This window comes from Leisingera sp. XS_AS12, from assembly GCF_041224635.1.
GTDB lineage: Bacteria > Pseudomonadota > Alphaproteobacteria > Rhodobacterales > Rhodobacteraceae > Leisingera.
On sequence record NZ_JBGFGM010000094.1, the window covers coordinates 1 to 57,671 of the forward strand.

General features: G+C 62.5%; 43 protein-coding genes and 1 tRNA gene (1 of these 44 running past the window's edge). 20 read left to right on the forward strand and 24 right to left on the reverse strand.

Going from position 1 to position 57,671, the window contains the following annotated elements:
• Positions 1-340 precede the first annotated feature (340 nt).
• The 8 genes from AB9K35_RS10310 (at position 341) to AB9K35_RS10345 (ending at position 10,394) form a co-directional block, all read left to right on the forward strand.
• Positions 341-2,398: a putative bifunctional diguanylate cyclase/phosphodiesterase gene (locus AB9K35_RS10310; protein ID WP_369925856.1), complete on the forward strand. Its 2,058-nt coding sequence runs from the start codon at positions 341-343 to the stop codon at positions 2,396-2,398.
• Between the two features lie 462 nt (positions 2,399-2,860).
• Positions 2,861-3,859, forward strand: a complete 999-nt coding sequence (gene dctP, locus AB9K35_RS10315) for a TRAP transporter substrate-binding protein DctP (protein WP_369925858.1) — start codon at positions 2,861-2,863, stop codon at positions 3,857-3,859.
• 111 nt (positions 3,860-3,970) lie between these two features.
• On the forward strand, positions 3,971-4,588 hold the full coding sequence (locus AB9K35_RS10320) for a TRAP transporter small permease (RefSeq protein ID WP_369925860.1): 618 nt from the start codon (positions 3,971-3,973) through the stop codon (positions 4,586-4,588).
• Positions 4,585-5,874, forward strand: coding sequence for a TRAP transporter large permease (locus tag AB9K35_RS10325; protein WP_222455424.1), 1,290 nt, complete (start codon positions 4,585-4,587; stop codon positions 5,872-5,874). The genes AB9K35_RS10320 and AB9K35_RS10325 overlap by 4 nt, the downstream gene beginning before the upstream one ends.
• Before the next feature lie 301 nt (positions 5,875-6,175).
• Positions 6,176-7,135, forward strand: coding sequence for a dihydrodipicolinate synthase family protein (locus AB9K35_RS10330; RefSeq protein WP_369925862.1), 960 nt, complete (start codon positions 6,176-6,178; stop codon positions 7,133-7,135).
• Entirely contained in the window at positions 7,126-8,052 is a 927-nt protein-coding gene (locus AB9K35_RS10335) for a proline racemase family protein (protein ID WP_369925864.1), read from the forward strand. The genes AB9K35_RS10330 and AB9K35_RS10335 overlap by 10 nt, the downstream gene beginning before the upstream one ends.
• Before the next feature lie 62 nt (positions 8,053-8,114).
• On the forward strand, positions 8,115-9,353 hold the full coding sequence (locus tag AB9K35_RS10340) for an NAD(P)/FAD-dependent oxidoreductase (RefSeq protein WP_369925865.1): 1,239 nt from the start codon (positions 8,115-8,117) through the stop codon (positions 9,351-9,353).
• 15 nt (positions 9,354-9,368) lie between these two features.
• Positions 9,369-10,394 (forward strand): proline racemase family protein, encoded by a 1,026-nt coding sequence (locus AB9K35_RS10345; RefSeq protein ID WP_369925867.1) that lies wholly within the window; start codon positions 9,369-9,371, stop codon positions 10,392-10,394.
• A gap of 64 nt (positions 10,395-10,458) precedes the next feature.
• Here AB9K35_RS10345 and AB9K35_RS10350 read toward each other — a convergent pair whose 3' ends face one another.
• Entirely contained in the window at positions 10,459-11,478 is a 1,020-nt protein-coding gene (locus tag AB9K35_RS10350; protein ID WP_369925869.1) for an Ldh family oxidoreductase, read from the reverse strand.
• Positions 11,479-11,628: 150 nt separating this feature from the next.
• Here AB9K35_RS10350 and AB9K35_RS10355 point away from each other — a divergent pair, with 150 nt between their 5' ends.
• Complete coding sequence (locus AB9K35_RS10355; protein ID WP_369925871.1) at positions 11,629-12,309, forward strand: GntR family transcriptional regulator; 681 nt, start codon at positions 11,629-11,631, stop codon at positions 12,307-12,309.
• 99 nt (positions 12,310-12,408) lie between these two features.
• On the forward strand, positions 12,409-13,923 hold the full coding sequence (locus AB9K35_RS10360; protein ID WP_369925873.1) for an aldehyde dehydrogenase (NADP(+)): 1,515 nt from the start codon (positions 12,409-12,411) through the stop codon (positions 13,921-13,923).
• Positions 13,924-14,050: 127 nt separating this feature from the next.
• Here AB9K35_RS10360 and AB9K35_RS10365 read toward each other — a convergent pair whose 3' ends face one another.
• Entirely contained in the window at positions 14,051-14,623 is a 573-nt protein-coding gene (locus AB9K35_RS10365; protein ID WP_369925875.1) for a TetR/AcrR family transcriptional regulator, read from the reverse strand.
• Positions 14,624-14,723: 100 nt separating this feature from the next.
• On the opposite strand from AB9K35_RS10365, the gene AB9K35_RS10370 reads away from it, so the two are divergent.
• Entirely contained in the window at positions 14,724-15,290 is a 567-nt protein-coding gene (locus tag AB9K35_RS10370; protein ID WP_222455416.1) for a carboxymuconolactone decarboxylase family protein, read from the forward strand.
• 314 nt (positions 15,291-15,604) lie between these two features.
• Here AB9K35_RS10370 and AB9K35_RS10375 read toward each other — a convergent pair.
• From AB9K35_RS10375 to AB9K35_RS10415, 9 genes are all read right to left on the reverse strand, one after another.
• Positions 15,605-15,679, reverse strand: a tRNA-Gln gene (locus AB9K35_RS10375).
• Between the two features lie 320 nt (positions 15,680-15,999).
• Positions 16,000-17,145 (reverse strand): M56 family metallopeptidase, encoded by a 1,146-nt coding sequence (locus AB9K35_RS10380; protein WP_222455415.1) that lies wholly within the window; start codon positions 17,143-17,145, stop codon positions 16,000-16,002.
• A complete protein-coding gene (locus AB9K35_RS10385) occupies positions 17,135-17,530 on the reverse strand; it encodes a BlaI/MecI/CopY family transcriptional regulator (protein ID WP_222455414.1) in 396 nt (131 codons plus the stop codon). Before AB9K35_RS10385 ends, AB9K35_RS10380 begins: the two co-directional genes overlap by 11 nt.
• Before the next feature lie 144 nt (positions 17,531-17,674).
• Positions 17,675-17,953 (reverse strand): DUF2160 domain-containing protein, encoded by a 279-nt coding sequence (locus AB9K35_RS10390; protein ID WP_222455413.1) that lies wholly within the window; start codon positions 17,951-17,953, stop codon positions 17,675-17,677.
• Complete coding sequence (locus tag AB9K35_RS10395) at positions 17,953-18,750, reverse strand: carbohydrate ABC transporter permease (RefSeq protein WP_222455412.1); 798 nt, start codon at positions 18,748-18,750, stop codon at positions 17,953-17,955. Before AB9K35_RS10395 ends, AB9K35_RS10390 begins: the two co-directional genes overlap by 1 nt.
• A gap of 14 nt (positions 18,751-18,764) precedes the next feature.
• A complete protein-coding gene (locus tag AB9K35_RS10400; RefSeq protein ID WP_222455411.1) occupies positions 18,765-19,628 on the reverse strand; it encodes a carbohydrate ABC transporter permease in 864 nt (287 codons plus the stop codon).
• The gene (locus tag AB9K35_RS10405; protein ID WP_369925880.1) at positions 19,628-20,734 is read right to left on the reverse strand and encodes an ABC transporter ATP-binding protein; all 1,107 of its coding nucleotides are present in this window, start codon (positions 20,732-20,734) and stop codon (positions 19,628-19,630) included. The genes AB9K35_RS10400 and AB9K35_RS10405 overlap by 1 nt, the downstream gene beginning before the upstream one ends.
• A 7-nt stretch (positions 20,735-20,741) precedes the next feature.
• Complete coding sequence (locus AB9K35_RS10410; RefSeq protein WP_369925882.1) at positions 20,742-21,806, reverse strand: ABC transporter ATP-binding protein; 1,065 nt, start codon at positions 21,804-21,806, stop codon at positions 20,742-20,744.
• A gap of 166 nt (positions 21,807-21,972) precedes the next feature.
• Complete coding sequence (locus tag AB9K35_RS10415) at positions 21,973-23,706, reverse strand: ABC transporter substrate-binding protein (protein ID WP_369925884.1); 1,734 nt, start codon at positions 23,704-23,706, stop codon at positions 21,973-21,975.
• A 275-nt stretch (positions 23,707-23,981) separates the two neighbouring features.
• On the opposite strand from AB9K35_RS10415, the gene AB9K35_RS10420 reads away from it, so the two are divergent.
• Entirely contained in the window at positions 23,982-25,109 is a 1,128-nt protein-coding gene (locus tag AB9K35_RS10420; protein WP_369925886.1) for a class I SAM-dependent RNA methyltransferase, read from the forward strand.
• Positions 25,110-25,201: 92 nt separating this feature from the next.
• On the opposite strand, the gene AB9K35_RS10425 is transcribed toward AB9K35_RS10420, so the two are convergent.
• On the reverse strand, positions 25,202-26,488 hold the full coding sequence (locus AB9K35_RS10425; RefSeq protein ID WP_369925888.1) for a hypothetical protein: 1,287 nt from the start codon (positions 26,486-26,488) through the stop codon (positions 25,202-25,204).
• 331 nt (positions 26,489-26,819) lie between these two features.
• Here AB9K35_RS10425 and AB9K35_RS10430 point away from each other — a divergent pair, with 331 nt between their 5' ends.
• Both AB9K35_RS10430 and AB9K35_RS10435 read left to right on the forward strand, forming a co-directional pair.
• On the forward strand, positions 26,820-27,833 hold the full coding sequence (locus AB9K35_RS10430) for a hypothetical protein (protein WP_369925889.1): 1,014 nt from the start codon (positions 26,820-26,822) through the stop codon (positions 27,831-27,833).
• Positions 27,834-27,922: 89 nt separating this feature from the next.
• Positions 27,923-28,738, forward strand: coding sequence for a TIGR03084 family metal-binding protein (locus tag AB9K35_RS10435; protein WP_369925891.1), 816 nt, complete (start codon positions 27,923-27,925; stop codon positions 28,736-28,738).
• Between the two features lie 25 nt (positions 28,739-28,763).
• On the opposite strand, the gene AB9K35_RS10440 is transcribed toward AB9K35_RS10435, so the two are convergent.
• Positions 28,764-29,600, reverse strand: a complete 837-nt coding sequence (locus tag AB9K35_RS10440; RefSeq protein ID WP_369925893.1) for a 2-dehydro-3-deoxygalactonokinase — start codon at positions 29,598-29,600, stop codon at positions 28,764-28,766.
• A 95-nt stretch (positions 29,601-29,695) separates the two neighbouring features.
• On the opposite strand from AB9K35_RS10440, the gene AB9K35_RS10445 reads away from it, so the two are divergent.
• Positions 29,696-30,931 carry an AraC family transcriptional regulator ligand-binding domain-containing protein gene (locus tag AB9K35_RS10445; RefSeq protein ID WP_369925895.1) on the forward strand — a complete coding sequence of 412 codons (1,236 nt, stop codon included), beginning with the start codon at positions 29,696-29,698 and terminating at the stop codon, positions 30,929-30,931.
• Here AB9K35_RS10445 and AB9K35_RS10450 read toward each other — a convergent pair.
• Positions 30,926-31,264 (reverse strand): hypothetical protein, encoded by a 339-nt coding sequence (locus tag AB9K35_RS10450; RefSeq protein ID WP_369925897.1) that lies wholly within the window; start codon positions 31,262-31,264, stop codon positions 30,926-30,928. The genes AB9K35_RS10445 and AB9K35_RS10450 overlap by 6 nt on opposite strands.
• A gap of 24 nt (positions 31,265-31,288) precedes the next feature.
• On the opposite strand from AB9K35_RS10450, the gene AB9K35_RS10455 reads away from it, so the two are divergent.
• The 3 genes from AB9K35_RS10455 to AB9K35_RS10465 all read left to right on the forward strand — a co-directional run bounded on the left by AB9K35_RS10455 (position 31,289) and on the right by AB9K35_RS10465 (position 34,631).
• On the forward strand, positions 31,289-32,098 hold the full coding sequence (locus AB9K35_RS10455) for a sugar transferase (RefSeq protein WP_369925898.1): 810 nt from the start codon (positions 31,289-31,291) through the stop codon (positions 32,096-32,098).
• Positions 32,099-32,471: 373 nt separating this feature from the next.
• Positions 32,472-33,227: an exopolysaccharide biosynthesis protein gene (locus tag AB9K35_RS10460; protein WP_369925900.1), complete on the forward strand. Its 756-nt coding sequence runs from the start codon at positions 32,472-32,474 to the stop codon at positions 33,225-33,227.
• A 126-nt stretch (positions 33,228-33,353) separates the two neighbouring features.
• On the forward strand, positions 33,354-34,631 hold the full coding sequence (locus AB9K35_RS10465) for a DUF874 domain-containing protein (protein WP_369925902.1): 1,278 nt from the start codon (positions 33,354-33,356) through the stop codon (positions 34,629-34,631).
• Here the strand turns inward: AB9K35_RS10465 and AB9K35_RS10470 are convergent, their stop codons facing one another.
• Complete coding sequence (locus tag AB9K35_RS10470) at positions 34,632-36,029, reverse strand: oligosaccharide flippase family protein (RefSeq protein WP_369925904.1); 1,398 nt, start codon at positions 36,027-36,029, stop codon at positions 34,632-34,634.
• A 232-nt stretch (positions 36,030-36,261) separates the two neighbouring features.
• On the opposite strand from AB9K35_RS10470, the gene AB9K35_RS10475 reads away from it, so the two are divergent.
• Complete coding sequence (locus tag AB9K35_RS10475) at positions 36,262-37,476, forward strand: glycosyltransferase (protein ID WP_369925906.1); 1,215 nt, start codon at positions 36,262-36,264, stop codon at positions 37,474-37,476.
• Here AB9K35_RS10475 and AB9K35_RS10480 read toward each other — a convergent pair.
• From AB9K35_RS10480 to AB9K35_RS10515, 8 genes are all read right to left on the reverse strand, one after another.
• Positions 37,473-38,333 (reverse strand): glycosyltransferase family 2 protein, encoded by an 861-nt coding sequence (locus AB9K35_RS10480; RefSeq protein ID WP_369925908.1) that lies wholly within the window; start codon positions 38,331-38,333, stop codon positions 37,473-37,475. The two genes, AB9K35_RS10475 and AB9K35_RS10480, sit on opposite strands and share 4 nt — an antisense overlap.
• Positions 38,330-40,849: a hypothetical protein gene (locus AB9K35_RS10485; protein ID WP_369925909.1), complete on the reverse strand. Its 2,520-nt coding sequence runs from the start codon at positions 40,847-40,849 to the stop codon at positions 38,330-38,332. Before AB9K35_RS10485 ends, AB9K35_RS10480 begins: the two co-directional genes overlap by 4 nt.
• Complete coding sequence (locus tag AB9K35_RS10490) at positions 40,846-41,784, reverse strand: hypothetical protein (RefSeq protein ID WP_369925911.1); 939 nt, start codon at positions 41,782-41,784, stop codon at positions 40,846-40,848. The genes AB9K35_RS10485 and AB9K35_RS10490 overlap by 4 nt, the downstream gene beginning before the upstream one ends.
• Positions 41,781-42,470, reverse strand: a complete 690-nt coding sequence (locus AB9K35_RS10495; protein WP_369925913.1) for a 4'-phosphopantetheinyl transferase — start codon at positions 42,468-42,470, stop codon at positions 41,781-41,783. Before AB9K35_RS10495 ends, AB9K35_RS10490 begins: the two co-directional genes overlap by 4 nt.
• Positions 42,467-47,032: a MupA/Atu3671 family FMN-dependent luciferase-like monooxygenase gene (locus AB9K35_RS10500; RefSeq protein ID WP_369925915.1), complete on the reverse strand. Its 4,566-nt coding sequence runs from the start codon at positions 47,030-47,032 to the stop codon at positions 42,467-42,469. Before AB9K35_RS10500 ends, AB9K35_RS10495 begins: the two co-directional genes overlap by 4 nt.
• Entirely contained in the window at positions 47,029-48,045 is a 1,017-nt protein-coding gene (locus tag AB9K35_RS10505; RefSeq protein WP_369925917.1) for a glycosyltransferase family 2 protein, read from the reverse strand. The genes AB9K35_RS10500 and AB9K35_RS10505 overlap by 4 nt, the downstream gene beginning before the upstream one ends.
• A 2-nt stretch (positions 48,046-48,047) precedes the next feature.
• Positions 48,048-54,539: a beta-ketoacyl synthase N-terminal-like domain-containing protein gene (locus AB9K35_RS10510; RefSeq protein WP_369926123.1), complete on the reverse strand. Its 6,492-nt coding sequence runs from the start codon at positions 54,537-54,539 to the stop codon at positions 48,048-48,050.
• 261 nt (positions 54,540-54,800) lie between these two features.
• On the reverse strand, positions 54,801-56,264 hold the full coding sequence (locus AB9K35_RS10515) for a hypothetical protein (protein ID WP_369925919.1): 1,464 nt from the start codon (positions 56,262-56,264) through the stop codon (positions 54,801-54,803).
• A 202-nt stretch (positions 56,265-56,466) separates the two neighbouring features.
• On the opposite strand from AB9K35_RS10515, the gene AB9K35_RS10520 reads away from it, so the two are divergent.
• Positions 56,467-57,228, forward strand: coding sequence for a WecB/TagA/CpsF family glycosyltransferase (locus AB9K35_RS10520; RefSeq protein WP_369925921.1), 762 nt, complete (start codon positions 56,467-56,469; stop codon positions 57,226-57,228).
• Positions 57,229-57,258: 30 nt separating this feature from the next.
• Here AB9K35_RS10520 and AB9K35_RS10525 read toward each other — a convergent pair whose 3' ends face one another.
• A protein-coding gene (locus tag AB9K35_RS10525; RefSeq protein ID WP_369925923.1) for a glycosyltransferase family 2 protein crosses the window boundary here: on the reverse strand, positions 57,259-57,671 show its final stretch. It continues 568 nt past the right edge of the window; 413 of the gene's 981 nt are visible here — the last part of the coding sequence; its start codon lies off the right edge, out of view — the gene reads right to left on this strand; its stop codon occupies positions 57,259-57,261.

The window sequence follows — 57,671 nt, forward strand, 5'->3', positions numbered from 1 at the left end:
CACGCGGCGCTACATGACACTGGAAACCGTCGCCGCCATTTGCGACACTGCCCCCATGGACCCGGCGACAATCGCCGCCCTGTGACTGCGGCCGAGCCAAGGCCGAAGAGCAAAGTTACACCAACTCCCGGGACACTATCCCGCGCAGGCTTCTGCAGGTTACCAAGGCAATTTCTGGCAACAGCTCCATGTCCTGGATATGCCTGTTTCAGACAGAGAAAGCGTGCATTCACCGAAAATTATCAAAGTGTTATAGGTGCCTGGCCGCCCCAGTCTTGGCACTTCGTTAAGCGTTTCGTGGCATCACGATGTTTTAACGCACAATGATCTGGGGCATTCGATGTACCGAATACTGGACTGTATCACGACGCAGCATAACACCGGCCTGGTGGCTGTCGCCGCATTGGTCTGCATTGTCGGCTCAAGCCTTTCTGTTCGGCTGTCCAGCCGATTGGCGGGTGCCCGCGGGCGGCGGCGGTTGGTGCAGTTGGGGCTGTCCAGCATGATTGGCGGCGCGACAATCTGGTCGACCCATTTCATTGCGATGCTGGCCTATGAACCCGGTTTCGACAACGGGTATGAGCCGCTGCTGACTGCGTTCTCCTTGGTGGTTGGAATGGTCGGGGTGCTGGTTGCCAACGCCGTCCTGGCCTTTGGCCACGGCCGGAATATGCCGCTGGTGGCAGGGGCGTTCTTCGGACTTGGCGTGTCAGCGATGCACTATACAGGCATGAAGGCATTCCTGTTGCCCGGGACGATCGAATGGTCTTCGACCTACCTGGTGGCCTCGGTCGTGGCCGGTGCCGGTCTGGCGGCCTTCGGTTATCGCATGATTGCCAGCAGTTCCCAAGGCGGCCGCAACTGGATAGCGGCATCGGCGCTCCTGGTGACAGCGATCTGTGCCATGCATTTTACCGGCATGGCGGCAATCGAAGTGCGGCTCAGCCCCTTGCTGGAGGTGCCGCCGAAGGTCATTGCGGATACCACGCTGAGCATGCTGATCTTCGGCGTGATGGGGTTGATCCTTCTGGTGGGTTTCGCGTCTGCCAGCATCGAGGCGAACCTGGAAATCGAGGCGCAGGACAAGCTGGCACATGCCGCGCTGCATGATCCGCTGACCGCGATGCCGAACCGGATGTGGTTGACGCAATATCTCTCGGCTCTTCAGTTGCGCCTGCAGCAAGATGAGACCGAGCGTGCGGCGGTGCTGACCATCGACCTGAACCTCTTCAAAGAGATCAACGATCTGCACGGACATGCCGTCGGGGACAAGGTGCTTCAGGCCGTATCTGACCGTCTGCGCGCCCAGCAGGGGCCGGGGGAACACATTGCACGCGTCGGCGGGGACGAGTTCGTGGCCGTAAAGCAGAGTTTCCGACGGGTTGAGCAGGTGCTGGCATACGCCGAGCGACTGCATGCCTCTATCGTCGAGCCGATCGATCTCGATGCGCTGTCGGTGCGCGTAGGGGCCTCTATCGGTGTCGCCACCAGCCTGACCGAGGGGCGGGATCCGCAGGACCTGCTGCACAAGTCGGATCTGGCGATGTACCGCGCCAAATCCGATCCGGCGTCCAACATCTGTCAGTTCAGCGCAGAGATGGACCGGCAGAGCCGCGACAGGCTGCAACTGGTCCATGATCTGCGCCAGGCCGGGGCCGCCGGCCAGTTCGAACTGGCCTATCAATTGCAAAATGATCTGACGACACTTGACCCGTTGGGATTTGAGGTCTTGCTGCGGTGGAACCACCCGACCCGAGGGCGGGTATCCCCGGCAGAGTTCATCCCGATCGCGGAGGAAACGGGGCTCATCCGCGAAATCGGTCACTGGGTGCTGCGTGCTGCCTGTAAAGAGGCCGCCAGCTGGCCGCAGCCCTACCAGGTGGCCGTTAACGTTGCGCCGCAGCAACTGGTGCAGCCCTCCTTTGTGGAGGATGTCATGGATATCCTGCTTGAGACCGGGTTGTCGCCAGAACGGCTGGAGCTGGAGATTACCGAATCCAGCATCATTGACGATCAGGCGCATACGTTGAAGGTGATGCACCAGCTGAAGAATTACGGTGTTCGCATCGCAATGGATGACTTCGGTACCGGGTATTCCTCGCTCGCGACTTTGCAGACCTTCCCGTTTGACAAGATCAAGATTGACCGGAGCTTCGTGCGGGGGGTTCACAAGAATGCGCAAAGCGCCGCCATCGTGCGGTCGACGCTGCTGCTGGGGTCTGCCTTGAAAATCCCTGTCCTCGCCGAGGGGGTGGAGGAAGAGGAGGAGCTGGTGTTCCTTCAGCAGGAAAACTGTACATCGGTGCAGGGGTTCTACTTTGGCAAACCGATGAGCCAGGCAGAAATGCGGCGAATTGTAAGCCAGAACGCGCAAGAGCAACGCGCGAAGACGGCATAATTGCCGGGCCAGTTCTTGGCCGACAGGACCTGTGGAACTTCATGTTCAGGGGGGGCTACGGCTCCCCCTGTCAGATTCTGAGTTCAGCGAATCTCCGGTTCACAAAGGGTCGGATGTACCTGCGCAGCCCCTCCGTCAGGGCGTGGTTCAAAATCGGGTTGTCGTCCGAACCATATGGAAATATGAGCCGATTTTTTAGTTGGTCGGCATCCGCGCATAAGTATTGGATTTTGGATATTGTATCAGTATAAGGTCCGAAGCTGCGTTTGGGAGGAGGAAGCATGGCTGGAATCAGCGAAGACATCTTTCGCACTGAAAGTGCGCTCGCTTGACCGGCATTTTGCGACTTGCTTTGCCAGCACGCCGAGGTCGGCAATTGGCATGCCCAGAAGAAAGACACGCGCAGAGAAGCCGGGCAGCCGGTGGATTTGGTATTGCCTTCACAACATGGAGAACTGAGGAATGAAAACGCTGTTTAAAGCAGTCGCGGCCGGTGCGATGGCGCTGCAGGTTGCGGCCCCCGCATTCGCCGAGGACATCAAGCTGCGCTTTGCAGGTGTGTTCCCGATCGATCATCAGGGCACAAAGATGATGGAGCAGGTGGCTGCCGAGGTTAACGCCGCCGGTGTTGGCCTGGAAATGACCGTCTTCCCGGCCAGCCAGCTGGGCTCCGGTGAGGCGCTGTTCGAAGACGTCGCGCGTGGCAACATCGACTTTGCTTCCGCCTTCATCTATTCGGACACCGATCCGCGCCTTGAGTTCCTGAACATGCCGTTCCTCGTCAGCAGCTACGACGACATGGACCGCGTGCTGCGTGACATGGATTCGGACTACAACCGCATCCTGCAGGAAATCACCGACGAATATGGCATCCGCGTAATGGCGGCCAACCCGGAAGGTTTTGTCGGTATCGTTGCCACCCGTGAGCCGGAGAACTGGAACAACTTCGAAGACAAGGGCATGAACATCCGTGTCTGGTCCTCGAACGCGGTGAAATCCACTGTTGAGGCTCTGGGCTACCGGGCGACCACCATGGCGTGGGGCGACATCTTCCCGGCCCTGCAGTCCGGCATCGTTGACGGTGCGATCTGCTGCACCAAGACCGCGACCTACTCGATCTTTGCCAAATCCGACGTTGGCACCCACTTCATCGAGTACAACTCGCTGCTGGAGCAGACCTTCTACTACGGGTCCGAGCGCACCCTGGCGAAGCTGAACGACGAGCAGCGTGCCGTTATCCAGGCCGCAATGGACAAGGCGTCGGCAGACTTCTTCGAGTATAACCGCAAGAATGACGAGGCCTTCGGTCAGAAGCTGATCGAGAGCGGCTACACCATTCTGAAGCTGAACGACGAAGAGCAGAAGGCCATGGCCGACTACGTCCGCAGCACTATCTGGCCGACCATGGAAGGCGCGGTAGGCAAGGACGTGATTGACCAGGTGCTGGCCGCAGTTCAGTAATCCACTTCAGCAGGGGCAGCACGATGCGTTGCCCCTGTCTGCATTTGCAACACGTGAGCGCCCTGGCGGACAGCAAAGTGCCGGGGCCGTGGCAAACGGAAAACCTGCGACATGTGCGCAGGTTTTCCCCTTCGCGGCCTTCAGGGCGCTCAACGCCAAAAAGGGGGCAAGATGGCCCGAGTAACGGACGAATTGCCGCGCTTCATCGGGGTGCCGATGGACTGGGCGATGTTTCTAATGAAAGCGATCGTCATTTTTTCCGGCGTGCTGATGGCAGTGACCTTCGGTCTGGTCGTCATCGTGCGCTATGGGCTGGGTGGGGATCTTTTCGCATATGAAGAGTGGCTGTTGGCGATCAGTATCGTCGGTTTCTTTGCCGGTGCCGTTTTGGCATCCGAGCGCAGGCTGCATATCAACGCCGATATCCTGGAAGTGGTCATCACCAATCCAAAGTGGATCTGGTGGCGGGGCTTTATCGTTCTGGCGATCGAACTGATCGTCACGGTGTTCATCGTATATGCCTGCTACGTGTCTTTGGCCGATGATTTCTCCTTCCCGCGGTTGCGGGCAACGCCAGCCTTGCGCATTCCCTTCGTCTCCTGGCGCATTGCCATCATGATTGCCTTCGGCTTCATGGCGATGTTCTCGGCTGCGCACCTCTATGTTCACATCCGAAAAGGTCTTGGGCTGCCTCTCAAATCTGACATGAACAAGGAGCTGCGGTCATGATCATCGTCGGAAGTCTCGTCATCGTCTGCGCGATGCTGCTTTTGGGGGTTAGCGTCTTTGTGGCCTTTGGGGCGGTGCTGATGTTCATCGCGCTGGTCGGGGATCAGTCGATTACCGGCTATCTGCCAACCGGCTCGACCGGCCTCCGGTCGCTGGTGCTGCTGGCCATTCCGCTGTTCATGATCGCCGGTGGCGTGATGGAGCGCGGTCGCATCGCGGCGCCCCTGGTGGCCATCGCCGAAATGTTCGTCGGCCATCTCAAGGGCGGTCTGAGCGCAGCTGCGGTACTGGCCTGCGGGGTGTTCGGCTCCATCGCGGGAAGTGCGAACTCCACCCTGACCTGCATCGGCGGCATCATGCTGCCGCACTTGAAAAGGGCCAATTATCCCGAGGGCAAATCCGCGGCGCTGCTGGTGGCCGCCAGCCCGCTCGGACTGCTGATCCCACCGAGTGCCAATCACATTCTCTACGGCTGGGTGGCGCAGCAGCATGTGCTGAAGTGCTTCCTGTCCACTGTGATCCCGGCCTTCATTCTGATCACTCTGCTGATCATCACCAACCGGTTTATGCTGCGCAAGCATGACGACATCCAGCTGACCGAGCGGCCGTCACCGTTCTTCCCGGCGCTCAAGGCGCAAGGTCGCGTTGCCGGTCCTGCGCTGATGATGCCGATCATCATTCTGGGCGGCATCTACGGCGGGATCATGACCCCGACAGAGGCTGCGGGGATTGCTGTTGTCTATGCGATTCCGATCGCGATCTATTTCTATCGCGGGCTGACCTGGCGGGGGCTGCTGGAGACCATCCAGAAATCCGGCATCACCATTGGCGTCGTGATGATCATGATCTTCATGGTGCTGATCGTGTCGGACAACCTGATCGCCCAAGGCGCTCCGCAGATTGCACAGCAGATGGTCTACTCGGTGTCAGACAACCCGATCGTGATCCTTCTGATGATCAACGTGGTGATGATCCTGATCGGCATGCTGATGGACGATATCTCCGGCCTGCTGCTCTCGACCCCGATCCTGCTGCCGATCGCGCAGAGCGTCGGCATGGACCCGATCCACTTCGCGGCCGTGATCGGCGTCAACCTTGGGATGGCAAACATCACGCCGCCGACCGCGCCGCTGCTGTATCTGGGCGCGCAGGTCGCGGATACGCCCGTGGCCAAGATGCTGTGGCCGACGCTGGTTTTCATCATCTTTGCCTGGTTGCCGACGCTGATGTTGACGACCTTCGTGCCTGAAGTGGCGCTGTGGCTGCCTGAGTTGCTGCTCGGCTGATGGCACGGTTTCGCCCTCGGCGAGACAGTTCTGAAAACCCTGGAAAAGCCGACGCTTGCGCGTCGGCTTTTTTGCTTTGCATTCTGCGTGACAGCTGTGCGGCAAAAAAGTGAGGGGTGGCTGCGAAAAAGATATTGGATTTTGGATCCAAAATTGACTATGACCAGAGTGTAGAGTCGCGAACTCCCGTTTCGCGTCCTGCAATCGGTTTTTGGGGTCTCAGATGTCCGGGCATGGCTCCGGCTTGGGGCTCGATACGGCAGGCTGGCCCGCAAGTCGGCATATTCAATAAGGAGCAACCATGTCCCAGAATGTCTTCACGGGTACCATGCCCGCACTCATGACGCCCTGCAAGGCGGACCGCACCCCGGATTTCGATGCCTTGGTGAAAAAGGGCAAGGAAATGATTGCCGCTGGCATGTCCGCCGTTGTGTACTGCGGTTCCATGGGTGACTGGCCGTTGCTGAGCGACGAGGAGCGGATGACGGGCGTTGAGCGTCTGGTCGAGGCCGGCGTTCCGACCGTTGTGGGCACCGGTGCGATCAATTCCAAATCCGCTGTGGCGCTTGCCGCGCATGCGCAGAAGGTCGGCGCTGCCGGTCTGATGGTGATCCCGCGCGTCCTGTCCCGCGGAACCTCCGCGATCGCGCAGAAGAACCACTTCAAGGCTATCCTGTCGGCGGCTCCGGACGTGCCTGCCATCATCTACAACAGCCCCGTCTACGGTTTCGCGACCCGTGCCGACCTGTTCTTTGCGCTGCGCGCCGAGCATCCGAACCTGGTGGGCTTCAAGGAATTTGGTGGCAAGGACGACCTGCGCTATGCCGCCGAACACATCACCAGCAAGGATGATCAGGTGACCCTGATGGTGGGTGTGGATACCGAGGTTTACCACGGTTTCGTCAACTGCGGTGCGACCGGTTCGATCACCGGCATCGGTACCGCGCTGCCGAAGGAAGCGCTGCTGCTGGCAGCCCTGTCGCAAAAGGCCGCCGAAGGCAATGCCGAAGCTCGTCTGCGGGCGCGCGAACTGGAAGAAGCCTTTGGCGTTCTGGCCAGCTTTGATGAAGGCACCGACCTGGTCCTCTATTACAAGTACCTGCTGGTGCTGAACGGCGAGGAAGAGTACCGCCTGCACTTCATCGAAACCGACGAGCTGACCGACGCGCAGCGCAACTATTGTGAACAGCAGTACAACCTGTTCCGCACCTGGTTCGCTGACTGGTCCAAGCAGGGCGGGATTATCGCTGAATGCATGTAATTGACAGCCACACCGGCGGGATGCCCACACGGGTCATCCTGGAGGGTAGCCCCGACCTAGGGTCGGGGCCGCTGTCCGCACGGGCAAAGACGCTGTCCGCGGAACACGCTGATTTCTGCAATTCGGTCCTGCTGGAGCCGCGCGGCCAGGCCGGTATGGTGGCTGCGCTGCTTGTGGAGCCTGTTGATCCTGAGTGCGTCACTGGCGTGATCTATTTCGATGCGGATGCGGTCCTTGGCATGTGCGGACACGGCACGATCGGGCTGGCCGTTACCTTGGCTCGAATGGGGCGCATCTCGCAGGGGATTCACAAGATCGAAACCCCGGCAGGGGTGGTCACGGTGGAGCTGCATGATGCAAACACCGTGTCGGTCACCAACATTGAAAGCTGCCGTATTCACCACCAGGCGACGGTCGACGTCGAGGGGATCGGAGCTGTCACGGGTGACATGGCCTACGGCGGCAACTGGTTCTTCATTGCAGATGCGCCGCTTGAGGTAACGACAGCCAACATCCCCGCGTTGACGGATCTGTCGGTGGCCATTCGCGAAGCCTGCATTCGGGCCGGTCTCACCGGGCCCGAGGGCCAGCTGGTGGATCACGTGATCCTCAGTGGTGCGAGCCCGAACGCGGCCGCATTGCGCCGCAATTTCGTATTGTGCCCGGACAATGAATACGACCGTTCGCCCTGTGGAACCGGAAGCTCGGCCTTCGTGTCCTGTCTGGCGGCCGCCGGCCTGCTGGCCGAGGGCGAGGAGATCGTGCTGGAGAGCGTGATTGGCAGCTCCTACCGGCTGTCTTACCGGCCCGGCCCGACAGGCGGCGTCATCCCGCGCATAACCGGGCAGGCCCACATCATGGCGGAAACGACGCTGGTTTTTGACCAGAATGATCCGTTCAAGGCCGGGATCGTCTGAAAATCTGACGGGGCGCACAGGCCGCCCCGTTTATCTTTTGATCCAATCAGAGGGCGGATCCCATGCCGCAGGATATTGTTGTCATTGGCGCAGGTGTCGTTGGTATCAGCATTGCCGCCGAGCTGGCCCGAAACGGGCACAAGGTACGGGTGCTGGACCGCAAAGGCGTCGCCGCCGAGACCTCGCAGGGCAATGCGGGGGCGTTTGCCTTCACCGACGTGATGCCATTGGCCGCGCCGGGCATTATGCGCAAGGCGCCGAAATGGCTGCTGGATCCACTGGGCCCGTTGTCGATCCCGCCACGATATGCGCTGCAGATTGCGCCCTGGATGCTGCGGTTCTGGCGCGCCAGCTGGCAGGATCGCCACGATGCGTCGGTTGCGGCTCAAAGCGCACTGATGGACCTGTCCAAGGCGGCGCTGGAGCGCCAGATCGCAGCCACAGATGGCGAAAGCCTGATCCAGCGCGACGGCCAGCTGCAGCTGTATGAGGGCGAGGCGCAGTTTCGGGACAGCCTGCCCGGTTGGGAGCTGCGCGGCCGCTACGGCATCCGCTACGAATTGCTGCGCAGCCCGGAGGAAATCGCTGAGATCCAGCCGGGATTGCACCCCCGGTTCACTCACGCGGGCTTCACGCCGGACTGGATCAACACGACGGATCCCAAGGCCTGGACCGAGCATCTGGCGCGCGCCTTTGTCGCCGCTGGAGGCGAAATCCTGAGCAGCACGGTGCGCTCGATTGTTCAGGATGGTGAGCGTGTCGAGTTGTTGTGTGAAGATGGCAGCCTAACCTGCGACAAGGTCGTGGTGGCCGCCGGCGCCTGGTCGCACCATCTGGCGCGCACCCTGGGAGACCGTATCCCGCTGGAGACCGAGCGTGGGTACAATACCACTTTGCCTGCCGGGGCATTCGACGTCCGCACCCATCTGACATTCGGGGCGCACGGGTTCGTCGTTAGCCGCATCAATGGCGGTGTGCGTGTGGGCGGTGCGGTTGAACTCGGCGGGCTCAAACTGCCGCCCAACTACAAGCGCGCGGATGTGCTGTTGCAAAAAGCGGCCCGGTTCCTGCCGGGGCTCAAGACAACAGGCGGGGTCCGCTGGATGGGGTTCCGCCCGTCGATACCGGATACGCTTCCTGTCATCGGGCAATCCCCGAAGGCGGCCAACGTGATCTACGCTTTCGGACATGGGCACCTAGGGCTCACGCAGTCCGCCGCCACCGCTGAACTGGTGCGCGACGTCGTGGCGGGCGGCTCGTGCGCCATTCCGCTTCACCCCTACAGGGTCGACCGATTTTGATTAAGGGAGCAGAAAATGCGTAGCACAAAGACCATACATGTGATTTCAGCCCATGCCGAAGGTGAGGTCGGGGATGTGATTGTCGGTGGGGTGTTGCCGCCGCCGGGAGAGACCCTGTGGGAGCAGCGCAAGTTCATCGCGCAGGATGAGACCCTGCGCAACTTCGTGCTGAATGAGCCGCGTGGCGGCGTCTTTCGCCATGTGAACCTGCTGGTGCCGCCAAAGCACCCGGAGGCAATCGCCGCCTGGATCATCATGGAGCCGGAAGACACGCCGCCCATGTCGGGGTCCAATTCGATCTGCGTCTCGACCGTGCTGCTGGACGGGGGCTTGGTGCCGATGCAGGAACCGGAAACCCATATGGTGCTGGAGGCCCCGGGAGGACTGGTGCGTGTGCGTGCTGAGTGCCGGAACGGCAAGGCGGAGCGCATCTTCGTGCAGAACCTGCCGAGCTTTGCCGACAAGATCCAGGTACCGCTTGAGGTTGACGGGCTGGGCACAATCACGGTGGATACGGCCTATGGCGGTGACAGTTTCGTGGTGGTGGATGCGCAGGCGCTGGGATTTGACATCGTTGAATCCGAGGCCAAGGAGATCGCCCGCCTGGGGGTGCGGATCACCGATGCCGCCAATGAACAACTGGGCTTCAGCCACCCGGAGAACCCTGACTGGGATCACATCTCGTTCTGCGCGTTCTGCGGCCCTCTCAGCAAGACGGAGACCGGTTTCAGCGGAAAGTCGGCTGTGGCCATCCAGCCGGGCAAGGTCGACCGCTCACCGACAGGCACTGCCGTGTCTGCGCGCATGGCGCTGATGGCGGCGCGCGGTCAGTTGAAGATTGGTCAGACGTTTGACGCGGTGTCGATCATCGGGTCCCGGTTTTCCGGGCGCATTGTCGAACCGGCCAAGGTGGGCGGCCGCGATGCAATCGTGCCGGAAATCAGTGGCCGTGGTTGGGTTACGGGTATTCACCAGCATATGCTGGACCCGGATGATCCCTGGCCGGGTGGTTATCGCCTGTCGGACACTTGGGGCGCCTGAGCGCCAAAGTCTGTTGCAAGGCTTGTCGGGGAGGCTGATCCGTTCAGCCTCCCCTTCGTTTTGATCAGGCACCGGTCAGGGCAATGAGGTCATCGTAAAGGGCCTGCGGGATTTCCACATAGCCGCGGTCCAGGTTGCGCGCGCGGGCAGCGAAGCGGCGCTGCGAGGGCAGCCGTGCGCCCTGGTCGATGATATCGGCGAAAAGCCGTTCTGCGCGGGCATCGTTCTCGGCGGTGCGGCCTGCGCTGAAATGCTCGGGATCAAAGGCCAGAATGATCTCGCCGTGGTACGGCGCGCCGCCAGTGCCTTCGGCGAATTCCATGCTTTCCAGGCTCGTCAGATCGTCAATCAGCGGGCCAGCCATCAGCTCGATCATGATGGACAGGGCAGACCCCTTGTAACCGCCGAACGTCAGCATTGCCCCATCCAGCGCGGCCTGCGGATCGGTGGTCGGCTTGCCGTCCTTGTCGATCGCAACGCCCTCGGGGAGGGGTTTGCCCGCGCGTTTGTACAGTTCGATTTCACCGCGTGCAAAACCGCTGGTCGCAAAATCGAACGTGAACGGATCTTTGCCCACGCGCGGCCAGGAGAAGGCAATCGGGTTGGTGCCAAGGCTGCCGCGGGTCCCGCCGGCTGGCGCTACCCAGGAATGGCTGGGCACCATCGCCAGGCCTGCCAGCCCGGCTGCGGACAGGCGCTCCACTTCCGGCCAGAGCGCGGAGAAGTGGAAACAATTGTTGATCGCAAGCGCGGCGATCCCATGTTTGCGGGCTTTGGCGATGAGTTCGGGCATTGCCTGCTCCAAAGCAAGCAGCGACATGCCGCGCTGGGCGTCTGCCCGGACGATTGCCGTTTCCCCGGTGCTGATGTGGGGCTGGACGTGTCCGTCGATCTTGCCGGCATCCATGGTTTGCTGACACATGAAGAGACGGAACAGGCCATGCGACTGACAATCATCCAGCTGACAAGTATACAGCATATCGGCGATGGCGCGGGCGTGATCCTCTCCATACCCTGAGCGTTCGAGCACCGACAGGGCCAGGTCCCTGATTTCCTGAAGGGGGAGTTGTTTTACGTCGGTCATGGCGCGTCTCCAAATTGTATATCTGGATATTGGATGCAATATCCGGCATTGCCGTGGCAAACTGTTTTTATCTTCTGATACCCGAAATGCTGCTGTATGGTCAGCTTGTTGTTTAATTTGCATCCAAAATCCAAAAGGGAAGGGGGCCACATGGCGGGCAGGCGTGCTGTCAAGAAGCAAAGCTTACCGGAGATGATTGCAAGCGATCTGAGGCAGCGCATTCTCAGCGGCGAGCTGGCAGAGGGGGAGGCAATCCGCCAGGAGCTGTTGGCCAAAGAATACGACGTGTCACGAATGCCGGTCCGCGAGGCCTTGAAACGCCTGAGCGCCGAGGGGCTGGTGCAATGGGAAAACAACCGAGGCGGCACCGTTATCAAGCATTCTCTTCGGGAGATCGGGGAAATTTTCGATCTGCGCATCCTGATCGAGGTCGACCTGTTCCGCCGGGCCATTCCGAACATGACGCAGGCGGATTTTGACGCCTGCGAAAAGCTGCTGTCAGAGATGGAAGGATCCTACGAGGCTGATGATGTCAGCCAGTGGGGGCAATCCAACCACGAATACCACATGGCGCTGTATGCCGCCGCCGATCGGCGCATGTCGAAAGAGTTTCTGGAGCGTATCAGCCTGCATTCCGACCGCTACGTGCGCATTCACCTCAGCGTCATGAAACAACGCCAGCCGGCAAAGGAGGATCACCGCAAGTTGCTGGAGCTTGCGGCCAAAGGAGACGTCGAGGGTGGTGCAGTGCTGCTGCAAAAGCATATCGAACGCACCAAGACCGAGCTGCTTGAAATGATCGCCAAACAGCGTCGCCTCGCAGGGGAGTAGCGGGTCTTGCCGTGAATGGGGGTTGCAGCGGAGGTGATATTGGATACAATATCCACAATCAAGCTGCTCACCTATGTTCCACACGAAAGTGAACCCGAAATGACATTGACCCCTCACGGAAAACATCTGATTGCAGGCGCCTGGACCGCGGGCGCTGAGACCTTCGAATCCAGCCCGGCGCATGGTCCCAGCCACCGCTTTTCGGTTGGCCGCGTGGAGGATGTGGATGCCGCCGTACAGGCCGCGGAAGAGGCCTTTTGGAGCTTTGGTTATTCCTCGCGTCAGTCGCGCGCAGACTTTCTGAACGCGATTGCGGATGAAATCGAAGCCCGCGCGGATGCGATCACCGAGATCGGCTGCCAGGAGACCGGTCTGCCTGAGGCCCGCCTGCAGGGCGAACGGGGCCGCACCACCGGTCAGCTGCGGATGTTCGCGGCGCATATCCTCGAAGGGGACTACCTGGACCGGCGCCAAGACAAGGCCCTGCCGGAGCGCCAGCCGCTGCCGCGTCCCGATCTGAAGATGGTGCAACGCCCGATCGGACCGGTGGCTGTTTTCGGCGCATCGAACTTCCCGCTGGCGTTCTCCACGGCCGGGGGGGACACCGCCGCGGCATTGGCGGCTGGCTGTCCAGTGGTCGTCAAGGGGCACTCCGCGCATCCCGGCACCGGCGAGATCGTCGCCGAGGCGGTATCTGCGGCAGTGGAAAAATGTGGTGTGCACCCCGGCGTGTTCAGCCTCATTCAGGGCGGCAACCGTCAAGTCGGGTCGGCGTTGGTTCAGCATCCGTTGATCAAGGCGGTTGGCTTCACCGGCTCGCTGGCGGGTGGCCGCGCGCTGTTTGATCTCTGTGCCGCGCGCCCGGAGCCGATCCCGTTCTTCGGCGAGCTGGGGTCGGTCAACCCGATGTTCATCCTGGATGCCGCCCTTGAGTCGCGGGCTGAAGAAATCGGCAAAGGGTGGGCTGCGTCGCTCAGCATGGGGGCGGGGCAGTTCTGCACCAACCCGGGCATCGCGGTTGTAAAGTCGGGCGCGGCGGCTGAGACCTTTGCGGCGGCTGCGCGGCAGGCGTTGGCAGAGACCGGCACGCAGACCATGCTGACCGATGGCATCGCCGAAGCGTACCGCGGCGGTCAGCGTCGCGTCGCAGAGACTGCGGGCGTTCAGGAGCTGCTCACGACAAGCTGCGATCTGCGCGATGCGACCCCCTATCTGTATCAGACCACGGCGGAGAACTGGCTGAAGAACGAAGTGCTTGCCGAGGAGGTCTTTGGCCCCATGGGCATCATTGTCGTGGCTGAGGGCGCTGATGATATGCGGGCCATCGCGCTCAGCCTCCAGGGGCAGCTGACCTGCACGCTGCATATGGATGACGCGGACATGGACGCGGCTCAGGCCTTGATGCCGATTCTGGAGCGCAAGGCAGGCCGGGTTCTCGCCAACGGTTTCCCCACCGGTGTCGAGGTTTGCGACAGCATGGTTCATGGCGGACCTTACCCGGCGTCGACCAATTTCGGAGCCACCTCGGTTGGCAGCCTGTCGATCCGTCGCTTCCTGCGCCCGGTCTGCTATCAGAACCTTCCGGCGGCGCTTGTCCCGGATCTGGAGGACTGAAGCCAAGGCGCCCTTGAGCGTCAGGTTGATGAAAAAGACGAGCGGGCCTTCGGGCCCGCTTTTTTATTGTCTGCAGGGGGATTGTGGGCAGGGGGCGTTGTTCCTGCAATGGCCGCCGTCATGCGGCTCAGAGCCGTGTCAGGCTGTTTGCTATTTCCTGTGCGATTGCCTCTGCATCGACGCCTTCCCGTTCCGCCGAAACGCGTAGCCCCAGGAGATCCGACTGGTAGCGTCGCGCCAGCGCTTCCGGGTCGTGATGTGGGGCGATCTCTCCGGCTTGCTGGGCTTCACGAAACAGCTCGCAGAAGTGCTGTTCCATCTTCAGAAGGTGGCTGTTGGCCTTGGCGGCCAGCGGGTGCTTGTGGGCGTGAAGTTCCAGCAGCGTCTTGGACAGCATGCAGGCCTTGGCCGGGGCTTCCGCGGATGAGATGGCCAGAGCGGGAAAGCGTTTCAACGCGCCGATCGGGCCGAGTTCCTGCTTCAATGCTTGCAACCTGTCGGCGCCGTCCGCGGCATACTTGTCCAGCGTCAGTTCGAACAGCGCATCCTTCGATCCGAAGGCCGCGTAGAAGCTGCCCGGCTTCATGTCGAGGCAGGCCTCGAGATCCTTGAGTGACGTGCCCGCCCAGCCGCGCTGCCAGAACAGGTTGCGGGCACGTTCGATCAGGTCGTTGCGGTCATGTTTCGGTTTGCGCGGCATGGGAGCACCATCTATTGAGCGATCACTCAAATATATACTTGAGTGATCGCTCAATAAAGACTAATTTGGTCGGCGATCAAAAAGAGCAAGGATCGATGCGATGAAATTTCCTTCCCACGACCATGACAGCGCCCCAGAAGCCTCCAAGCCGCTGCTGGAGCAGTCCCAGAAGGCCTTTGGACGCCTGCCAGGGCTGCACAAGGTGCTGGCCGAAAGCCCGCAGGCGTATGAGGGCTACCAGGTGCTGCACAAGCTGTTCACGGAAACCGAATTCGATGCTGACGAGCTGACCGTTGTCTGGCAGGCCATCAATGTTGAGCACGCCTGCCACTACTGCGTCCCGGCCCACACAGGCATCGCCAAGATGATGAAGGTCTCGGATGACATCACCGAGGCGCTGCGCAATGAGACGCCGCTACCTTCGGCCAAGCTGGAAGCGCTGCGGACCTTCACGGTCCAGATGGTGCGTACGCGTGGCAATGTGACCGAGGCGCAGATGCAGGCGTTCTTTGACGCGGGCTACGGACACCGTGCGGTGCTGGACGTGATCTTGGGGTTGGCGCAGAAGACCATGTCAAACTACGTCAACCACGTGGCCCAGACGCCGGTGGACGAAGTCTTTCAGCCCCTGGCCTGGACGCGCAGCGAAACGCCTCTGGAGGTATAGGGCATCGTTCCCTTTCGGGGATTACAAAGAAATCGCGCCGCAGAAGACACTGCGGCGCGTTTTTTTTGTTGAGGGGAGTAATGCGAGGGGATTTGGGGGCGTCTCGGAGGTGGTGCCTTGCTCGAGTGTCCCGTTGCGGCTCACCGGTGGAAGACGCGTCCACAGGTCCGTCCAGAGCCAAGGCTTGAGCGCCTGTGTGAGCTGAGAAAAAGGGGGTCAAGAGACGGCAGTCGTCGGTTCGTTAGTTGCCGTGCCAAGAGCGATACATAGCCATAAGGCTTGCGTATCTTAGCGTCGTCATCATTTTAAGGGAATGGCTGGGGTGGTAGGATTCGAACCTACGATACACGGTACCAAAAACCGCTGCCTTACCACTTGGCTACACCCCATCGGTGAGGCGCTGTCTAAAGTTTGTTTCGGGGGCGTGCAAGAGGTTTTTTGAAAAAAAGTACGTCTTTTTGACCTCTCACTGCGTTCCAGGCGAAGAAACCTGTGGAAAACTCTTTTCGACGGGCGCTGGGGTCAAAAGAGTTCATATATTCCGTGTGTTACGCAACTTTTGGTCGCGTCGTTCTAGCGCTCGGCAGCGGTTCGGAAGTGGCTGAATGTGCGCAAAGATGCGAAGGCGGGCGCGGAATGCGTGCGTTGCCCCGCTAGCGCGCTATTAGAGGTTCTGCCGCTTCGGAAACCGGCGGCAAGACGCGCGTCGTCAGGGGCGTGCAGCGACTGCAAAACCACCGTTCAAGGCACGTACCGCGACTTCGGGAGGGCTGCTGCGGCTGGCCATGCGTTCCAGGTTGACGATGGTGGAGAGCATCAGCCGGTCGTGGCTCCAGTCTCCGGGTCGTTGAAGCAGAACCGCGGTTGTCAGCACAAAGACGGTCATCGCGGCGGACACCAGGGTCCAGCCAAAGGCGGCTGGCGCTTGCGGCTGGCGGGCGGTCACGGCAATGATGCGCCGTTGCAGCGAGGCGCCACGGCGGGTTTCGCGTCTGTCGACCAGTGCCACGACCGGGCTGCGATGGGTGAACAGGGTTTGGCCACGCGCGGCCTTGGCGCAGGCACGTATCAAGCATTCGCAATAGGCGCGCACATCGAACTGCGGCCGCGCCATCAGCGCTTGATCGCAGGCAAACTCGCGCAGCAGGCGGACCTCGCGCCGCCACAGATAGAAGGCAGGATTCCAAAACAGAAGCGGCCGCAGCATTTCCAGCAGGAATTCACATTCGATGTCACGCTGGCGAAAATGCTGCAGCTCGTGCGCGATGGTCAGCCTCAGGTCGTGGGGTTCGTGCAGCAGAGCGGTTGGGAGCACCACGTAACGTCGCCACAACCCGCGTGTGGAATATGCGACCCTGTTGCGGTCGGAGACCAGCAATTGCACCCGGCCTATCCGCTTCCAGACGAAGGCGTCGGTCAGGTTCCGGTGCAGGCGCCAGACTGACAGGGCCACATGAACGAAACACAAAAGCGCCCCCGCGGCGAAGGCGGAGACGGCTAGCTGCGCCCAGATCGGCTGCAGACTGCTGAGATCTCGCACGAAGTCTTCGCGCAAGCCGAGGAGATTCTCGAACTCACCCGCGCTCATGCGAACGTTGCCCTGCAGAAACTGTGAGACCATGAGGTCGGAGAAATTGGGCGGGTGGGGAAGGACGAAGGTGGTGAACGCGAGGAGGAGGAACGGCGAACAGGCCAGCAGCAAGGTCATTCCGTTCAGCAGGCGCAGCTGCGGTCGGTAGGCACGGGCGAGCCTGCTGCGAGACAAAAGCCTGCGTGCCGAGAGCCACAGCACGGTTCCCGCCAACAGCAGGATGTTCAGATCTATGTAGGCATTCAGCAGAACATCAGTTCGCATTTTCCCCCAGCCTTTCCTCCAACAGCGCCCGCATCTCCTCGAGCATCTCATCGGTCACATCCTCGTCATCGACCAGCCGTGCGACCATGGCCGCGGGCGCGCCGTTGAAGAGCTTGCTCGAAAGGTTTTTCAGAGATGTTTTCTGATACTCTGCCTTGGGAACGGCCGGGCGGTAGACCAGCGAGCGGTCCTTGCGCTCACTGCTGAGAAAGCCCTTTTGCTCCATGATCTTCAGAACCGTGGCGACCGACGTATAGGCGCGTTCCTGAACTTTGTTCAGCTCTGCCAGGATCTCCCTGACGGTTCCGCCGCCCATGTCCCAGACAACCGTCATGAATTCCAGCTCGACTTCGGTCAGCAGGGAATTTTGGTGTTTCTTGCGCATCTGGGGGAGGGTCCGGTCAATTTTCTGAGGTTCAGGTCATGTTAGGGGAAGGGGGTAACGTTGCAAACTATTTTCTTAGGAGAGCGGGGGTGTCCTGAGGGGATGCCCTCAGGACTGTTAGCAGGCGCTCAGAACTGGCCGATATCAGACCTTCCAGAAGCAGAAGATGCCCCAGGCGATCGACAGGCCCAGCGGCCACCAGAGCGGCATCCCCACAAGGCCCAGCCAGGCCAGGAAGATGTAGGAGGTGCCGAGGAGGCTGATGAACAGCCGGTCGCCCCGGGTGGTGGTGAGGCCGAGCACGCCCTTACGGGCAGCACCGCCGGGGTGCCGGATCTCGGCCACGATCAGAATGCCGATGGCGGTAAAGATCCCGATGAACAGCAGTGCAGTGGGCCAGGTCCAGGCCATCCATGAAAGCATCACACCCTCCCCATCGCGAAGCCCTTCGCGATGTAGTTGCGGACGAACCAGATCACGATGGCGCCCGGAATGATTGTCAGAGTGCCCGCTGCCGCCAGCAGGCCGAGTTCATAGCCCGCGGAAGACGCGGTCTTGGTCATGGTGGCGGCGATCGGTTTAGCCGCCACCGCGGTCAGGGTTTTGGCGAGCAACAGTTCCACCCAGGAGAACATGAAGCAGAAGAAGGCTGCCACGCCCACACCCGCCTTGATCGACGGCACGAAGATCGTCGCGAAGAAGCGCGGGAAGGAGTAGCCGTCGACAAAGGCGGTCTCGTCCAGCTCCTTGGGCACGCCGCCCATGAAGCCTTCGAGGATCCAGACCGCCAGCGGGATGTTGAACAGGCAGTGCGCCAGCGCCACCGCAAGGTGGGTGTCGAACAGCTCCACCGCGGAGTAGAGCTGGAAGAACGGCAGCGCAAACACCGCGGCGGGCGCCATCCGGTTGGTCAGCAGCCAGAAGAACAGCTGCTTGTCGCCAAGGAACCGGTAGCGGCTGAAGGCGTAGGCCGCAGGCAGCGCCACCGCCACCGAGATCACCGTGTTGATCGTCACGTAGATGATCGAGTTGATGTAGCCCCAGTACCAGCTGGGATCGGTGAAGATGGTGGCGTAGTTCTCCAGCGTGAAGGTCTGCGGGAACAGCGAGAAGCCCGACAGGATTTCATTGGTCGTCTTGAAGCTCATCGCCACCAGCCAGTAGATCGGCAGCATGAGAAACAGGATGTAGACGATGGGGACGATGGATCGTTTCTGCATCGGTCTCCCTCCCTTTAGTTCAGGTCGTCCTTGGTCATCAGCGTGTAGAACAGCCAGCTGACCAGAAGCGTGATTGCGAAATAGATGAGCGACATGGCGGCTGCGGGCCCGAGGTCGAACTGGCCGAGCGCGATCTTCACAAGGTCGATCGACAGCAGCGTGGTCGAGTTGCCGGGGCCGCCGCCGGTGAGCACGAAGGGCTCGGTGTAGATGTTGAAGCTGTCCATGAAGCGCAGAAGGATCGCGATGGTAAGCACCGTCTTCATCTTCGGCAGCTGGATGAAGCGGAACACCGCCCAGTTGGTGGCACCGTCGATCTTGGCCGCCTGGTAATAGGCGTCGGGGATCGACACGAGGCCCGCGTAGGCCAAGAGCACCACCAGCGAGGTCCAGTGCCAGACGTCCATGGTGACAATGGTCACCCAGGCCGCGACCGGATCCTGCGTCATGTCATAGGAGATGCCGAGCACGTGGTTCAGGAAATAGCCCAGAAGGCCGATGTCGGGCAGGGTGAAGATGTTCCACATTGCGCCGACCACGTTCCACGGGATCAGCATCGGCAGTGCCATCAGCACGAGGCACACCGGCACCCAGAAGCCCTTGCGCGGCATCGACAGCGCAATCGCGATGCCCAAGGGCACCTCGATGATCAGGATCAGGAAGGTGAACAGGAACTGGCGGCCAAGCGCCGCGTGGAAACGGTCGGAGCGAAGGATCTGCTGGAACCAGTCCAATCCTTGCCAGAAGAACACGTTGTCGCCGAAGGTCTCCTGCACCGAGTAGTTGACCACCGTCATCATCGGGATCAGCGCGTTAAAAGCGACCAGCGCCAGCACCGGCAGCACAAAGAACCAGGCTTTCTGGTTTTCGGTTTTCATCATGCCACTCCTTCGATTGCGGCGGGGGTGCCGGCGGCGGGTTCGGTGGCAAGCCAGCCGTCCACGTAGAGCCGGGTCATGTCCTGACGGAAGGCGAGATGCACGGCGCTGCCCTTGGCGGGTGCGGCGCCTTCGGTGATTGCGTTGATGCGCTGGCCTGCGGATTCGCATTCCACCACCGTGTGGCGGCCGATGTCAGAGACCTTGGTGACCGTGGCGGGCAGGCCGGTGTCAGAGAGCGTAACGAACTCCGGGCGGATGCCGATCTCGGTTTTGCCTTGGGCCGCACCCTGTACCGGACCTTCCAGCGCCACCGGCTGGCCGCCGAAATAGGCGGTGCCGCCTTGCAGTTCGCAGGGCAGGATGTTCATGCCGGGCGAGCCGATGAAATGGCCCACGAACGTATGCGCAGGCCGTTCGAACAGCTCCACCGGGGTGCCGATCTGCACCACCTCGCCCAGCTGCATCACCACCACCTGGTCGGCGAAGGTCAGCGCTTCGGTCTGGTCGTGGGTGACGTAGATCATCGTCGCCTTCACCCGCTGGTGCAGCTCCTTCAGCTTGGAGCGCAGCTTCCATTTCAGGTGCGGGTCGATCACGGTGAGCGGCTCGTCGAACATCACCACGTTCACATCCTCGCGCACGAGGCCGCGGCCCATGGAGATCTTCTGCTTGTTGTCGGGGCTGAGACCGGCGGCCTTCTGGTCCAGCATCCCGGTGACTTCCAGCATTTCGGCAATGGCCATGACGCGCTCGTGCACGACCGCCTCGTCGCGGCCGCGGTTCCTGAGCGGGAAGGCAAGATTGTCGTAAACGCTCATCGTGTCGTAGATCACCGGGAACTGGAACACCTGGGCGATGTTGCGCTGGTCCGGGGGCAGGGCGGTGACGTCCTTGCCGTCGAACAGGATCTGGCCCTCGGACGGGACCAGAAGCCCCGAGATGATGTTCAGCAGGGTGGATTTGCCGCAGCCCGAGGGACCCAGCAGCGCATAGGCGCCGCCATCGGTCCAGTCGAGGTCGATTTCCTTCAGCGCGTAGTCCGAGTCGGACTTGGGCGCGGGAAGATAGCTGTGACGCAGCTTTGAGAGAGTGATTTTAGCCATTATTGCCTCACGCCGCGCGGCTGCCGTCAGGGGCAAAGAAGTAGGCCTGCGCGGGGTCCATGTAGAAGTCGTGCAGCTCGCCGACGCGGTAGGGATGCACGCCGGGGGCGAGCGAGACCCAGCTGCCGGTGCCGATGTCGAAATGCGCCGAGCTTTCCGAGCCGGAGAGCTCGGTCACCTGCACCTGGCCCGAGAGCTGCACTTGCGCGCCGTTGTGCGGCACCGGCAGCACGTGGTGCGGGCGGATCGCGATGGTGTAGGTGCCATCAGAAAGCCCCGCGGCGGCGGCGGGCAGCTCAAAGGTGACGCCTGCGCCCATGCGGGCGGTGCTGCCCTGCTTGGTGATCTCGGCGGTGTTGATCGGCGGATCGGAGAATACCCGTGCGGCATCGACATTGCCGGGGTTGCGGTAGATCTCCGCAGTGGGGCCGAACTGGGTCACGCGGCCGTCAGCCATCAGCGCGGTCTTGCCGCCCAGCAGCAGCGCCTCTTCAGGTTCCGAGGTGGCGTAAACAACCACCGCGCCGCGGCCCGCAAAAAGCTCGGGCAGCTGGTCGCGCAGCTCCTCGCGCAGCTTGTAGTCGAGGTTGGCGAGCGGCTCGTCCAGGAACACCGCGCGGCTTTCCTTGGCAATCGCGCGGGCCAGCGCGCAGCGCTGCTGCTGGCCGCCGGACAGCTCGTGCGGGCGGCGGTGCAACATCGGCTTCAGCTGCAGGATCGCGGCCGCTTCCTCGACCCGGCCCTCGATCTCCGACTTGGCCATGCCCGCCACCTTCAGAGGCGAGGCGATGTTGTCGTAGACCGTCATGTGCGGGTAGTTGATGAAGAACTGATGCACCAGGCTGATGTTGCGCTTCTGGGTGCTCAGGCGGCTGACGTCCTGGCCGTCCATCAGCACCTGGCCGCTGGCCATCGGGTCGAGCCCGGCCATCAGCTTGATGAGAGAGGTCTTCCCGGAGCCGGTGGCGCCGAGGAGGACGTTGAAGTGACCGGGTTCCAGCGCCAGGGAGGTTTCCTTGATATGCTGAATCGCGCCGACGCGCTTGGTCACACCCTTGAGTTCGAGTGCCATCTTGCTTTGACTTTCTGGCAGGAGGCCTGTTTCACGCGCCGAAAGCGGCCGCGCAGTCTTTTCGTGGGGGAGAGCGGGGAGGTGGCTGCGACAGCGGGGAGAACCGCCGCAGCCTTGGGTGGGATGGCCGGGCGACAGGCGCCCGGCCATCCCGTCGAGAGCGGCGTTACTGGGTCTGCCAGCGGGCAACCAGCTCGTCATAGTTGACGGTCTTGCCCTGCGGCTTCTCGTTCTCCAGCTTCGGCTTGGCGCCGCCGTTGGCGAACCACCACTCCGCATCCTTCTCTTCGTTCAGGCGGGGGCCGCAGCCGCCGTAGACATTCGCCTGCTCGTCTGCGCGCTGCATACGGGCCATGGTGATGTCCATTTCTTCGGCCAGTCGGTCCATCGCTTCCTGCGGCGTGAAGGCGCCAGAGTTCACGTCACCGATCTGCTGCCACCAGATCTGGGCCAGCTTCGGATAGTCAGGCACGTTGATGCCGGTCGGCGACCAGGCGGTGCGATCCGGGGACCGGTAGAATTCCACCAGGCCGCCCAGTTTGGGCGCGCGTTCGGTGAAGCTCTCGTGGTTTACGGTCGAGTCGCGGATGAAGGTCAGACCAACGTGGGACTTCTTCACGTCCACGGTCTTGGAGACGACGAACTGGGCATAGAGCCAGGCAGCCTGAGCGCGATCCAGCGGGGTCGAGTTCAGGAAGGTCCAAGAACCTACGTCCTGATAGCCAACCTTCTGGCCTTCTTCCCAGTAGGGGCCATGCGGGCTGGGTGCCATCCGCCAAAGCGGGTTGCCGTTCTCGTCAACGGTATTGTTGCCTTCGGAGCGCGGCTTCACCATGTCGGCGGTAAAGGCGGTGTACCAGAAGATCTGCTGTGCCACGTTGCCCTGTGCCAGTGCCGGCAGCGACTGGTAGAAGTCATAGGACGCAGCGCCCGGGGGTGCATATTTGCGCAGCCATTCGTCCCACTTGCGGATCGCATAGACCGCAGCCGGGCCGTTGGCAGCACCGCCGCGGGTGACGCTGGCGCCAGCCGGGTTACAGGAGCCTTCCTCCATCCGGATGCCCCATTCGTCGATCGGCACACCGTTCGGCTCACCTTTCGAGCCGGCACCTGCCATCGACAGCCAGGCATCGGTCATGCGCCAGCCGAGGTCGGGCGCGCGCTTGCCGTAATCCATGTGGCCATAGATCGCGGTGCCGTCGATTTCCTTCACATCTTCAGAGAAGAACTCGGCGATGTCCTCATACGCGGACCAGTTGACCGGAACGCCCAGATCGTAGCCGTATTTCTCCTTGAAGGCCGCCTGCAGGTCTTCGCGGTCGAACCAGTCCTTGCGGAACCAGTAGAGGTTCGCGAACTGCTGGTCGGGCAACTGGTACAGGTCGCCATCCGGACCAGTGGTGAACTGGGTGCCCATGAAGTCGTCGAGGTCGAGACCGGGGTTGGTCACGTCCTTGAAATCGCCTTCCATCATGTCGGTCAGGTTGTATGCGAGCTGCAGGCGCGAGTGTGTGCCGATCAGGTCGGAATCGTTGACGTAGGCGTCATAGAGATTCCGCTTGGTCTGCATTTGCGTCTGCACCGCCTGGACGACCTCGCCTTCGCCCAGGATCTGGTGGTTCACCTTGATGCCGGTGATTTCTTCAAATGCTTTGGCAAGCACTTCCGATTCATAGCTGTGCGTGGGAATGCCCTCGGACAGCACATTGATTTCCATGCCTTTATAAGGTTCGGCGGCCTGGATGAACCACTGCATCTCTGCCAGCTGTTCATCTTTGGTCAATACCGAAGGTTGAAATTCCTCATCAATCCATTTCTTGGCTGCCATTTCATCGGCATAACCAATCGATCCCGCAACCACCGCACAAACGGCTGCTGCGGACAAAAGATACTTGCGCATCTTTTCCTCCCTGAAAGTCACTTAAGGCCAGTTGTGCATTGGCTGCACCTGACTGTAACAGAGCTTTCATATCTGGAGATATCTTGTCAAACTAAATTTTTAGTAACGTTTAGCGCTCTGATTTTAATAGATTTATTTGTGCAAAAGGTCGTGCCGCAAAGCAGCTTGATCTCGCCGCATCGCAGCGTTTCCAAGGTGACCCAAGGGCATTTCGCAACAGAGCGCCTGCGCAGAAAACAGTCGCCGTGCCATGTCTTTGCCGCTAAGGAGGCGGCATGAGAAACGACGAAACTTTCGAAATTTTCCTGACCGTTGCGCCAGGGCTGGAACAGGCCTTGCTGGACGAGGCTAGGGAGCTGGGGTTTGCCGCGCCCAAGGCGGTGCCCGGGGGGGTGACGGTGCAGGGCGGCTGGAGTGAGGTCTGGCGGGCCAATCTTTCCTTGCGCGGTGCAGCGCGGGTGCTGGCACGGATCGGTGAGTTCCGTGCCTTTCACCTGGCCCAGCTGGACAAGCGAGCCCGAAAATTCCCCTGGGGTGAGGTGCTGCGTGCGGATGTGCCGGTGCGGGTGGAGGTTGCGACCAATCGCAAATCCAAGATCTACCACGCCGGTGCGGCTGCACAGAGAGTGGAAAAGGCCATTGCCGAAACCCTGGGCGCGCCGATCACCAGGGACGCAGCGGAGGCGGCGCTGACCGTCAAGCTGCGGATCGAAGACAATCTTTGCGTGTTCAGCGTCGACACATCGGGAGAAGGGCTGCACAAGCGCGGCCATAAATCGGCGGTCGGAAAGGCTCCCATGCGGGAGAACCTAGCGGCTCTGTTCCTGCGCGAATGTGGCTACACGGGCAGTGAGCCGGTGGTCGATCCGATGTGCGGCTCCGGGACCTTCGTGATCGAAGCGGCCGAAATTGCCGCCGGGATGCTGCCGGGACGCAATCGCCATTTTGCGTTCGAGCAGCTTGTGAGCTTCGACCCCGCCTCTTGGGAAAACATGAAGCAGCAGGGGGTCGCCCGGGCTGTGGATCAGGTATTTCAGGGCTCCGACCGCAACGCGGGCGCTGTCGAGATGGCTGCCGCCAATGCCGAACGGGCGGGAGTTGCCGAAAACACCCGGTTCCTTCAGGCCGCGGTCAGCGATTTGCAGCGCCCGGCTGGCCCACCGGGGCTGGTCATCGTGAACCCGCCTTATGGAGCGCGGATCGGCAACAAGAAACTTCTGTTCGCCTTGTATGGCGCGTTGGGGCAGGTCCTGAAAGAACGGTTCTCCGGCTGGCGGGTGGGTATCGTCACCTCCGACACGGCCCTCGCCAAAGCAACCCAGTTGCCATTTCTGCCATTCGGGCCGCCGGTTGCCCATGGCGGGCTCAAAATACGTCTCTACAAGACAGATCCGTTGCCTTGAGCGGCGGACGGTCCTGAAAAGAGCACGTTGCAAGAGACGAAAAAGGGCGCCATTGGCGCCCTTTGGTTGTCTGATCTGCCGACATTACCGGATCAGACGATATCCTCGAGCAGAACCTCGCTGCCCTCGGTGCCGCCACCGGGCATTGTCCCGCCCACAGGCTGGTTCATCAGGGCCAGGATATCGTCCGTGTTCGGCCCGTCGGTCGCGCCGTCCTGGCTGCCGGGGAAGAGGTCCGCCAGATTGGCATCGTACCAGTTGCTCAACCCCTCTCCGGTGACACCGCCGTTTGCATAAGTGTCGCTGCTACTGGCCGCAACCGCCGGGTCGTAGCCACCTTCCAGAACCTGCTGGCTGCCATCCGGGTTGCTGATCACCAGCGACATGCTGCTGAGGTCGATATCCTCCAGCGACAGCGGCTGGCCGGACCACAGCGTGAAGCTGGCGTCATGCACCGCGCCGTCCGTGCTGTCAGGTGTCTGCCCGAATTGGACCATCGCGTCGAAGGTGTCCGGGACAGTCGTGCCGTCGGACAGCGCGTTGACCGAATTGGCATTGGCCTCGTGTCCGGTGACGGGCAGCGCGTTTTCATCCGGATAGAAGTGGAGGTCGTCCATCACCGCGTCATCCGTGAAGTTGAAGAACAGCCCGTCGATGTCGGCGACTTCGCTTTCCCAGCTGGTGGGTTTCATCTTGATGAACAGATGGCCCTCGGTGGTTTGTTGAACCTCAACCGTGACGCTGGGATCACCGTCGCCGCCGATTTCGAAAGAGACGGTCTGTTTGCCCGGTTCAGTTGGGGTGTCGGAGCCACCCGTACCACTGGAACCGCCTGTACCACAGGAGCCACCCGTACCGCCGGAGCCACCCGTGCCGCCGGAGCCACCCGTACCGCCGAAGCCGCCTGTGCCGCCGGAGCCGCCCGTACCGCCGGAACCGCCCGTGCCGCCGGAACCACCCGTGCCGCCGGCGCCACCCGTACCGCCGGAGCCACCCGTACCGCCGGAGCCGCCTGTGCCGCCGGAACCGCCCGTGCCGCCTGAGACACCCGTACCGCCGGAGCCACCCGTACCATCAGAGCCACCCGTGCCATCGCTGCCGTCAGCGTGGCGCTCCCACCACCAGTTCTTCTTGTCTCCACCGCGCCCGGTGCCGTCACCGTCGCGGCTGTCGGCGGTCCCCGTCGTACCACCAGAACCCGCGTAGTCATGCCGGTCCTGATCCCACCATTTCTTGTGCGCTTTGCCTTTCCAGGCAAAGCGGTCAGACAGGTTGCTGTCGTACCAGCGGCCAAAGTCTCCGCCCTGTACGCCGCCGTTGTGGTAACTGTCACCGCCGCAAGCTTGCTTGCCGCTCCATCGCGTAAATCCCCAGCCCATGTATGCTCCCAAAAATAAACAAACGTGGTCGAACCGCTCAATTCCAGTGGGTCCGCCCCGACAGGGAATTAATGGAAATGGCGAGCAAGCGGCAGTTTTTCGAAAAATTCCCGCCAAATTTTTGCAATTCAAAGATGTCTTGGAAACAAGTTTGGCCTGGAGGGTGCTTTGTTTCCTGTTTGCAGTCACCTGAAACGGCGGAATCAGCGGGTCTGAACCGGATTGCGCCAAGAATTCTTCGGAATATCGCCTTCTTTGTTTTTTATTTGCTACCGCGTTCCCGGGGAAAACACCGCAGAACAAGTTTTCTGGCGCAGAAAGAGAGCAGGGCATGGCAGACGGAAAATTTGATGAACGCTTGGCCTATATTGCCGAGGCCGCACGCGCGGTATTGGGGGCCGAACCTCAGAAGATTTCCACGCCGGGCGGAAAGTCCCGCTCCTCGATGCGGCTGCACTATCCGGATCGAACGGTAATCGCGACCCTGCGGGCAAACTTTCGGCGCACACATCTCGAGGCTTATGTGCTGGAGCAGTTGGCCCCCCATTGCGACGATATTCCGCGCGTTCTGAAGGTACATGACGATGTGCTGTTTCAATCCGATACCGGTGAAACCCGGCTGAGCACGGAGATCATTGAACATGATCCCGAAGACCAGCTGGAGCTTGCGGCGGAGGCCTGTGCGGCGATTTTCCGTATTCAGGCCGCGGCCCGGAAGACGACGCTGCACGAAATGCTGCCGCATCTCGGCGCCAATCGCGATTGGATTGCCAATTTCGTCGGATCAGTCGATGCGTTGGAACCCTATTCAATGGGCGTTCCCGATAGCTTTGATGTCTCGGCCGTCGCCAGTTTCGTCGAGCGTGCCGGGGTCCAGTTTCTCAAGTGGGACTGTCGCGCGGGCAACGCGGCGATCGGTGCGGATGGCTTCGTGCGCTGGTTCGATTTCGAGTACGCGGGATTGCGCCACGGCGCCGAGGATTTTGCCTGGTTGATCGGAGATGAGACCTGGCCCATCGCGCCGGACAAGATGGCTGACATCATGATCGACACCTTCGACCCAGGCTGTGGCCACGACATTGCCGACTACCTGGAATACCTGTCAGCCTATACCGCCTTGCATTGCGTCCAGCGCCTGCAACTGATCCAGAAGGAGGTCAGGAAACGCGGGTGGCTCAGCCAGGAGCGGGTGCGTCGCCTGGATGATGCCGGGGTGCACCCGGCGTTTGCGGCACAGCTCTGCCGGACCGGGGCTTACTTCTCGGCCCAATGTCGTCTGACGGCCCCTCTGAGCCGCAATTTCGAAGCGGCCAGCCGGGCCTTCCGGGCCATGGCCGAGGGCTGATGGCCCGGCTGTTTTGACGTTGGGTTCGACTTTCCGCTCCGGGCTTCAGGTCGCTATGCTCAGCGGGACGGGCAACAAGGGGAGCCGGGATGCAGCAGGCAGAGGATTTTCGGACGGAGAGCCGCGAACTGGCGAACATCCTGGCGGATCTGCCCGAAGCGGCCTTCCATGAGCCAACCCAGTTCAAGGGGTGGACCATAGACCATGTTCTGGGGCATTTGCATTTGTTCAATGCAGCTGCCGAAGCAGCCCTGCGTGGGGCGGATGCGTTTTCATCTTTCATTGCCCCGGTGCAGCGTGACATGCAGGCTGGAAAGTCCATTCTGGAGTGCCAGTTTCCCTGGCTGGACGGGCTGTCCGGCCGTGCCTTGCTTGAGGTCTGGCAAAAGGGGGCGGAAGACTGCGCGGATGCGTTTGCCACAGCTGATCCAAAGCAACGGTTGAAATGGATTGGCCCGGATATGAGCGCGCTCAGCTCTGTCACGGCGCGTCAGATGGAAACCTGGGCGCATGGCCAAGAGGTGTTCGACCACCTAGGGCTCGTGCGGCGCGAAAGTGACCGCCTCCGCAACATCGTGCATCTGGGGGTGGTTACCTTTGGCTGGAGTTTTCGCAATCGCGGCCTGTCGGTACCAGAGCCGCCACCCCATGTGCGGTTGAACGCTCCGTCCGGCGCAATTTGGGACTGGAATGCGCCTTCGGATGGGAGCGCCGCAACGTCCACGATTGCTGGCTCCGCGGTAGAGTTCGCACAAGTGACGACCCAGGTGCGCAACGTGGCGGATACGGATCTGCGCGTCCGTGGAGAGCCTGCAACAACCTGGATGCGGATCGCCCAATGTTTCGCCGGTCCGCCGGAGGATCCGCCGGAGCCGGGGACTCGGTTCCGGGTGTCAGTGCGATAGGCGATAGCCTTGCGCGGGCTCGCAGTCAGCGATCATCCCAAGCGCGCTTCAACCCTTCCAAGCACATGCGATCCGGATCGGCGAGGGTCACAGGGAGGGCTTGTGCCTCCAGAACCGCCGCGTAGGGAGACTGCAGCAAGGGCTCGGCGATCAGGGCCAGGTTCTGTCCCAGCCAATAGGGGCGCGCGGCGGCCAACTCGGCGCCGATCAATGTGCCCAACAATTGGCCCAGAAGAACTTCCTTGCTGGTCTGCCCGAGCACCGCTTCGGCCTGCACCGAGGCCAGCCGTGCCGCCAGCGTTTCCGGTTTTGCCAGACTGTCCGCCGCAGACTGCGTCAAGGCAGACCGGTCAAAGGGGCCAGTGCTGTCCAGACGCATGGTGTCAGCCAGACTTTGTACCAGGGGCCAAGTCAAGGCGCATTGAAAGCTGACCACTTCGCGGGCACTGACATGCACCCAGTGGTTTACCGGGCCCGGCAGGCAAATTACGCCGTCCCAATTCGGGTTCAGACGCAAGAACCCTTCAATTCGCGCGGTCGCGCCAAGGATCACCCCCGCCGGCGCATTTTGGCAAAGGCCCGGTAGCGCGTGCACCGTCAGCCCCTCCAGCTCGATCTCTTTCGGTCGCAGGTCTGATGGTTTGCCCGGGACCGCTACCGGCGGGACCAGCGTGCTGCCTGCCAAAAGCACCGGAACTGCAGAGTCGCCCATCGCGTTGCGCAGCGCGGCGGCAAGGCTTGCTGCACTGCTGTCGGCCAGTGCCACCAGCTCTGAAGCTGACGTGCCGTCGTCGGCGATACGCCAAACCTGCAACTTATTCCCATCCAGATTGGTGACGATGTGGCTGCACGAAGCTGTCATGGCTGGTCAATCTCCTCGGCTTGGGGCGAAGCGCTTATCGCGCCAATTTCAAGGGCAGGCAAGGGCGGGTTCCAGCCCGGCGACGTGCAGTTGGCTTGCTTGACTTGCCTTGTCCTGCTGCCGCCTTACCTGACCAAACGGATAGGTGGGATAGCCTGAAGCGTGGTTCCGTCATCCCGATGCAAGGGGCGACAGCTCGGGCAGATCCGCGGTATTTTCTTAAAAGACACTTAAACTTTGCGACGTGGTGTCGCCTGAAACCGGACCGGTCGGTCCCGCCCCAGCGTTTCGTGACAGGAGGGTATGAAGTTATGAAAACCCAAGCTGTTTTGCACGATGCAAGCTTTGCTCAGGTCGCGGCCCGACGTCTGCTGGCCTTGGGAAACGCGCCTTCTGATGTCTTTGGGGGTACCGGTTTCGGGCAGGTTTTGCTCGATCAGCAAAAGCCGCTTGCCACAACGGCACGGATCGCGGGTTTCTTTGACCATGCCGAAAAGCTGAGCGGAGACGATCTGTTCGGGGTGCATCTGGCACAGAGCTGCGACCTGCGGCAGGCAGGGCTTCTGGGCTACATTTGCCGTTCGACATCGACACCCAGCGAATTCCTTCAGGATCTGGCGCAATACGCGCCGCTGCTCAGCGACAGTTGGGATCTGGATACATGTGCCTTGGAAAATGAAGGGCAACTGGACTGGAGTTGCAAGGCGGGTGCTGCGCATAGGGCCCGGCAATATTCCGAATTCCTCGCAGTGTTGTTCCTACGCGGGTTGTTTCGGGCCAGTGACGGTTGCGTGCTGCCGAAACAGGTGGAGTTTTCCCATCAGCGCTGCGACGGCGTGGTCGAAATGGAAGCGGCGCTGGGCTGCCCCATCCGCTTCGGCAGCAGCGCAAGTTGCGCCGTGTTCGGCCTCGACGACCTCTATCTGCCCCTGGTGGGCGGTGATCCGGTACTGTTGCGGCTGCTCACGGACTATGGTGATTTGCTCCTTGGCCAACACGCCCCGTCCGGCAAGAGCCTTGTCGCACAGGTCGAGGAGGCGATTTCTGCAAGGCTACCTGCGGGCCCGGTATCCCTGGCGGTCATCGCGGCGGATCTTGGCATGAGCTCGCGCACACTGTCCCGCAAGCTGTCGCAGTCGGGAACCAGTTACTTCTCGGTTCTGGAGAACATGCGGGAGATGCTGGCGCGCCGTTACCTGACGGAAAGCCAGCTCTCACTTGGCGAGGTTGCCTTTTTGCTGGGGTACTCCGGACTTAGCAGTTTCAGCGATGCCTTTCGTCGGTGGACAGGCCAAAGCCCGGGCAACTTCCGCGCGGAGAAAACCTCATGACAGGAAAAATAGCACCATTCCTCGCGATTCTTGGTCGCGGCCATCAAGGCGCGCAAAACAATTGCAGCGCAGATGGCGGGATTGTTTCCCGGCGAAGTGTGGTTTTTGGCTGTAGATGTCGAATTCATGGTTAAAGGTCGCAATTTGCAAGAAGTTTCCTAAAATTGATTTAAATAAGGTGAGCCGCTGAAAGGTGGCGCTCCGGCCGGGTGCCGGAGGGGACAGAAGAGATGCGGGCGCGTGGGGGCGCGCCCTCATGGAACTAAGAATACCTGAGGTGCCGAAGCGGATCCCAAGATCCAGGTGACCGGCGATAAGAGTGAACAGCTGCATGTTCGAGGCAGCGGTCCAGTTGCAATGCGGCTGGAGAAGCAGGGGTACGGTATGAAGTACATGATTTCTGGTGGCGCAGGGCTGGCTTTAGCACGTTTTGAGCTGCAGGGCGCGAACGCCGCACGTGTCAGGCGGGCGCTGCCGGTTCAACCGGCCAATATCAATGCTGCCTTGGGCGCAACGGCCCGTGCAAGTGGGAAGCGTGCTCACGGTGGACTGGCGAACGGGACCTACGCCGCAGTCGGCAAACGTTTGCTGGACGTAAGCCTGGTCTTGCTGAGCTTGCCTGTGGTGTTGCCGATAATTGCTCTCTGCGCTCTTGCTCTCTGGATTGAAAGCGGACGCCCGTTTTACACGCAGCCGCGTCTGGGTCGTGCCGGCCGCACGTTTCGCATCCTGAAACTGCGCACCATGGTGCGTGATGCGGATCAGCTGTTGCAGCAATACCTCCGCGAGGATCCGGCACTGCGGCAGGAATGGGAGCAGACCCAGAAATTGAAGAATGACCCGCGGATCACACGGGTTGGACGGCTGTTGCGGGCCACGTCGCTGGACGAGCTGCCTCAGCTGTGGAACGTGCTTACCGGCGACATGAGCCTGGTTGGTCCGCGGCCGATGATGCCCAACCAGTTGGGATTATACGGCGATGCACAGGCTTATTTTGCGCTGCGGCCCGGCATCACCGGTGTCTGGCAGGTCTCAGTGCGCAACGAGGCCGGGTTCTCCTGCCGGGCTCAGGCGGACAGTCAATACCTGCGAGAGGTCGCTCTGCAGCGAGATGTCGGTTTGATCTGGCGCACGCTGGCTGTGGTCGTAAAGGGGACAGGTTATTAACCTGCGTCTGCGACAATGCGCTGTAGCGGGCGGACATGTGCCAGCCGCCCGGTTGTCAGCCCCCCTGAACTGGCGCATCATTCACGGGGTCCAGCCATCATGCCGAACCTAAACGGAGAAAACGGACACCAGTATGAGTGAGCAAGGCTTCAAGCGATTTCGCCGCCGCCGCGCTCTGGCGGTTGAGCACGCCTCTGACCGAGGCGCGCCGAATGGCGAACCTGCATTTAAGCAGGCGCCTGCGCATGACCAAACCGGGCACCCGGCCAGCGTAAAGCAAGAGGCTCAGGCCCGGCCGGTGCCGACAGACGAGCCGTCGATATCGGCAGATCCCCCTGCGCCGCCTTCGGCGTCCATTGCAGCTGCGCCGATCTTGACAACGCCGCCGGTGGCGCTGCCGGAACCTTGGGATCAGATCCGTCAGGTCAGTTTCTCGGGAAGCGGTTCGCCGGGGGCAAGCGACAGATCGCTGCGCCTGGTCTGCAACCAACGTGAGTCAGCCGCAGCAAAGTCGTTCGATCTTCTGCGCACCCGCTTGCTGCATACGCTGAAAGATCGCGGCTGGCGTCGGGTCGCGGTGACGGCGCCGTTGTCCGGTTGCGGAACAACCTTTTCCGCCGTCAACCTGGCGCTTAGCCTGGCGAGAGTGCCGGGGCGGCGCACCATCCTGATGGATATGAACTTTCGTCATCCCGGTGTCGCCGCGGCCATGGGGCTGGCCACACCAACCGGGTCCGGGGAAAACGGCGGACTGGCGAGCTTCCTGTCGGGCGCGACCCGAATGGAAGAGCAGCTGGTGCGTCCGCTGCCATCCTTGGCTGTCGGTGCCAATGACGTGCCGGACCAGAACGCGGCCGAGTTGTTGCACGGCGCCAATTGTGCCGCCGCGATCGATGAGATGATGCAGAGTAGCGGTGCGCACACGGCGCTGTTTGACCTGCCGCCGGTGCTGGAGCATGACGACACGGTGGCCTTCCTGCCCCAGGTCGACGCGGTGTTGTTGATCTCGGACGGCACGGCTACCACCGCCGCCCATTTGGCCGCTTGCGAGAAGATGCTCGCCGGACATACCCAGCTTCTTGGGGTTGTTCTGAACCGTGCACAGCGTTCAGAGATGCCGCTGGACTAATCCTCGCCTTAGTTTTGCCCGGTTGCCATGGTCCTGTCGCCGTGGTGAATGCGTGTGATAAGGCGCAGTTCAATACCGCCGTGGAAGGGGCCGGGCCGCAGTGGCCCGCAACAAGAGAGCAGACAGATGGGGCCGATTTACTCGTTTGCCGATTTTGTGGACATGGTGCGGCGCAGGCTGTCCATCATCTTTCGGGTGTTTGTCCTCGGCTGCCTGGTGTCCCTGTGGTTCGCGGCGAGTCAGCAGCATGAATACGAGACAGCTGAGGTGCTGCAGATTGCCCGGCCGCAGATCGCCGGTGAACTGGCCAAATCCACCGTGGAAGGCTCCTCGGCGCGGCGCATGCAGTTGATTGAACAGCGGCTGATGGCGCGTGGAACGGTGTTGGAAATCATCGAAAAATTCGGCCTCTACGCGGACCAGCCATCGCTGACACCTTTGCAGAAGGTTGCCATGCTGCGCCACTCGGTGCGGATTACAGGGGTTGCGGCCGCGCGCGAAGGGTTCTCTGACGATGGTACCATTTCGGTGCTGACCATCACTGCCCGCATGCCCACAGCCAAACAGGCCCAGCAGGTAGCTCGGGAATTCGGTCGCCGCACCATCGAACTGAGCCAGGCAAGCCGGATTGCCCAGGCGCGCGAGACGCTGAATTTCTTTGCCGAAAAAGAGGCCGCGCTCAGCGAACAGATTGCTGCGCTGGAAGATGAGATCGCGGCCTATCGGCTCGAGCACGAAGTCGCCTTGCCGGGCACCATCGAGTTTCGCCGCGAGGAAATCGCCACGATGAACCAGGGCTTGCTGGAAATTGCCCGCGAACGGATCGAGATTCGACGGGCGGCAGACCAGGCCCAGGCCGAGGAACGTCCCGCCACAGCGCGGCGGATGCTTGCTGAATTCGAGCAGAAGTTGAAGACGCTGGATGCACAGGAAGCATTGCTGAGCCAGCGCAAAGCCGCCTTGGAGGAGTCGCTGCAGACCACGCCCGAGGTGGAGCGTCAACTGGGGGCCTATGACCGGCGGATGGAACAGCTGCAGGCGGAATTGGCGCGGATGACAGCGCGCCGCAACGAAGCGGAAGTCGGCTTCCGCCTTGAAACCGGGCGGCAGGCGGAGCGCCTGACTATCCTCGAACCCGCCCCCTTGCCCGATTACCCGGTGACGGGCTCACGCAAGAACAAGGCGCTGATCGGGGCTGCGGCCAGCCTTTTCCTGGCGTTCGCGGTGGCCTTTGTACTGGAACTGCGCCATCCGGTGTTGCGCACGGCAGCGCAGATGCAACGGGAAACCGGGCTATTGCCCGTGGTGTCGATCCCGATGATGGAAACCGCCCCCCGTCGCAGGGGAATAGGCGGCCTGCTGCTGCGCCTGTTGCCGTGGCGTCGATCCAGGGCCGCAGGCTGATCAGTTTGCGCCAATGGATGTCATGCCCTGAAGCAAATGCACCTGGTCGAACATGGTACTGATCTCCGGCCAGTGCCAATGCAGGGCACCGCCCCCAAAGAGAACACATAGCGTGAAGAACACCAGATCATGCAGCGGGTCCCAGACGTGGTGGCGCTGTGCCAGAAGTACGAGCACGGGGTAGGCCGCCAACACCGAGACCGCCAGCGCCGCGATACCACCGCCCAACCCAAGCGTGGTGACGGCCGCCAGGAACATCCCCGTTTGCAAACAGGCACGTGTGGCTGAGAAGACAAAGAACCCGCGGCTATCGCCCGCAGCCAAGGCAGCCTGATCGTAGGTCATCGTGATCACGGCGGGCGCGAGCGCCAAGGCGATCAGAACAATCATCGGCCCTGCCGCCGCATAGCGGTCGTCATAGAGTAGCCCTGCCAGCCAGGGGCCAATCCAGGCCATCACCAGCAACAAGGACAGAATTGCCCCCGTCAGACCAAAGCGCAGTTGGCGTTGCCGACGGCGGTTCTCCGGCGCGGCATCGGCAGGTTTGTCGCGATAGACCGGGATCATCAGGCGCTGGTTCACGGCGTGGCCCAGCTGCATCGGGAAGCTCGCCAGGAAATAGCCGATGTTGTAGAGCCCCAGCACTTCCAAGGGGACAAAACGCCCGAGTATCGCCCGATCCCCTTGCGAGGTCAGGAACCAGAAGGCGGTAGACAGGAAGATCCATTTGCCGAAGCGGATCAGCTCCTGCACGGCGGTTTTTTCCCAGCGGAACCGGTTGCCACGCCCCGGCAGGCCAATGTGATACAGCGCGAGCTTGGCGGCTGCCTGTATCACCCCGCCAATGACAAGCGCCAGCACCGACTGCATCGCCAGCGCCAGAAGGATCATGGCGGCAAGGCCGACCACCTGCGCGCCCAGATCCAGTGCGGTGACACGGCCTGCGTGCAGATGGCGCAGCGCGGTTTCAACCCGCGTCGGGTGAAAGCCGGCCAGCGCCAGCCCGGCTCCGGCAATCGGCAGATAAAGCGCCAGCGCTGGCGCATCGTAGAACTGCGCCACTGGCCAGGCCAGCAGCCCAGTCATCAGCCACAGAAAGAAGCCGCGTATGACCTGGATGGTCCAGGCGGTATCGAGAAAATCCGGCTCGTCCCCACGTTTGCTTTGGGCAATGGACAAGCCTACGCCGACGTCGGAAAACAGCGACAATCCCACCGTCACCACCGAGACCAGGGCCATCAGCCCGAAGGCTTCGGGGAACAGGATACGTGTCAGGATAAGATTCGACGCCAGCCGCAAGGCCTGGCTGCCGCCATAGCCGATCATCAGCCACGAGGCGGAGCGCAAGACACGCGCCATCATTCCCTGTCCTGCAAATAGCGCCGCGACCCGCTGCATGATCACTCCGTTGCCTACCGCCCGATGCCGCACGCTATGCAGCAGCATGAACAGCGTCAATCGTCAGAGCGGCGTTACCGTCGAATGTCGCTCAGCACGTTGAAATACTGTCACGATCCGGTGCCTGTGCTGCATTCTCAACGTGGACCAAACATCTCTGCGTCGATGCTGGGCAAGTGCTGTCGGCGCGGTTAGTGTTCCGGTGATCACTGACCTTGTGGGAAGCACCGCGTTGAAAATTGGCTATATTCTAAATACCTACCCACAGCCTTCGCACAGTTTCATCCGCCGGGAATTGCATGCGTTGGAGGCGCAGGGCGTCACGGTTTTGCGCCTTGCGATGCGGCCGACGACAATGCCGCTGGCTGATCCGGGTGACCAGGCCGAGGGCGCGCGGACGGAATATGTGCTGAAGGCGGGCATCTTGCCGTTGTTGGCAGCGTCGGTACGCGCGTTCGCAGCTTCGCCGCGGCGCTTCCTGCGGGCAATGGCCCTGGCGGCCAAACTGGCGCGGGCCTCGGACCGGGGGCTGCTGCGGCACCTTATCTACCTGGTTGAGGCCGCCCATGTGAAGGAGCGTTGCGCTGAGGAGGGTGTGCAGCACATGCATGCGCATTTCGGCACCAATGCTGCGGCGGTTGCAATGCTGGCCGAGGCGCTGGGCGGGGTGAGTTACAGTTTCACCGTGCACGGCCCCGAGGAGTTCGACGCCCCGCGGACCTTGTCGCTGGGGGAAAAGATCAACCGTGCTGCCTTTACCGTGGCGGTCAGCAGTTTTGGCAAAAGCCAGTTGAGCCGCTGGGCCGACTTTGGCAAGTGGGACAGCCTGAAAGTTGTCCATTGCGGGATCGAGCCGGACCGCTGGCGCGAGGTGGTACAGCCTCCGGATGGGCCCTTGCACCTGGTGGCGATCGGGCGGTTCGTGGAACAAAAAGGGCAGATGGTGCTGATCCACGCCCTGTCGGAACTGGTGCGACGAATGCCAGAGGTTCATCTGACGCTCATCGGCGACGGCGAGATGCGCGGGGCCCTAGAAACTGCGATCACCCGGTTCGGACTGGAGCGCCATGTCACCCTGACGGGCTGGTTGCCAGAAAGTGGTGTGCGCCGCGAACTCGACCGGGCACATGCGCTTGTCATGCCATCCTTTGCTGAAGGTTTGCCGATGGTGGTGATGGAGGCGATGGCGGCGGCACGTCCGGTGATCGCAACCTACATCGCCGGGACGCCGGAACTGGTCCGGCCCGGCGAGACCGGCTGGCTGGTCCCGGCCGGTGACGTCACCGCATTGGTCGCAGCGATTGAGGCGTTGGAGCGGACCGCGCCGGACAGACGCTGGGCGATGGGCCAGGCGGGGCGCGCGCGGGTACTGGAGCGGCATGACAGCTCGACCGAGGCGGCGCGGCTTGCCCGCTGTTTTCAGGAGGCGATCAAGACCCGGGACTAGCGGCCTCGGGTCCAGCGTTTGCTTGATGCGAACAGTGGTGTTTTGACCGCCGCCGCGACCAGCGCATAGACGACAAATCCTGCCGGGTCCGTCGCCATGAGCCGCAGGAGATCGGCCTTTGCGGGTCGGGGTTTGTCCTCGTTCTTGGCGAGGTTTGGATGGCGTTGGCCAATTTCCGCTACACCTGCGTTCTGCCGCCGTCGCACCCGGATCAAGTTGCGCAAGCCTTCGACCATCGGCCAATTGTAGGTTGCTGGAACGCGAATACGTTCGGTCGGCGCGAAATTGAGGCGGGCGAAGATGTCGTCGGCAATGATGTCCGGCCAGTCTTCCCAACGCTGCCGCCCGGCGCGGCTCATGGCAAATATGCCGAACCCCGGAACCCCATTGGTGAAGAACGGTAGCTGCGTCCAGATCCTTGCATAGGCGCGGGTAATCGCGCTTTGGGCTCGCGGCACTTGCGGGCTGCCACTCGCATACCGCGGGACGCACCGGTTTGCCGCAGCGCTCGGGCCAGCCGTCAGTGCCGCTGTCAATTGCGGGATCAGCTGTGGCGAGACGGTGACATCCGCGTCCAGATAGACCAACACATCGCCGCGTGCCGCCGCATCGCCGACATTCAGGGCACCCAGCTTGCTACCCTCGGCTTGTTCCAGCACCTTCAGTTTCCACCCTTCTGGTGGCTGCACGGCCCTTGCCTGCGCGGCAGTCTCATCCGAGCAACCGTTGGCGAGAACCAGAACTTCGCCCTCGGCATTGCCGGGAAGGGGATCCGAGGCAAACACGGCATCAAGGCAGGAGCCGATATAGCCTGCCTCGTTATGGGCGGGTATCAGCACCGAAACCAGCACGCTCACTTTGCCGCCTCGATAACGTCCCAGCGCGGGTTGCTGTCGCTGAGCGTGCGCAGCGCCCCCCAACTGCCCCATTTGCCCGGGGCGCTCACGTCGACAAAGACGTTGAAAAGGCTGCCGCCTGCCTCGGACCAGCCGTTGAGCAGATCCCGGTACAATGTGCCCATTTCTTCGGTGTAGTTGAAGTGGATGAAGAAATCCGTGATTTCAGGGTCATCCACCACCGGACCGATACCGACTACATGTGTGCCGCCTTCATACATGATCAGGTCCAGGTCATGCTTCCTCGCCACGCGCGCGTGATAGGGCAACACCCGCTCTATCAGGTCTGAGAGCGTGTCGCTGGCATCGCCCGAGATCAGCCCGTCGCGCAATTCTGCCGCCGCCTGGGCGCTGGCGGCGTCATAGCGGTGTCCCTCTACAAATTCTTTAGCGGCCTCCCCGGTCAGGCCACGGTTGGCGGCGACCGCGCGGGCCTGTGCGCGGCTGTCGGCGATCCAGGCGCGCAGCTGCCCCGCGCGGTCGCGGGTTCCGAGGATCCCGCCGAAATAGCCGGTCACGGCGTATGCGTCGAAATAGGCGGCAGGGGCTTGGCGCGCGGGGTCTTCCGCTTGCCACAGTGGCGCTGTCAGCACCTGTTCCTCCAGTCCCAGCCAGCCGGTCTGGGTTGCGACCACCCGCACGAGCCGCTCAGAGTTGTCGCCGAATACATCGCTCCAGATCTGCGCCACCTCGGCGGCGCGACCGCCATAGAATTGCATCCACAGGTTTCCCCCCCCCCAGCGGGCCTTGGCCTGCGTGTCCGCCCATGTGGCTTGTTCAAACTGCCAGTTCCAGACTTCGTTCGAGTATTCGACATAGGCACGCAGATCCTCGTCCAACCCCTCATTCACCAGCCTCGCAAACTGGCGGACATAGCTGTCGTCGGCCATGTGCGGCATTGAAAACCACGGATCGGCACCGAGCGTGTTGGCCAGTTCCAGCATCACCTCAACCGGAACACCCTTCTGCGCCCAAGTGTAATCCTGTCGCCGCGGGCGATCTTCCCAGCCGGTCTGTTCCGAGTTGTTGGTGGCCATCCAGTTCATCATCCGCAGGGCGTCAAACCCGTCCAACCGGTCCAGCCACAACGGATTGAACAGCTTGCCGCTGTCATGAGCTCCAAGATGCTCTTCCCGTACGACGGTGATATTGCGCACGTAGTCGCCGTCCCGGTCAGTGCGCTGGATCAGGATCGAGACGGGCCCGGGACCGGGGGTAAAGTCAAAGCGCACCTCGCCTTTGCCGTATCGTACATTGCTGGCGCGGCCCGAAACCTCGACAATGCCTTCGCCGTCAAAGCGCAGCACATAGCGTCCGGCAAGCGCGTGCGCGTCCTCGGGCAGGTCGGTCAGGATGACTGTTCCGATTGATCCCAGTTCCGGCGGGATCGCGGTGGGCCAGCCATTGTCGTCGAGATAACCGGCCGCTTGCAGATCCGCATGGGTAACACCGCCCCATTGGCCGGGCAGGTGGCCGATCCAGGGGCGTGCGGTCTTGAAATGGTCCAGAAACGGCGCCTGGGTGCTCCAGTCGGCGACGCCTGCAAGGGTAACGGCGATCGGCTGCCGCAAGACCCCGTCTGCGGCCGGTGTCTTCGCGGCAGCAGGCAAGGGGGTAATGTTGTCATTGAGCGCAGGCAGTGTCGGCTCCTGCGGCAGCGCAGCCGGTTCGTTTGGTAGAGCGGCGGTGCGTATCTGCTGCCCTTGGGCCGCCGCCCAGGCGATGGCTTGCAATCGGGCGGCCAGCGCCGGAGAGGGGGCCGGGTAGGGATTGCCCCAGCGGTCCTTCAATTGGTGCGGTAGCCCACTGGGGTCTTGTCCGGTCAGCACCGCGTACTGCAGCAAAGCGAGGAAGTAGAAACCGGTGGCATTGGGGTGGATGTCGTCGGCAAAAACGTCGGCGATGCTATCAAGGCCCGGCACCGTGCCTGCCCGGATCGCATCATCCAACCGCGCCATTGCCTGGCCTGCGGGCAACAGCCGTACCGTACCGTCGGTGCGGGCGTTAACCGCATCCACAACCGCCTGCCACCGCGGCAGGTCCTGTTCCAGCCGCTCACGCCAGGGTGTGTCGGCACCTTCATCAAAGGGTACCGGGGTCTCAGTGCCACTGTTGAGACTGTGCCACGTTTCTTGCAGGTAGAAATCCACTTCCGGGTTGGAATGCCTCGCCAGTTCGTAGAAGCGGGTCACCGCGCCCTCGGTGTCGCTCCACTTCAGGTGGTTGGCCAAAGGGATTGCTTCGGTCACGATGACGGCATCGGCCGCGCGTTCCAGCCGCGAGCGGGCGTCTACTCCCTCTCCGTCACCGCTGTGCTGCCAGTTGTAGCTTAACGGCGCGCCATTGATGATCTGCGCTTCCACAGTGGCAGGCTGGCCGCCAGCCGCCAGAAGCTGTTCCAGCATTGGCGGGTTGTCCGGCCCGAACAACGAATGGCCGATCATCACCACGGACGAGATCAGCGCTTCCAGTTTCATGCGTCGCGTGCCTCAGCGCCGAGACCGGTACGTGGCAGCGCGGTGACCACCTGCCAGACGATCTGCTGCACGCGGAGCGCCGCATCGGCGGGCAACGCCTGAGCGGGCGTGCCATCAGCGCGCGTCAGTTGGTGGGGCAGGCCTTCGGGGCTGCGTTGGTACAGCACCGCGAAATGGGTCAATGCCACGACATACGTCCCCAGATCATTGATGTGGATGGTATCCAGGGCCCCGTCCGGGGTCCGTGCAAAGAGTGCTTCACGTGAGTCGAGCCCGGGGATATTTCCGTTTTCAGCGGCGCGGGCAACGGCGGCCAAAACCTGTCCGCCGGGGATCAGATACACTGGCTGATCCGGGTGCCGCCGACTGGCCCGGCCCGTCAGTTCACGGATCCAGAGCCGCTCCAGGTCGCCATCGATCCGCTCCAACCAGCCGTCGGGGTCATCCAACTTGTGCCAGGTCTCATACAGGAACAGTTGCGGCGCAGGAGACGCGTTGCTGGCCAGATCGACCCATTTTTCGAAATACTTGGCCGCATCGAAATACTTGAGCGCATCGCGCAGTTCGACCATCTCGGTCAGCACGACCGCATCATAATCGCCCGAGGCGACCGCTTCACGGGCATCCCGGAAGGCCGGGGCCTGATTGGCGGTTTCGAAGTCGAGGATCGGCTCGTCAGGCTCCCAATGACCGCGAAGTGATGTGCCGGAACCCTGCTGGCTGTTATAGCCGTGCCCATCGGGTGCCAGCTGTGCCAGCATATATGGCATATCCGCGCCGACCAGCGAATGGCCAAGGTGAAAGACAGTCAGCGGCGCCTCCGGTTTCGGGAGTGGTGGCGGTACCGGAACCGGGCGACTTCGGGTGGCAAAACCGGCCAGCCCCAGGGCCGCGACAGCTGCCGACAGGGCGATGAACCCGCGGCGCGCCATCATGAGCGCCCCCGGACTTCCGCCACTGTCATGATGAGCCCCGCGCCGATGACAAAGCGTCCGGGGACGGCCTCGCCCCGCGCAAACGGTGGTCGTGCGGCGGTGAAAACGGCTTGAAAAGAGCCGGCGGACAGGTCGATATCCAATTCCATTCCATCAAATCCGTAGTAGGCCCGGCTTAGTGAATACTGGGCCTTGTAGGCGGCTTCCTTGGCCGAGAAAATCAGCTTGGCCAATTGACCGGCATGGTCCTGCTGCCGCAGCCAGTCGCGTTCGCGCGGGATGCAGATCGCGGGCAGCAGATCGTTTTTCAGTGGCGTATCTTCTTCCAGATCTATGCCCAGCCCCTGCACGGCGTCATTGCGCGCCAATACCGCCATGGCACAGCTCTGCGTGTGACTGATCGAACCTGTCACTCCTTCCGGCCAGACGGGCGCGCGGTCGGGGCCGACTGGAACCGGCTGCAAGGGAAGGCCCAGCTTGCAGATCGCCTGATGGGCAGCGGCACGCCCGGCGGCAAACTCGTCACGCCGTTTGCGCACCGCGTTCGGCGATAGGCAGGCGACCTCTTCGGGCAAGGGGGCGGGCGGGTTGGCCAGCGGATCCGCCCCGGCCAGGGCCACGTCCTCGGCCAGCAGCGGCCTTAGCAGGGCCAGCCGTTCTGCCAGTCTGGTATTGGCTGCCGTCATCCGGTCCTTGTCCTACGATTGGCGCGCATGGCCCGGCGCTTGGACATCGTGTCGCTGCGGTCCGGGGCGGCGCTGGTACCTGTCGCTTGTTCTTCGGCTTTTTCTGTGCCCCCTGCAATCCCTTCGGCGTGGTTCGCCAAACTGGACAGCGTGGGAAACCGGAAGATGTCGGTGATCGATAGCGTGGTCAGCCCGAGGGTATCGCGCAGCTCCCGGTGTGCCTGCACAGCCAGCAACGAATGGCCACCCAACTCGAAGAAGTTGTCTGCCGCACCGATGTTGGCAATGCCGAGCAAGCGGCACCAGACCGCCGCGATCTTGGCTTGCAAGTCACCTCTGAGGGGCTCGGCCGCCACCGCTTGCAGTCGATGGGGCTGCGGGTCGGGCAGTGCCTTTCGGTCTATTTTCTTGTTTGGCGTCAGCGGGAAAGCCTCAAGCGTGACGATGCGGGCAGGCACCATGGCCTCCGCCAGCCGTGCGGCGAGTGCCTGTTTCACGGCGGCTTCATCAACCGGCTGCGCTGCGGTGACATAGCCGACCAGTTGTTCGGCCCCGCTGCCGCCGCGTGGTACGACGACTGCACCGGTGACGCCCGGTTGGGCCGCGAGGGCGGCCTCGATTTCGCCCAATTCGATCCGCTGGCCCCGAATCTTGACCTGATGATCGGAACGCCCGAGGAACGCGAGCTGACCGTCCGGGGTCCAGCGCACCAGATCACCGGTTCGGTACAGCCGGCCTTCGGCGAAGTCTGCGGTGACAAAGCGCTCGGCGGTCAGCTTGTCACGCTGCCAGTAGCCCGCTGTCACGCCCGCGCCGCCGATATACAATTCTCCAACAGCGCCGAGGGGCACCGGCTGCTGGGTATCGTCCAGCACGTAAACCTGTGTATTGGCGATCGGGGTGCCGATGCTGGCGGTCCCCCGCGGCACGGAATCAATGCGACTGACGGTGGACCAGATCGTCGTCTCGGTCGGCCCGTACATATTGTGCAGCACGGCGCCGGTCGACGCGCGCAGCGCCTGCACCAGATCGCCGGGCAGCGCCTCGCCGCCGACCAGCAGGTGCAGCAATTGACCCAGGCAGGCGCTCGCGTTCGCGTCCTCCGCAATCATCCGGGCCATTGACGGTGTGCATTGCATGTGTCTCACCCCGTGCCGCACGATCTGCGCCGCCAGGGAGAAGTCATCTGCTGCCAGTGCCTGCGGCGCGTTGCTGAGGCGGAGAATTTCGGCCAGCGGCTTCAGGCCCTCCAGCACCACGTCGGGGGCGATGCCGTAGTCGATCAGGCAGGCGATTTCATTGACTCCGATGCGCTTCAGCGCCTCAACCCGTTGGCAGGCGTCCTGCACGGTGCCGAACAACCCGGAGTCCTCGAAGTAGCGCTCAAACGCAAAGTCGAGGATTGCGTCCATCTCGGCCTCGGAGAGGGAGCCGAGGTCCATCTCGAACGGATTGTTCACGCCCTCGGGCCGCTTGAAGGCCGGGAAGGCCCAGGCGTATTGCTTGATCAGCCCGGCGGCGGAGCGCAGGTAGTCCTTCATCGGCTCCCGCGCCACCTGTCGGGCCTGCGCGCGGGTTTCGGCCAGATAGCTGTGCAGCATCAGCGTGACCTTGAAATCCGCCGGATCATGGCCCGCCTCGCGCAGCGCGTCGTGGTAGATACGGATTTTGCCCGCGACTTCTTCGATGCTCTGCCCCAAAAGGTGGGTGAGCACATTGGCGCCGATCGACCCGGCCTCGCGCCAGGTGTCGGGGTTGCCGGCGGTGGTAACCCAGACCGGGAGTTCGGCAGAGACCGGCCGCGGCTGGGTGATGACGGCATGTTCGCTGCCGTCCTTGCGCGGAAAGGCGACCTCCTCGCCGCGCCACAGCTTGCGTACGGTTTCGATGGCATTGAACAGCGCAGGCTTGTTGGCGGGCGGGGTGTTCTCCGGGCGCAGGATGAAATCATCCGGCTGCCAGCCAGAGGCAAAGCCGATCCCTGCGCGCCCTGCCGTCAGGTTGTCGATCACCGCCCATTCCTCGGCAATGCGGGCCGGGTGGTGCAGCGGAGCGACGCAGGAGCCGCCGCGCACGCCGATGTTCTGCGTGACCGCGGCCACGGCCGCGCCGGTAACGGCCGGGTTGGGGTAGGGGCCGCCAAAGGCGTGAAAGTGCCGCTCTGGCGTCCAGACCGCGTTAAAGCCATGCTGGTCGGCGAATTTGGCGCCCTCCAGCAGCAGGTTGTATTTCTGCGGCCCCGGCCCGTCGTCATTGCCCCAGTAGAACAGGTTGAAATCCATTCGGCGGTCCGACCGTGCCACCGGGCCGCGCGACAGCTCCAACCGGCTTTCGTCGCTGGACAGCACCAGCTTCAACCCGCGCGACAGAGTCCAGAACAGCTCCAGCACCGAGATGTCGAAGCTGAGGCTGGTCACTGCCAGCCAGGCATCGCCGGGCTTGTGCGGAATGCGCTGATCCATCCCGGCAAAGAAATTCGCCACATTGGCGTGACTGACCATCACTCCCTTGGGCGTGCCGGTGGAGCCGGAGGTATAGATCAGATAGGCCAGATCACTACCCGCCGCGCCGCCGTCAATGTTTTCCGTCACCGGATCGGTAACGCTCTCGACCTCCAGCACCTTCGCGTCTGATGCGGGCAGGCTGGCGCTCAGCGCAGCCTGGGTGATGATCACCTGCGCCTGGCTGTCCAGAATGTAATGGGCGATGCGGTCGGCCGGATAGGCCGGGTCCAGCGGCACGTAGGCACCACCCGCCTTGAGCACCCCTAGCGCGGCAAAGACGAGCTCGGCGCTGCGGCGAATGTAGATGCCGACATGGGCGCCGGGCTGCACGCCCATAGCTTGCAGCCGCGCGGCAATGGCGTTGGCGCGGGCATTGACCTCGGCGTAGGTGTAGGTTCGGTCCTCAAAAACCAGTGCGGTGGCATCCGGCGTTTTGGCGGCCTGCGCTTCAAACGCCGCGTGGACAGTTTGCGCGGCGTCATAGTCGCAGGCCGTGTTGTTCCAGTCCTCCAGCAGCATCCGGCGTTCGGCATCGGGCAGCGCCGACAGGGCGGCAACCGGACCTTCGACCCCCTCGGCGAAGGTCTGCAGGAGCAGGTCCAGCCGCGCTGCCAGCAGGTCCGCGACGCGGGCGTCCACTCGGCTGTCGTCACAGTGCAGCACCAATTCGCCGCCCGCCAGCGCAACCGTTACCGCGCAGCCGACCAGCGGGACGTTTCCTTCCAATGACAGGCCGATGGCAGGCATCGGCTGCGCCGTGATTTCCGGCGCGCGGGCGATCAGATCGCTGGCAAAGCCACCGTATTTCCGTGCCGTGTCAATCTCTTGCCTGGTGCGGTCCAGCAGTGTCTGCACGGTGTCCTCGCGCCGGGCCTGCAACGGCACCCAGTCAGAGACAAACCCGGTCGCGCCCTGCGCCACGGAGGTGGCCAGCGCCACATCGCCGCGCTCCTCGGCCGTTCCCAGCAGGGCCCATGCCAGCACCGCAGCTGCGGCGGTGGAAGCGTCAAGCCCGGCGGGCAGTGGCAGGCTGCGGCGGGTGGTTCCCGTGTTCCCTGTGTCCGAGGCCAGCGGCAGTTGAAGCGGTTGCATCGCCGCGAGCCGCTTGCGCCAGTGCGGCTCGCCCTGTTGGGCGGCGGCGAGGGCTTCGGAGATCCGGGCAGCCTCGTCGGAGGCGACGCCGGGCAAAGTCGTGCCGATGTCGCACAGCGTGCGGACGTCCACCGCCAGCCTGGCCGGTGTGGTCAGCCGCGATAGCTGCACCGCGCCCTCGGTGGTGGCAACTGTCAAACTGTCCTTCGAGACGGCCAGGACCGTGCCGGGCGCTGCCGTGCCTTCGGCTAGCTGCGCGGTGCCTGCCAGCAACAGCTGATCGCCGAGACGCAGTTTGGCGATGCACATGGGGTTCCAGTAACCGCCCATGTCCAGCGCCCGCACCAGTCGGGCCAGCTCAGCCGCGGGGCGGGTGAAATCCAGCAGCCCACCCGCCGCCGGACGGTCGGCGCGCGCGAAGTAACGCCGCTGGTTCAGATCCTGCGGCTGGCGGTTCAGGTCGCCGCTTTCCAGCTGCGCCAGAACCTCGGGGAAGCTGTCCATCGCCGCAGCATAGCATTTGGAGTTCAGGCTGAAGGCGGTTTCATCCTCTGCCACATCGAAATTCCGCTGGGCCAGGATGTCGCCCTCGTCGGCACCGCGGGTCATCAGGTGCCAGGTGATGCCGTGCTGCGGCTCGCCGGTGATCAGCGCCCAGTTCGGGGTGTTGAGGCCTGCGTAGGCAGGCAATGGTCCGTCATGGAAATTCACCGCCCCGCGCGTAGCGCCAGCCAGAACGGCGTCGGGGATCATCGTCAGATTTGCAATCGACAGCAGCCAGTCATAGCCGCCCGTGATGTCCTGCGGGTGCTTGAGCAGCGCCAGCCCCTTGTCGGCAGCCCAGCGGCGGATGTCGGCATCCTGCGAGACCACCGCATCAATCCGGTGGCCGCGCGCCAGCAAAGTGTCGGCACAGCCGATCAGCAGCGATTCATTGCCAATGACGACAGCGGAAAAAGGGGTCATTTCGGCTCCTTCACAAGCGGAGGGGTCGGGCGCGTTTCAGCAGGGTCGGCGGAAGGGCGCAGGCTGGCGCGCAGCTCATGGCGCAGCAGGTCGCGCAGGAAGTACGGCGGGCCGGGGCGTTTTCGACCGCTCAGCACGCAGCGCAGTGCGTACAGGCTGCGCCCGGCCGCCTGTGCCAGTGTTGCCAGCAGCGCATAGGCGCGGCCGTGGGTCTTGGTAAAATAATGCCGCCGCGAGTCGAACCAGTAGCCGGGCGTGCGTTGCCAGGCCTTCATCCCGGTGGAGGCCGAGCCGACATGTTCGATCCGGCTGTCCGGCAGGTAGTGTGTACGCCAGCCCGCGCGGGCGGCGCGGTGGCAGAGGTCGGTTTCCTCGAAATAGAGAAAGAACCGTTCGTCAAAGCCCCCGATGTCCTCGATCACCTCGCGGCGGATCATCAGGCTGGCTCCGGCGGTCCAGTCCACCTGGGTTTCCTGTTGCGGTATCTCCATGGCGACCACCCAGGGGCGCAGCAGCCGGGTAAAGATGCCAGTGCAGATGCTGGCCTCGAACTCGCCAGCGATGGAGGGAAAGCGAAAGGCAGTGCGATGCGGGGTGCCATCGGTACCCTGCACGTAAGAACCGACCAGCCCGGCACCGGGAGAGCGTTGAAGAAAGTCGCGCAACCGTCGGATGGTGTCACCCTGCACGAAGGCATCCGAGTTCAGGAGATAGTAGAACTCCGGCGCCGAGCCATCTGACAGGCCGGTTTTGAAACCTAGGTTCATGCCCGCGCCAAAGCCACCGTTCACGGGCGAGGCCAGGAGACGCAGTTTGCCATCCTCCAGCCAGCCCCTTTCATGCGCAGCGCTCCTGATCTGCTCGAAAGAGCCATCATCCGAGCCGTTGTCGATGATCAAAAGTTCGCCCGGCAACGCGCGCATCTCGGCCAGCGCGGCCTCGGCGGCGCGCAGGGTCATCTCCGGTGTTCGGAAATTCAACAGGATCGTCAGTATGCGTGCGCTGTCTGCCATGCTCACTCCGCGGCCTGTGTCCGGCTGGGTGCGGTTTGCACAATTGCGCTGTGCGCTGCCTGTTTGGCCTGAACCGCCCGCGCATCGGCAGCATCCAGACGAGCCTTCACGCCCGCCGCAAGCACTGTGACATTCGGCACCAATACCATGCTGTCATGATCCCCTGGTACTTCGACAACCTCGACCTTTGGCGCCCATCGGGTCCAGTCGTTGTCCTCAAAGACATACTCACGCTCGGCGCTGACCCAATTGCCGCCGGTGACCTGCCACTTGCGGTCAAGGGGCGGGCGGAACAGGGTCATCGGCCCGTTCCAGTTCCGCAAGGTGTAAGCTTCAACCGCAGCACGGAAAGCGCGTTCGATCCGGCGGTTGTTGAATTCGGGCAAGTCGCTGTTGTCGACGGGTTCGGCCCGGCGCTTCTGGACTTCCCAGGCAATACGGTTTTTTGCCCAGTCCAGCAGGAAGCGGGGTCCCTGTTTTCGCAATTCGGCCAGCTTGATCAGGGCCTTGTCAGCCGGTTTAAGCGCGGGGCGGACAGGGAGAGGGGTGTCCAGGAGGATCAGGGCTGCGGTTTCCTGACCATCGATTTCCAGTTGCTGAGCCATTTCGTAGGCGGTGATGCCACCACCCGAAAACCCGCCCAGCAGGTAGGGGCCTTCGGGTTGGAGCTGATGGATTTCCGCCAGGCAGCTGCGGGCCGCGTCTTCGACCCGGTCATGCGGGGCGTCGTCGCCGACAAGCCCCTTGGCCTGCAGACCGTAGACCGGTCGATCCCGACCGACCAGCAACGCCAGATGGCGCAGGTTCAAAACGTTGCCGAACATGCCCGCGACCAGAAAGAAGGGGCGCCGACCGGTGCCGTCACCGGGGTGCAGCTGCACGAGGTGGGTATACTGCGGCTGCTCTGTGGCGTCTTGCGGGCTGTCGCCCGGCTCCGCGGCAATGCCTCCGCCGCGGCGCGCGATGATGCGGTCTGACAGCGCGGCGACGCTCGGGGCCTCGAACAGGACCGACAAGGGGAACTCCACGTCGAACTGGCGTTTCACCTGGGCGAACAATCGAACCGCAATCAGCGAGTGGCCGCCGAGATCGAAGAAACTGTCCTCGATTCCGACCTCCGAAACCCCCAGGAGTGAGGCAAACAGGTCCGCCAGCTTCTGTTCCACCGGGTTGCGCGGGGCGATGTAATCGGTCTCAAGCTGGGGGCGCTCAAAGCTTTGTGCGTCTTGAGACGGGAGCGGAGCCGGGCGATCCGCTTGCGCAATCAGTGCAGGCAGCTCCAGCGAGGAGACCACCACTTGCGGCAGGTCCGCGGAAATGGCGCAGCCCAGTGCACGTTCTAGGGCCTCGCCGCCTTCTTCGGCACGAATGCCATTCTCGATGTTGAGATGGAGGCGGCGCTCCTCTGCCGAGAGAGGCGTTGCATCACGTACCGGCGAAAGTTTCAGCTGCTCGGCTGTGGCATCAGGTTTGGTGCTTGCGGCTGTCGCTTCAAAGCCGCCGACCAAACGTTGGATGCGAAAGCCCTCAACCTCCACCAGCACGTTGCCATCGGGATCCGTCAGCGTGATGTCAAATGCGGCAGCGCCGTCTCCGGGCGCGTCGTGGAGCCGCGCGTGGCTGTAGACATCATGGCCGAGGGCAGCATGCACGCGAATCCGCTTGTAGGAGACGGGGACCCACAAGGCGTTTGCGCGGTAGCCGGGGATCAGGTCCATTGCCCAGCCGGTCGCCAGATCCAGCAGTGCAGGATGCAGCAGCATGTTGTCGTCTTGCGCGACTTCAGGCAGCCGCAACCGGGCGAGCCCTTCCCCCGCACCCAGCGCGGCGGATTGCAGCACATGCCAGCGAGGCCCGAAGCGAAGATGCCGTTCCTGCGGGGAGCGCAGACGACCGTCTTGCGGGCTCTGCACGTGAGGGCAGCGGGACAGGATGTCTGAAATATCGAGCGCGACGGGGCGTTCTGCCGCCGTCGCAAAGGCCAGCATTGCCTGACTGTTTAGATGGTAACCACCTGAACAGGCAGAGTAAACAAACAGTTCATAACCATTTTCATTAGCTTCGAGCTTAATCAATGTTTGCTTTGGCTGCTCGTCTGCGACCACCAGGGGACGCAGGAAGTACAGATCGCGGATTTCAAATGCTTCGCCAGTTTCCAGCGCCCGCATGACCTCGGCGGCGATCTCCACGTGACCCGTTCCGGGCAGGAGTGCTGTGCCCGCGGCAGTGCGGTGGTCGTTCAAAATCCAATGACCGGTGTCGAAGGTGGGCAGGAAGACCCGGTTGCCGTTGCTGTCAAACCCCTGCTGTTGCAGAAGCGGTTGCGCACAGGGGACAGGTTGGGCGGCTTCGGGCTCGGCGTTCCGTGTCTTGAGTGCTGCTGCGGCCATGCCCGTGTCAGCCCAGACGCCCCAGTCGATGGCGACGACACGGGTCCGCCCGTTGGCGCGGTGGCGTGCCCAGGCGTTGAGGTATTCGTTGGCGGCAATGTAATCCACTTGCCCTGCCGGCCGGGTTGCGGTGGAGGAGGATGAAAACAGCAGCATGAGGTCCAGGCTGCCGTCCGGAAAGACCGTGTCCAACGCCCGCAAGCCGCTGACCTTCGGGGCTAGCACACTTGCGATGCTGTCTTCATCCTTGGCCAGCAGCGGAGCGTCCTCGATGACGCCAGCGGCGTGAATGACGCCGGTTAGCGGGCCGTTCTCGGCCTCTGCCGCCTGTCGCGCGGCCTCAAGTTCCCCGCTGTTGCATACGTCAGCGGCCAGTGGCAGCACCGGGTTCCCGTTCTTCGCCTCCAGATCCATCACCGCGCGAACGCGTCTTGCCGTGCGGTTGGCCGGGCTATGGCTGGCGAGGTAGCGATTCCAGCTGTCGCGGGGCGGCAAGCCGTCGCGCGAGATCAAGGTGACCTTGGCGCCGTATGTTTGCATCAGGTGGGCTGCAATCGTCAGGCCGATGCCGCCATACCCGCCGGTGATCAGGTAGTGTCCACCGGATTTGAACGGGGGCACAGACGGGGCCGTCAGCGACTGCGGACGCCAGCTCAACTCCAGACGTTTGTCACCGCGCCATGCGACGGTGGCATTGGCCGGTGTGGCCATGAGTTCTTCCAGCAGGCGGTCGGCGAGGTTGGCCTTGGCTGGCTTGCGCCGCTTCAAACGGTCTGACAGCCCCATGGTGCGCGGCAGCAGCTCGATGTCCACGCTGGCGCAGCTCACCCCGGGCAGCTCCCGCGGGATCACTCCGAGCGGGCCTGCGATCATTGCCTTTTCCGGGTAAAGCAACGGTTCACCACGGACTTGCGCGGCCCCGGTCGTGAAGACGGTGAGGTGCACGGGAGCGGGCAAATCGATGTTGCCCAGTTCCTGCGCCAGGGCGGTCAGGCCGTGGAACCCCATTTCCAGGTTGCGATCAAAGAACGACGAGCCGGGACGGTAAGTCTCGGCTTCGGTGACCAACCAGAAATGGGCAATTCGGTCGGGTAACAGACCTTCGGCAGCCAGATCGCCCAGCAGCGCGCCATAGGCCACGCGGCCTTGCTCGGGCGGCAATACAAACAGATCGGGGGCCAGCCTGGCGTAGGTATCGCCCGCCCGCACCCGCGTCACGGTGTGACCGGCGGCGGACAGGCGGGCGCCCACCGCCGCGGCCTGACCGCAGTCATCTTCGAAAATGAGCCAGTTGTGGAGTTCTTCGTTCAGCTCCCGTTCGACATCAAGCGCGCAGTCTGCCAGCCGGGGACGCCAAGCCGGGCGGTACCCCCAATTGGACAGGTCGTCGTGCCGCTTTGGGGCCGGGTCCTCGCTGGTTGCCGGTTGACCCGGCTCGATGAAATAGCGCCGCCGTTGGAAGGCGTAGGTGGGTAGCGGCAACCGGTTGCGCCGGGCTTCGCCCCATATCTGTTCCCAGTCGGCCTCGACCCCGCAAGCCCAGAGGCGACCGATGACGCCAAAGAAATAGGCATCATCCATGACCTGTTGCGCCGGGTGGCGCAGCGAGCTGAGTACCTGGCCTTGCTTGACCTCCGGCGCCATCTGCGCCAGCGCGCTCAACGCCTTGCCGGGGCCAACCTCGAGAAACACACGGCCGGGCGTCTTGGCGAGCTGGGTGATGCAATCACCAAAGCGCACCGTGTTGCGCAGCTGGTCGACCCAGTAGTCGGCGCTCATGGCCTGCTCTGCGGTCAGCTCCGCACCGGTGCGGTTGGAGATCACCGGCAGCTGCGGTGCGGAGAGGGTAAGCCCCCGCAGGAAGTTACCATAGGTCTCCAGAATGCCGTCCAGCATGCGCGAGTGGGCGGCGATATCGATGGCGATGCGCTGATGTTCGATCTCTCGGGCCACCAGTTCGGCGGCCAGCCTGTCGAGCGCCGCCTGTGGGCCGGACACAGCGGTGAGGGCAGGGGCGTTGACGCTTGCGATGTCCAACTCGTCCCCGATCAGGGCTTCCACCTCGACCAGCGGTAGCGCGATCGACAGCATGCCGCCCTTTGGCACCGTATCGAACAACCGTCCGCGCAGAAGCACCAGGTCGATGCAGTCTTCAAAGGAGATGACGCCCGCCAGACAGGCCGCGGTATTCTCCCCCATGGAATGTCCGACCAATGCCGCGGGCCGAACACCCCAGCTGATCCACAGCTGTGCCAATGCGTATTCGACGAGCATGATCAACGGCAGCTGGACGGAGGGCTGCTGCAGACGCGCATTTGCAGCCTCTTCGCCACCCTCTTCGGGTAGCCAGATAGCGCGGATGTCATAGTCGAGCTGCTTTTGCAGGTGGTCCAGCCCCCGGTCCATCCATTCAGCGAAAACCGGCTCCGTCTCGTAAAGGTCGCGAGCCATCCCGGCATATTGCGCGCCGCCACCGGGAAACATGAAGACCACTTGCGGGGCATCGCCCAGTCGGTCATGCGTGAACACCTTGCGCGGATCGTTTTCGCGCAGCAGGCGCGCGGCCTCAGCCGGGGTTTCGGCCACCAGCACCCGCCGTTTTGCAAAACCTCGACGACCTTGTTTCAGCGTGAAGGCGACATCTGCCAGGTCCGCTTCGGGGTGGGCCTCCAGATAGTCCGCCAAGGCCACCGTATTTGCCTCCAGTGCTGCCTTGGACTGGCCTGAAACGCAGAGGATCTGAAACGGAAAATCACTCTCCTCCGACGGCAACCGCTCGGGGGCTTCCTCCAGGATGACATGGGCGTTGGTGCCGCCGACGCCCAGGGAGTTCACCCCGGCGCGCCTTGGCCCCTTGTGGGAGGTCCAGGGGCTTAGGCTGGCATTCACCTTGAAAGGCGAGTTCTCGAAATCAATCGCCGGGTTCGGTGCCTCATATCCCAGCGAAGGCGGGATCTCCTTGTGGTGCAGCGCTAGGGCTGTCTTGGTCAGGCTGGCCACGCCTGCGGCGGTATCGAGGTGGCCGATGTTGGTCTTGACCGAACCGATCCGGCAGTACCCGCGCGCCTCGGTGGAGGCCCGGAATGCTTCGGTCAGTGCCGTGACCTCGATCGGGTCGCCCAGATAGGTGCCGGTGCCGTGGCATTCGACGTAATCAATGGTCTCCGCCGGGGTATTTGCTGCCTGCAACGCGTTGCGAACCGCGGCAGCTTGCCCGCCGACCGAAGGTGCCAGGTAGCCGGCCTTGTCCGAGCCGTCATTGTTGATGGCCGATCCCTTGATGACGGCCCAGATGTGGTCGCCGTCGGCAATGGCATCTTCGAGCCGCCGCAGAGCCACAATCCCGGCTCCGGAGCCAAAGACCGTACCTTGCGCGCGATGATCGAAGGCGTGGCAATGACCGTCCGGGCTGAGGATTTCGTTCTCTTTGTAGACGTAGCCGCGGCCATGGGGCAGTTCGATGGTGACACCGCCCGCCAACGCCATGTCGCAGTCGCCTTCTCGCAGGGCCTTGCAGGCGTAATGCACGGCCACCAGCGAGGTGGAGCAGGCGGTCTGAACGTTGACTGACGGGCCTTTCAGATCGAACACATGGCTGACGCGGGTGGTCAGGAAATCCTTGTCGTTGCCCGTATGACGGAGCAGAAACATGCCAACGTCATCGACCAGGTCGGGGTTCGAGCAGATGTTGAAGTAGAAATAGCTGCCCATTCCACAGCCGGCATAGACGCCGATCGGGCCGGAGATGGTTTCAGGCGGATGGCCTGCGTTTTCCATGGCGCCCCAGGCCACCTCAAGGAACTTTCGATGCTGAGGGTCGAGGATGGCTGCTTCCCTGGGGCTGAAGCCAAAGAACTCGGCGTCGAACTCGTCAAACCCCTTCAGCCGTGCCGCGGCGGGTACGTAATTCGGATCTGCCAGGGTTGCAGGGCGCTCTCCATTGGCAAGCAGGGTTTCGCGGTCCAGCTGCTCGATCGCTTCCAGGCCGTCGCGCAAGTTTTGCCAGAACACGTCCGCGCTTGGTGCACCGGGCACGTCCACTGAAAGGCCGACTATCGCAATATCACCGGCCGCGGCGCCTGCGGCTGCTGATTTTCTATCCAATATCGTCACTATCTGCCCCTACGGCCTTACAAAAACTTGCGTGGCGACCCGCTGCCCCACCGCTTTCCGGTTTGAATGGCAGCCCGTCGCGCGGGTCAATCCGACGTGCCAGCCTCAGCCGGTCGCTGGGTCAGCTGCGTGCGGCAGTTTCCCCATCCGCGTCACGGGAGAGACCGGTTCCACGTCACCTTCGTCAATCCATCGGGCCAGCCTATGGTGGCATTGTGTCTTTTCCGCGAGAATAGCGGTAAGAATAGGGCATCATATCACGCTGCGTTTCGTTGGGGCACTGGTTTCACTCGACATCGCCTGGATGCCACCGAACAAGGCGGGTCTTTCGCGGAACAGGCCCGGATAGATCAACCGTTCCGCGTAGCCCAGCACCGCGCCCGCGCACATCCAGGTGACCGGTATCAACGTCGCGTTCAACAGCATGTCCACCAGCGTGGCCGCCAGGATCAGGGCGATCGGTGCCGCATAGGGCGAAAAGCTTTGCACGGACGTCTTGCGTGCGGCCCAGGCCAGCAAAACCAGCGGCAATGCCAAAAGGCCCATTTCGGCAATGTATCCTAGCCAACCGAAGGTGCCGAAGACGATGATCCAGCGCCCATCTGGAATGGACAGGATCTCGCCGCTCTCCTCGTGGAGGATCAGGTTGCGGCCCCAGCCGCCCCAGCCGAACCATGGCTTTTCCGCCGCACGCGCCAGCAGCTGTGCCTCATTGTCGAAGCGGAAGCCCAGGGAATGGGCCCGGTCAACGCTGATGGTTTCGAAATAGGCCACGACGTCATCGGTGGGTATCAGTCCGGCGTTGCGCAGCATCGGGTAGATCACCGCGATCAACCCGAGTACCAGCGCCATCCGTAGCTGCCAGCGCAGCGGCGCAAAGGCCACCACCGGCGTGAAGACGAGCCCGTAGGCCAGTGACGCGAGGCTCTTGCAGCCGATGAGCAGCAGAAACAGGTAGCCGCAGACCAGCCCCAGTCGCCAGCGGCGCTCTGCGGTGGCGGTGCGGGCCAGTGCGGCGGCGGCCATCAGCGCGGTGGCGACAAAGAAGGCCAGCCACAGCGCATGCGGCAGAAAGACAATCGGGCGGTAGCCGCCCATTCGGATCATCTGGCTGAAATCATGCTGGAAAAAGCCGTAGACCCAGACGTTTGTCTGCGGGCTGAAGCGGATCTCGAACAAGGCCGGGATGGAGTAGGCCAGCGCGCCCAACACCAGCGCCAGCAACAGGTCTCGATGGGCCTCCGGTGTGGACAGGTAACGCCGAGCGATCAGGAACGGCATCAACACGATCACCTGATTGATCATCACGGATCCAACGTCGCGCCAGCGCAGGCCCGGCAATTGATGGTTGAGAATCAGAATCGGGTCGGCATTGGCGATCTTGTGAAACAGCATCGGCTCACCGTTGGTGAGCACCGTGGGAATGACGCCGAAGACAAACAGCAAGACCAGCACCAGCGCTGCCGGGTGGCGCGGCAAAAGCGGCACGGGCCGACGCAGCATGAAGGTGCAGAGCCCGAAGGCCATGATCGACGGAATCGCGAATTTGTCCATGTCCGGGACCAGCGGCAGGTCAAACTCGGCCACGGGGGGCAGCAGCAGGTAGCCGGCGATGATGCACCACAGGATCGCCCGCTCCAGCGGCAGACGCCGGAACAGAACCAGGCTGACCAGCGGCCAGGCCAGCAGCATCATGTAGGCCACAGCATTGGGCACCGTCGGTCTTGCCCTCCTTGACGAACGCGGTTCCGTTACGCGGTCGAATGTAACCGCTGCGATCCGGGGTGTCGCGGGGATTTCGACCATCCGGTAAATGGTTTGCAGGAATGCAACGGGTCTGGCCGGGACCGAAGGCGGGGGGCTGGTCCGAACGGCACCACGCGGCTAAGACGAAGTCATATTATCTGCGAGGGATACCGTGTATTTCGAATTCGACGGGCGCCGTGTTGCGGTCAATATCCCGGACCGTAGCGGTCTCGAGACCGAGATCCGTGCCCGGTTTGCTGCGGGGCACGGGTTCGCGCTCGCGACGATCAATCTCGATCACATCGTCAAACTGGCTGCAGATCCGCGGTTTCTGGCGGCCTACCAGGCACAGGATCTGGTGGTGGCGGACGGGCGCCCGATCGTCTGGATGTCGCGACTGGCGCGGCGCCCGGTCGAGCTGATGCCGGGCTCCGACATGGTGCTTCCCCTGTGCCGCCTCGCGGCTGAGAGTGGCGCCAAAGTTGCGCTGGTGGGCAGCACCGAAGCTGCTTTGCATGATGCCGAAGCGGCGTTGATCGCGGCGGTGCCGGGGCTGGATATTGCCTGGTGTCAGGCCCCCTCGGCGCCTTTCGACCCCGAGGGGGCAGAGGCTGACCAGATCCTGCATCGGCTGGCCGAAACTGGCGTGCAGTTGTGTTTTCTGGCGTTGGGCGCCCCGCGGCAAGAGCAACTGGCCAGCCGTGGCCGCAGAATGGCTCCGGGGGTGGGATTTGCCTCGGTCGGTGCCGGGCTTGATTTCCTTGGAGGACATCAAAAACGCGCGCCAGCCTGGGTGCGCAGCATTGCGATGGAATGGCTTTGGCGTGCCTTGTCCAATCCGGTTCGACTGCTGCCGCGCTATGGAAAATGCCTCGCGATCCTGCCGCGCCAAGTGCTGCATGCCGCGTCGCTTGGCCGTCAAGAACGCCCCTGACAGGGCCTGGTCAGCTCGCGATAGGCCGCTCTATTTGTACTCCAGAATCGTCCGCGACCGACCTCTGCGGTGGTTCAGGTGATATTCCAGTACCCCAACGGCCTCGGGGAACTTTCCCAGCAGGGTAAAAGCCCCCCGTTCCCAGCCCATACGTCGCACCAATCTCAGGAGCTGGGCCGGGTAGATCAAGGCCAGCAGCAAAACCCAGACACTGAAGGCCGCGCCAATCAAGATGGCCACGGGCAAAATGGCGCCCCAGATCAGGGCCCGGCGGGTCTCTGTCACCCAATGTCGTTCCGGGCTGGCCCCATGCAACGCCGCCCCTTCGGCAAAGGCATGGCCTGCACGGCGGCTGCGTTGCCACCACTGGCCGAAACGAAGCATCCGGGCGTCATGGCGGGTCATTTCTGCATCCAGTCGCCAGATTTCCCATCCCGCGCGTC

Excerpts from the sequence above, each read along its gene's own strand:
- AB9K35_RS10325 (WP_222455424.1), top strand. The coding sequence starts at position 4,585 with ATGATCATCGTCGGAAGTCTCGTCATCGTCTGCGCGATGCTGCTTTTG.
- AB9K35_RS10330 (WP_369925862.1), top strand. The coding sequence starts at position 6,176 with ATGTCCCAGAATGTCTTCACGGGTACCATGCCCGCACTCATGACGCCC.
- AB9K35_RS10340 (WP_369925865.1), top strand. The coding sequence starts at position 8,115 with ATGCCGCAGGATATTGTTGTCATTGGCGCAGGTGTCGTTGGTATCAGC.
- AB9K35_RS10405 (WP_369925880.1), bottom strand. The coding sequence starts at position 20,734 with ATGGCTAAAATCACTCTCTCAAAGCTGCGTCACAGCTATCTTCCCGCG.
- AB9K35_RS10320 (WP_369925860.1), top strand. The coding sequence starts at position 3,971 with ATGTGCGCAGGTTTTCCCCTTCGCGGCCTTCAGGGCGCTCAACGCCAA.
- AB9K35_RS10395 (WP_222455412.1), bottom strand. The coding sequence starts at position 18,750 with ATGCAGAAACGATCCATCGTCCCCATCGTCTACATCCTGTTTCTCATG.
- AB9K35_RS10430 (WP_369925889.1), top strand. The coding sequence starts at position 26,820 with ATGGCAGACGGAAAATTTGATGAACGCTTGGCCTATATTGCCGAGGCC.
- AB9K35_RS10370 (WP_222455416.1), top strand. The coding sequence starts at position 14,724 with ATGAAATTTCCTTCCCACGACCATGACAGCGCCCCAGAAGCCTCCAAG.
- AB9K35_RS10495 (WP_369925913.1), bottom strand. The coding sequence starts at position 42,470 with ATGACGGCAGCCAATACCAGACTGGCAGAACGGCTGGCCCTGCTAAGG.
- AB9K35_RS10420 (WP_369925886.1), top strand. The coding sequence starts at position 23,982 with ATGAGAAACGACGAAACTTTCGAAATTTTCCTGACCGTTGCGCCAGGG.
- AB9K35_RS10350 (WP_369925869.1), bottom strand. The coding sequence starts at position 11,478 with ATGACCGACGTAAAACAACTCCCCCTTCAGGAAATCAGGGACCTGGCC.
- AB9K35_RS10400 (WP_222455411.1), bottom strand. The coding sequence starts at position 19,628 with ATGAAAACCGAAAACCAGAAAGCCTGGTTCTTTGTGCTGCCGGTGCTG.
- dctP (WP_369925858.1), top strand. The coding sequence starts at position 2,861 with ATGAAAACGCTGTTTAAAGCAGTCGCGGCCGGTGCGATGGCGCTGCAG.
- AB9K35_RS10470 (WP_369925904.1), bottom strand. The coding sequence starts at position 36,029 with ATGCAGCGGGTCGCGGCGCTATTTGCAGGACAGGGAATGATGGCGCGT.
- AB9K35_RS10450 (WP_369925897.1), bottom strand. The coding sequence starts at position 31,264 with ATGCAGCTGTTCACTCTTATCGCCGGTCACCTGGATCTTGGGATCCGC.
- AB9K35_RS10505 (WP_369925917.1), bottom strand. The coding sequence starts at position 48,045 with ATGGCAGACAGCGCACGCATACTGACGATCCTGTTGAATTTCCGAACA.
- AB9K35_RS10335 (WP_369925864.1), top strand. The coding sequence starts at position 7,126 with ATGCATGTAATTGACAGCCACACCGGCGGGATGCCCACACGGGTCATC.
- AB9K35_RS10355 (WP_369925871.1), top strand. The coding sequence starts at position 11,629 with ATGGCGGGCAGGCGTGCTGTCAAGAAGCAAAGCTTACCGGAGATGATT.
- AB9K35_RS10390 (WP_222455413.1), bottom strand. The coding sequence starts at position 17,953 with ATGCTTTCATGGATGGCCTGGACCTGGCCCACTGCACTGCTGTTCATC.
- AB9K35_RS10380 (WP_222455415.1), bottom strand. The coding sequence starts at position 17,145 with ATGCGAACTGATGTTCTGCTGAATGCCTACATAGATCTGAACATCCTG.
- AB9K35_RS10435 (WP_369925891.1), top strand. The coding sequence starts at position 27,923 with ATGCAGCAGGCAGAGGATTTTCGGACGGAGAGCCGCGAACTGGCGAAC.
- AB9K35_RS10415 (WP_369925884.1), bottom strand. The coding sequence starts at position 23,706 with ATGCGCAAGTATCTTTTGTCCGCAGCAGCCGTTTGTGCGGTGGTTGCG.
- AB9K35_RS10365 (WP_369925875.1), bottom strand. The coding sequence starts at position 14,623 with ATGCCGCGCAAACCGAAACATGACCGCAACGACCTGATCGAACGTGCC.
- AB9K35_RS10485 (WP_369925909.1), bottom strand. The coding sequence starts at position 40,849 with ATGAAACTGGAAGCGCTGATCTCGTCCGTGGTGATGATCGGCCATTCG.
- AB9K35_RS10465 (WP_369925902.1), top strand. The coding sequence starts at position 33,354 with ATGGGGCCGATTTACTCGTTTGCCGATTTTGTGGACATGGTGCGGCGC.
- AB9K35_RS10490 (WP_369925911.1), bottom strand. The coding sequence starts at position 41,784 with ATGATGGCGCGCCGCGGGTTCATCGCCCTGTCGGCAGCTGTCGCGGCC.
- AB9K35_RS10425 (WP_369925888.1), bottom strand. The coding sequence starts at position 26,488 with ATGGGCTGGGGATTTACGCGATGGAGCGGCAAGCAAGCTTGCGGCGGT.
- AB9K35_RS10310 (WP_369925856.1), top strand. The coding sequence starts at position 341 with ATGTACCGAATACTGGACTGTATCACGACGCAGCATAACACCGGCCTG.
- AB9K35_RS10410 (WP_369925882.1), bottom strand. The coding sequence starts at position 21,806 with ATGGCACTCGAACTCAAGGGTGTGACCAAGCGCGTCGGCGCGATTCAG.
- AB9K35_RS10360 (WP_369925873.1), top strand. The coding sequence starts at position 12,409 with ATGACATTGACCCCTCACGGAAAACATCTGATTGCAGGCGCCTGGACC.
- AB9K35_RS10345 (WP_369925867.1), top strand. The coding sequence starts at position 9,369 with ATGCGTAGCACAAAGACCATACATGTGATTTCAGCCCATGCCGAAGGT.
- AB9K35_RS10385 (WP_222455414.1), bottom strand. The coding sequence starts at position 17,530 with ATGCGCAAGAAACACCAAAATTCCCTGCTGACCGAAGTCGAGCTGGAA.
- AB9K35_RS10440 (WP_369925893.1), bottom strand. The coding sequence starts at position 29,600 with ATGACAGCTTCGTGCAGCCACATCGTCACCAATCTGGATGGGAATAAG.
- AB9K35_RS10500 (WP_369925915.1), bottom strand. The coding sequence starts at position 47,032 with ATGACCCCTTTTTCCGCTGTCGTCATTGGCAATGAATCGCTGCTGATC.
- AB9K35_RS10455 (WP_369925898.1), top strand. The coding sequence starts at position 31,289 with ATGCGGCTGGAGAAGCAGGGGTACGGTATGAAGTACATGATTTCTGGT.